The 57,671-nt window shown below is 53.0% G+C and carries 50 protein-coding genes (1 of these 50 running past the window's edge); 16 read left to right on the top strand and 34 right to left on the bottom strand.

The annotated features are described in order from the left end of the window. The 8 genes from CA264_RS17580 to CA264_RS17550 all read right to left on the bottom strand — a co-directional run. Positions 1-240 carry the beginning of a hemolysin family protein gene (locus tag CA264_RS17580; RefSeq protein WP_036777230.1) on the bottom strand. It extends 1,062 nt beyond the left edge of the window, so 240 of the gene's 1,302 nt are visible here — the first part of the coding sequence; it begins with the start codon at positions 238-240; the stop codon falls past the left edge of the window. Between the two features lie 23 nt (positions 241-263). Then, complete coding sequence (locus CA264_RS21945; protein WP_157593736.1) at positions 264-437, bottom strand: hypothetical protein; 174 nt, start codon at positions 435-437, stop codon at positions 264-266. Continuing rightward, positions 434-976, bottom strand: coding sequence for an LPS export ABC transporter periplasmic protein LptC (gene lptC, locus CA264_RS17575; protein ID WP_071784629.1), 543 nt, complete (start codon positions 974-976; stop codon positions 434-436). Before lptC ends, CA264_RS21945 begins: the two co-directional genes overlap by 4 nt. 132 nt (positions 977-1,108) lie before the next feature. Beyond that, positions 1,109-2,404 (bottom strand): OmpP1/FadL family transporter, encoded by a 1,296-nt coding sequence (locus tag CA264_RS17570; protein WP_025608704.1) that lies wholly within the window; start codon positions 2,402-2,404, stop codon positions 1,109-1,111. Then, complete coding sequence (locus CA264_RS17565) at positions 2,397-3,116, bottom strand: type III pantothenate kinase (protein WP_025608703.1); 720 nt, start codon at positions 3,114-3,116, stop codon at positions 2,397-2,399. Before CA264_RS17565 ends, CA264_RS17570 begins: the two co-directional genes overlap by 8 nt. A 4-nt stretch (positions 3,117-3,120) precedes the next feature. Then, positions 3,121-4,749, bottom strand: a complete 1,629-nt coding sequence (locus CA264_RS17560; RefSeq protein WP_071784624.1) for a pseudouridine synthase — start codon at positions 4,747-4,749, stop codon at positions 3,121-3,123. A gap of 99 nt (positions 4,750-4,848) precedes the next feature. Then, positions 4,849-5,412, bottom strand: a complete 564-nt coding sequence (gene scpB / locus CA264_RS17555; protein WP_025608700.1) for an SMC-Scp complex subunit ScpB — start codon at positions 5,410-5,412, stop codon at positions 4,849-4,851. A 12-nt stretch (positions 5,413-5,424) separates the two neighbouring features. Next, positions 5,425-5,814, bottom strand: a complete 390-nt coding sequence (locus CA264_RS17550) for a TraR/DksA family transcriptional regulator (RefSeq protein ID WP_025608699.1) — start codon at positions 5,812-5,814, stop codon at positions 5,425-5,427. Between the two features lie 360 nt (positions 5,815-6,174). On the opposite strand from CA264_RS17550, the gene CA264_RS17545 reads away from it, so the two are divergent. Then, positions 6,175-6,765 (top strand): DUF3575 domain-containing protein, encoded by a 591-nt coding sequence (locus tag CA264_RS17545; RefSeq protein WP_025608698.1) that lies wholly within the window; start codon positions 6,175-6,177, stop codon positions 6,763-6,765. Positions 6,766-6,921: 156 nt separating this feature from the next. On the opposite strand, the gene ribH is transcribed toward CA264_RS17545, so the two are convergent. The 3 genes from ribH to pdhA form a co-directional block, all read right to left on the bottom strand. Continuing rightward, positions 6,922-7,398, bottom strand: a complete 477-nt coding sequence (ribH, locus tag CA264_RS17540) for a 6,7-dimethyl-8-ribityllumazine synthase (protein WP_025608697.1) — start codon at positions 7,396-7,398, stop codon at positions 6,922-6,924. A gap of 158 nt (positions 7,399-7,556) precedes the next feature. Then, positions 7,557-8,276 carry a tetratricopeptide repeat protein gene (locus tag CA264_RS17535; RefSeq protein WP_025608696.1) on the bottom strand — a complete coding sequence of 240 codons (720 nt, stop codon included), beginning with the start codon at positions 8,274-8,276 and terminating at the stop codon, positions 7,557-7,559. Between the two features lie 118 nt (positions 8,277-8,394). Continuing rightward, the gene (gene pdhA / locus CA264_RS17530; protein WP_025608695.1) at positions 8,395-9,441 is read right to left on the bottom strand and encodes a pyruvate dehydrogenase (acetyl-transferring) E1 component subunit alpha; all 1,047 of its coding nucleotides are present in this window, start codon (positions 9,439-9,441) and stop codon (positions 8,395-8,397) included. Positions 9,442-9,575: 134 nt separating this feature from the next. Here pdhA and recF point away from each other — a divergent pair, with 134 nt between their 5' ends. The 8 genes from recF to bla all read left to right on the top strand — a co-directional run bounded on the left by recF (position 9,576) and on the right by bla (position 18,732). After that, positions 9,576-10,688, top strand: coding sequence for a DNA replication/repair protein RecF (gene recF, locus CA264_RS17525; RefSeq protein WP_025608694.1), 1,113 nt, complete (start codon positions 9,576-9,578; stop codon positions 10,686-10,688). Positions 10,689-10,733: 45 nt separating this feature from the next. After that, on the top strand, positions 10,734-11,354 hold the full coding sequence (locus CA264_RS17520; protein WP_025608693.1) for a hypothetical protein: 621 nt from the start codon (positions 10,734-10,736) through the stop codon (positions 11,352-11,354). A gap of 104 nt (positions 11,355-11,458) precedes the next feature. Further along, complete coding sequence (locus CA264_RS17515) at positions 11,459-11,782, top strand: DciA family protein (protein WP_025608692.1); 324 nt, start codon at positions 11,459-11,461, stop codon at positions 11,780-11,782. A gap of 273 nt (positions 11,783-12,055) precedes the next feature. Further along, positions 12,056-13,570, top strand: a complete 1,515-nt coding sequence (locus CA264_RS17510; protein ID WP_025608691.1) for an SUMF1/EgtB/PvdO family nonheme iron enzyme — start codon at positions 12,056-12,058, stop codon at positions 13,568-13,570. 39 nt (positions 13,571-13,609) lie between these two features. Continuing rightward, positions 13,610-14,983: a T9SS type A sorting domain-containing protein gene (locus CA264_RS17505; RefSeq protein WP_025608690.1), complete on the top strand. Its 1,374-nt coding sequence runs from the start codon at positions 13,610-13,612 to the stop codon at positions 14,981-14,983. Positions 14,984-15,044: 61 nt separating this feature from the next. Then, positions 15,045-15,602: an acyl-CoA thioesterase gene (locus tag CA264_RS17500; protein WP_025608689.1), complete on the top strand. Its 558-nt coding sequence runs from the start codon at positions 15,045-15,047 to the stop codon at positions 15,600-15,602. A gap of 992 nt (positions 15,603-16,594) precedes the next feature. Continuing rightward, positions 16,595-17,977, top strand: coding sequence for a M28 family peptidase (locus CA264_RS17495; protein ID WP_025608688.1), 1,383 nt, complete (start codon positions 16,595-16,597; stop codon positions 17,975-17,977). Between the two features lie 26 nt (positions 17,978-18,003). Then, complete coding sequence (gene bla / locus CA264_RS17490) at positions 18,004-18,732, top strand: subclass B1 metallo-beta-lactamase (protein WP_025608687.1); 729 nt, start codon at positions 18,004-18,006, stop codon at positions 18,730-18,732. Positions 18,733-18,787: 55 nt separating this feature from the next. Here the strand turns inward: bla and CA264_RS17485 are convergent, their stop codons facing one another. The 3 genes from CA264_RS17485 to CA264_RS17475 all read right to left on the bottom strand — a co-directional run bounded on the left by CA264_RS17485 (position 18,788) and on the right by CA264_RS17475 (position 20,675). Then, the gene (locus CA264_RS17485; RefSeq protein WP_025608686.1) at positions 18,788-19,054 is read right to left on the bottom strand and encodes a hypothetical protein; all 267 of its coding nucleotides are present in this window, start codon (positions 19,052-19,054) and stop codon (positions 18,788-18,790) included. Between the two features lie 127 nt (positions 19,055-19,181). Further along, on the bottom strand, positions 19,182-19,907 hold the full coding sequence (locus CA264_RS17480; protein ID WP_025608685.1) for a head GIN domain-containing protein: 726 nt from the start codon (positions 19,905-19,907) through the stop codon (positions 19,182-19,184). 336 nt (positions 19,908-20,243) lie between these two features. Then, positions 20,244-20,675: a hypothetical protein gene (locus CA264_RS17475; protein ID WP_025608684.1), complete on the bottom strand. Its 432-nt coding sequence runs from the start codon at positions 20,673-20,675 to the stop codon at positions 20,244-20,246. A 94-nt stretch (positions 20,676-20,769) separates the two neighbouring features. Here CA264_RS17475 and CA264_RS17470 point away from each other — a divergent pair, with 94 nt between their 5' ends. Beyond that, complete coding sequence (locus tag CA264_RS17470; protein ID WP_025608683.1) at positions 20,770-21,018, top strand: hypothetical protein; 249 nt, start codon at positions 20,770-20,772, stop codon at positions 21,016-21,018. Positions 21,019-21,144: 126 nt separating this feature from the next. Here CA264_RS17470 and CA264_RS17465 read toward each other — a convergent pair whose 3' ends face one another. From CA264_RS17465 to CA264_RS17460, 3 genes are all read right to left on the bottom strand, one after another. Then, positions 21,145-21,345, bottom strand: coding sequence for a zinc ribbon domain-containing protein (locus CA264_RS17465; RefSeq protein WP_071784623.1), 201 nt, complete (start codon positions 21,343-21,345; stop codon positions 21,145-21,147). Between the two features lie 40 nt (positions 21,346-21,385). Then, on the bottom strand, positions 21,386-21,559 hold the full coding sequence (locus CA264_RS21940; RefSeq protein ID WP_157593735.1) for a hypothetical protein: 174 nt from the start codon (positions 21,557-21,559) through the stop codon (positions 21,386-21,388). Positions 21,560-21,735: 176 nt separating this feature from the next. Continuing rightward, entirely contained in the window at positions 21,736-23,034 is a 1,299-nt protein-coding gene (locus tag CA264_RS17460; protein WP_025608682.1) for a rhomboid family intramembrane serine protease, read from the bottom strand. Between the two features lie 125 nt (positions 23,035-23,159). Here CA264_RS17460 and CA264_RS17455 point away from each other — a divergent pair, with 125 nt between their 5' ends. The 3 genes from CA264_RS17455 to CA264_RS17445 all read left to right on the top strand — a co-directional run bounded on the left by CA264_RS17455 (position 23,160) and on the right by CA264_RS17445 (position 27,090). Continuing rightward, positions 23,160-23,966 carry an N-formylglutamate amidohydrolase gene (locus CA264_RS17455; RefSeq protein ID WP_025608681.1) on the top strand — a complete coding sequence of 269 codons (807 nt, stop codon included), beginning with the start codon at positions 23,160-23,162 and terminating at the stop codon, positions 23,964-23,966. A gap of 186 nt (positions 23,967-24,152) precedes the next feature. After that, positions 24,153-26,000, top strand: a complete 1,848-nt coding sequence (locus CA264_RS17450; protein ID WP_025608680.1) for a flavohemoglobin expression-modulating QEGLA motif protein — start codon at positions 24,153-24,155, stop codon at positions 25,998-26,000. A 40-nt stretch (positions 26,001-26,040) separates the two neighbouring features. Next, complete coding sequence (locus CA264_RS17445; protein WP_025608679.1) at positions 26,041-27,090, top strand: glutathione synthetase; 1,050 nt, start codon at positions 26,041-26,043, stop codon at positions 27,088-27,090. A 629-nt stretch (positions 27,091-27,719) separates the two neighbouring features. Here the strand turns inward: CA264_RS17445 and CA264_RS17440 are convergent. Further along, positions 27,720-28,178 (bottom strand): hypothetical protein, encoded by a 459-nt coding sequence (locus tag CA264_RS17440; protein ID WP_025608678.1) that lies wholly within the window; start codon positions 28,176-28,178, stop codon positions 27,720-27,722. Positions 28,179-28,417: 239 nt separating this feature from the next. On the opposite strand from CA264_RS17440, the gene CA264_RS17435 reads away from it, so the two are divergent. Beyond that, complete coding sequence (locus tag CA264_RS17435; protein ID WP_025608677.1) at positions 28,418-30,268, top strand: ABC transporter ATP-binding protein; 1,851 nt, start codon at positions 28,418-28,420, stop codon at positions 30,266-30,268. 161 nt (positions 30,269-30,429) lie between these two features. Here CA264_RS17435 and CA264_RS17430 read toward each other — a convergent pair whose 3' ends face one another. The 9 genes from CA264_RS17430 to CA264_RS17390 all read right to left on the bottom strand — a co-directional run bounded on the left by CA264_RS17430 (position 30,430) and on the right by CA264_RS17390 (position 41,358). Further along, positions 30,430-32,208 (bottom strand): SLC13 family permease, encoded by a 1,779-nt coding sequence (locus CA264_RS17430; protein WP_025608676.1) that lies wholly within the window; start codon positions 32,206-32,208, stop codon positions 30,430-30,432. Between the two features lie 159 nt (positions 32,209-32,367). Then, a complete protein-coding gene (locus tag CA264_RS17425; RefSeq protein WP_119570454.1) occupies positions 32,368-32,655 on the bottom strand; it encodes a hypothetical protein in 288 nt (95 codons plus the stop codon). A 321-nt stretch (positions 32,656-32,976) separates the two neighbouring features. Beyond that, complete coding sequence (locus tag CA264_RS17420) at positions 32,977-33,429, bottom strand: fasciclin domain-containing protein (RefSeq protein WP_162912096.1); 453 nt, start codon at positions 33,427-33,429, stop codon at positions 32,977-32,979. 137 nt (positions 33,430-33,566) lie between these two features. Then, positions 33,567-34,190, bottom strand: a complete 624-nt coding sequence (locus CA264_RS17415; protein WP_025608674.1) for a rhomboid family intramembrane serine protease — start codon at positions 34,188-34,190, stop codon at positions 33,567-33,569. Between the two features lie 90 nt (positions 34,191-34,280). Next, positions 34,281-35,255, bottom strand: a complete 975-nt coding sequence (locus CA264_RS17410) for a polyprenyl synthetase family protein (protein WP_025608673.1) — start codon at positions 35,253-35,255, stop codon at positions 34,281-34,283. 7 nt (positions 35,256-35,262) lie between these two features. Further along, the gene (rnr, locus tag CA264_RS17405; RefSeq protein WP_025608672.1) at positions 35,263-37,545 is read right to left on the bottom strand and encodes a ribonuclease R; all 2,283 of its coding nucleotides are present in this window, start codon (positions 37,543-37,545) and stop codon (positions 35,263-35,265) included. Positions 37,546-37,894: 349 nt separating this feature from the next. Next, complete coding sequence (locus tag CA264_RS17400; RefSeq protein ID WP_025608671.1) at positions 37,895-38,662, bottom strand: DUF695 domain-containing protein; 768 nt, start codon at positions 38,660-38,662, stop codon at positions 37,895-37,897. Between the two features lie 67 nt (positions 38,663-38,729). Next, positions 38,730-40,544 carry an ABC transporter ATP-binding protein gene (locus tag CA264_RS17395; protein ID WP_025608670.1) on the bottom strand — a complete coding sequence of 605 codons (1,815 nt, stop codon included), beginning with the start codon at positions 40,542-40,544 and terminating at the stop codon, positions 38,730-38,732. 46 nt (positions 40,545-40,590) lie between these two features. Beyond that, the gene (locus CA264_RS17390) at positions 40,591-41,358 is read right to left on the bottom strand and encodes a hypothetical protein (RefSeq protein WP_025608669.1); all 768 of its coding nucleotides are present in this window, start codon (positions 41,356-41,358) and stop codon (positions 40,591-40,593) included. A gap of 246 nt (positions 41,359-41,604) precedes the next feature. Here CA264_RS17390 and CA264_RS17385 point away from each other — a divergent pair, with 246 nt between their 5' ends. After that, the gene (locus CA264_RS17385) at positions 41,605-42,210 is read left to right on the top strand and encodes an HAD family hydrolase (RefSeq protein WP_025608668.1); all 606 of its coding nucleotides are present in this window, start codon (positions 41,605-41,607) and stop codon (positions 42,208-42,210) included. 415 nt (positions 42,211-42,625) lie between these two features. Here the strand turns inward: CA264_RS17385 and CA264_RS17380 are convergent, their stop codons facing one another. From CA264_RS17380 to CA264_RS17365, 5 genes are all read right to left on the bottom strand, one after another. Further along, the gene (locus tag CA264_RS17380) at positions 42,626-43,249 is read right to left on the bottom strand and encodes a lipoprotein signal peptidase (protein ID WP_025608667.1); all 624 of its coding nucleotides are present in this window, start codon (positions 43,247-43,249) and stop codon (positions 42,626-42,628) included. 136 nt (positions 43,250-43,385) lie between these two features. Then, on the bottom strand, positions 43,386-46,739 hold the full coding sequence (gene ileS / locus CA264_RS17375) for an isoleucine--tRNA ligase (protein WP_025608666.1): 3,354 nt from the start codon (positions 46,737-46,739) through the stop codon (positions 43,386-43,388). After that, complete coding sequence (locus CA264_RS17370) at positions 46,717-49,224, bottom strand: efflux RND transporter permease subunit (protein ID WP_025608665.1); 2,508 nt, start codon at positions 49,222-49,224, stop codon at positions 46,717-46,719. The genes ileS and CA264_RS17370 overlap by 23 nt, the downstream gene beginning before the upstream one ends. A gap of 176 nt (positions 49,225-49,400) precedes the next feature. Beyond that, the gene (locus CA264_RS21935) at positions 49,401-49,565 is read right to left on the bottom strand and encodes a hypothetical protein (RefSeq protein ID WP_157593734.1); all 165 of its coding nucleotides are present in this window, start codon (positions 49,563-49,565) and stop codon (positions 49,401-49,403) included. A gap of 535 nt (positions 49,566-50,100) precedes the next feature. Continuing rightward, positions 50,101-51,603 carry a glycine--tRNA ligase gene (locus CA264_RS17365; RefSeq protein ID WP_025608664.1) on the bottom strand — a complete coding sequence of 501 codons (1,503 nt, stop codon included), beginning with the start codon at positions 51,601-51,603 and terminating at the stop codon, positions 50,101-50,103. Positions 51,604-51,834: 231 nt separating this feature from the next. Between CA264_RS17365 and CA264_RS17360 the strand changes: the two genes are divergently transcribed. After that, positions 51,835-52,971, top strand: coding sequence for a hypothetical protein (locus CA264_RS17360; RefSeq protein ID WP_025608663.1), 1,137 nt, complete (start codon positions 51,835-51,837; stop codon positions 52,969-52,971). 197 nt (positions 52,972-53,168) lie between these two features. On the opposite strand, the gene CA264_RS17355 is transcribed toward CA264_RS17360, so the two are convergent. Both CA264_RS17355 and CA264_RS17350 read right to left on the bottom strand, forming a co-directional pair. Continuing rightward, positions 53,169-53,627: a hypothetical protein gene (locus CA264_RS17355; RefSeq protein ID WP_025608662.1), complete on the bottom strand. Its 459-nt coding sequence runs from the start codon at positions 53,625-53,627 to the stop codon at positions 53,169-53,171. A gap of 202 nt (positions 53,628-53,829) precedes the next feature. Beyond that, a complete protein-coding gene (locus CA264_RS17350) occupies positions 53,830-55,899 on the bottom strand; it encodes a cation:proton antiporter (RefSeq protein ID WP_025608661.1) in 2,070 nt (689 codons plus the stop codon). Between the last annotated feature and the right edge of the window lie 1,772 nt (positions 55,900-57,671).

The following is a 57,671-nucleotide window of genomic DNA, read 5'->3' as shown; positions in this document are numbered from 1 at the left end:
CCCCGCGATGGCGAAGCCGTAGAGCACCAGGGCCAGCGTGTTGCCGATCAGGGCGGTGCCCAGCAAGCGGGCCGGGCGCTGCAGCAGGTGCCACAGGATACGGCCAGAAAGCACGCCGTTTTTATCGCTCAGCTCGATCTGAATCTTGTTTGCGGCCATAAACGCCATCTCAATGCCTGAGAAAAAGGCCGAGAACAGCAACGCAACGAGCAGCAGTATGATCTGACTGGGGTCTATCATGTTAAATCAGGCACAGCAGTTTTCTAGGCGCTGTCTTTCTTCTTGGTGTAGCGGTAGAGCATATAGAAGACAAAGCCGACCATAAAGAGCCAGTAGTTGCCCAGCACGTCATCCTCTACAATGCTGCGGTGCACACCAATGACCATGGCCACGAAAGCCAGCGACAGCAGAATCATGTAAACAAGCCTTCGGTTCATTGCTCGTTGAAGTTAAACTTACCCGTTACTTTTTTGATGGAGTACCTGGACATGTCCTGGTTGGCCGTGAGGCCCGTTCCGGTGAGCACCTCTTCCGGCGTGGTGATCCTGACGAACTTATCGGTGAAGATCTTGGCTTTGCTCCTGTCCCAGAAGAGCTCCTCCGTCTCCAGCTTTTCCTGCTTTTTCAGGTTGTTCACCACCACGTTGCCCCGGGCGGTGTACATGTTCTTGTTCGGCTCCTGCTTGCCGTAGTTCCCGCGCAGGGTAGACTCCAGCTTTCCGTTGTCGTCGTAGAACTCCACGTAGAAGCCTTTCGGAAACACGCCCTCGCCCCCCTCGAACTCCTGCTGCACAGGGGCCTGCAGCTTGATCATCAGCCTGGCTGAGTCGCTGTAGAGCGTTGTCACGTCATGGTTCTCTATCGTAGGGCCAGTGTAACGCTCTTCCTCGTCAGGGTTTTTGATATCCCGTTCGCACCCGAGGCTAAACACTGCCGTTAGCACCAGGGTTAGCCCGGCTATCCATCCGTTTCTCATGCGCATCTTAAACTGCGGTTTCTGTGAAGTTAGCAATTTTTGTGCTAATTGTTTCCGGCCTGCGGCATGGCAGGCATGTACCATAAAAAAAGCCGCTCCAAGAACGGCTTTTCACATTTAGCTATACTTGTTCTATTCTATTCGCCGCTTCAGGAACCAGCGGCTGTTCACGGTGAAGCCCAGACCAAACTGGAAGTAATTTTCCTTGATCAGGCCCTGGTCCGTGGTGCCGCGCTGCCCATAGCCGAGCGATATGTTTAACAAATATAAATCATAGATAGTGCCACGGCCGATTGGCAGCGTAAAGCCTGTCGTCACACCCATGTCTTTTATATCCTCCCCGTTGAGGTGATACTGCGTGTCGTTGTAGTAGAGGCCGCCACGGTAGGTAATGCGCTTGAAGTAACTGTCGATGGCGTTGGCGTTCGGGGTGTACTCTGCCCCCAGGGCCACTTTGTAGCTATCCTGCAGGTTATCATTGCTGCCGTCCAGGCCTTTGAACTTAGACCACTCATAGGTGGTAAAGTCTGCCGCGACAGTAAGGTTGTTCCCGTTGTCGAGGCTGATGCCGGCACGCCAGTTGGCCGGCAGGTGAATGGAACCGTTGATGGTGTCTTCATCGGCGATTATGTTCCATGGCGTCGCATTGGCATCGCGGCGCTCGTAGCTTACGTCTCGCTCGGCATCCAGGTCGGTGGCAAAGCTGTAGACACCGCCTGCGCTCATGAACAGCTTGTCTTTCAGCTTGCGCCTGTAGTTAGCGCCTGCCCGGAAGAGGAAGTCGTTGAAGGAGGTGCGGTCCACGCGGATAACATTGATATAGTCGGTTCCAGCCTGCTCCGGGTCCACCACTTTGCTGGAGGTTTCCAGCACGGTGTTACCGAACACGTACGAAGCGCTACCGCCAACGGTAAAGCCGTCGAACAGCTTGAAGCCGTGTGCAAAGTACGCCTCTGACAAGCCCCCGTCGCCCACATAGGAGCGTTTTATACTTGCCAGCGGGTTGCCTTCCACCTCAGAAGAGGCGTTAATCTCGTAATTGACTGTTGAGTACGGGCGCAGGCCCACCGCAGAACTCCAGCGCTTGGAGATCGGCACCACCAGCGACAGGTTGTACAGGTTACCGTTACCGTCCAGCTGCGAGGCATCGGCGCTCTCCACGTTCTTAATCTGCCCGGCACCGCTCATATCAAAGTTGGTGATGCTGTTGTAGTACAGCAAAGCCGGGTTTGCCGTATTAGGCTGGTAGCTGTTGCCGGCACTGATCCCTGCTCCTGCCATACCCGCCCCACGTATGCTGCCGTAGTTCTCGTTGATCTCCCCTATCCCATAGCGGGAGTAAGGCGTATTGCCGATAAGCTGCGCCTGTGTTGTGTGCGCCAGGCATAGCGCTGCGAAGCCTACCAGTACTCGGAGTGTCTTATACATTATGTGTCAATATTCTGTGAAGCCCGATCAAGACCAATTCAGGAATTACAAAGATGCGTCCTTTTAAGTTACTTTCAAAAAATCCTGCATCGCCTCCGCAAAGTATAACCACCAAATCCGGGGCTTTTTCGGCGTAAGATTGGATCAGCCCGTTGAGTTCGGCCACACTTCCGGCCAATACGCCGCTCTGGATGGATTCCTGCGTAGTTTGCCCGGTCAGCGGAAAATTTTCATCAATTTGCTGTACTAACGGCAGGCGCTGGGTAAAAGTATGCAACGCCCTGAATTTCATCTGCAGGCCTGGGGCGATGCCGCCGCCGTGGTACCGGCCCTGCGCATCCACGAAGTCGTGCGTCACGCAGGTGCCTGCGTCAAACACCAGGCAGTTGCGGCCCGGGAACAGGTAACTTGCCCCCACGGCGGCGGCAACCCTGTCGGCGCCGAGCGTCTGCGGCGTTTTGTAGAGGTTTAAAACAGGTAAGGCTGCCTGTGGGGTAAGCTCCAATAGCTTACCTGTCACAGACAGCCTCTCCTTTATACTTTGTGCGTTGGCGGCCACCGAGGCAACTATGGCATGGTCAAAAGTTTGGTTTAGCAGGGCCGGCGGCAGCGTTTCCTGCCCCTCAAAATACCCTTGCTTCACTATGGCTCCCCCTTCGAAGAGGCCGTACTTTGTGCCGGTGTTCCCGATGTCGATGGCGACGTTGCGCATGTGCTTACATGAAGTATTTCAGCTGGATCACTTCTTTTTCGGTCAGGTAGCGCCACTCTCCGCGCGGCACGTCCTTCTTCGTTAGTCCGGCGTACTGCACGCGGTCCAGAGATACCACGTCATACCCCAGGTGCTCGAAAATACGGCGCACAATGCGGTTACGGCCAATGTGGATCTCCAGCCCCAGGAACTTGTTAGACTCACCCAGGATGGCCACATCGTCTACCTCGGCTTTGCCGTCTTCCAGCTCCACGCCTTCCGCTACTTTAACATAGTCGGCTTTGGTGATTGGCTTGTCCAGCTCTACCTGGTAAATCTTCTTGATATTGTTGGATGGGTGCGTCAGCTTCTGCGCCACCTCGCCGTCGTTGGTGAACAGCAGCAGGCCTGTGGTGTTGCGGTCCAGGCGGCCCACCGGGAAGATGCGCTCTTTAGAGGCATTCGCCACCAGGCTCATCACCGTTTTGCGGCCCTCCGGGTCATCCGTCGTAGTCAGGAAGTCCTTTGGCTTGTTCAGCAGCACGTACACCATCTTCTCGCGGCTCAGGAGCTTTTTGCCGTAGTACACGTTATCGGTAGGCTGCACCTTGTAGCCCATCTCGGTTATTACCTCGCCGTTTACCTTGATCTCTCCCGACTCAATCAGCACATCCGCCTCGCGACGAGAGCACACGCCCGCATTCGCAATGTAGCGGTTCAGGCGAACGGTACCGTCACTTTCCTCTTCGCGGTTGCTCTTTTTGATGCGCGGGTTATCCTTGTAGCGGCTCAGGTTGTAGTTTGGCGTCTTCGGCTCTTCCTCGTTACCACGGAAGCGGTCGCCGGAGCGGCCTTTGGCGCCGAAACTCTTGCCTCCTCGTTCGCCCCTGTCTTCTCTGAACCCACGCTTCTCGCCAAACGAAGGCTTGCCCTCGCGGCTAAAGCGGCGGTCATTGTCGCCGCCTCTGCGGTCGTCACGACGGTCGGAGCCATAGCTGCGGCGGTCGCCATCCTCGCGTCTCGGGCGGTCGCTGCTGAAAGAACGGCGGTCGCCACCCTCTCTCCTATCGCCTCCGAAAGAGCGCCTTTCGCCGCCTTCGCGCTCACCGCCACGGCGGTCATCACGTCTGTCAGCGCCGAAGCTTCTTCTGTCGTTGTCGCGTCTTTCCGGCCTGTCTGTGTTGAAGGAACGACGCTCTCCACGCTCTCCACCCTCTCTTCTGTCGCCTCCGAAAGAACGGCGCTCGCCGCCTTCGCGTCTATCGTTGCCGTAGCTGCGACGCTCTCCACCTTCTCTCCTGTCGGAGTTGAAGGAGCGGCGCTCACCGCCTTCTCTTCTTTCAGCTCTGTCGCCGCCATACGAGCGTCTCTCGCCACCTTCGCGGCGATCAGAGTTGAATGAGCGACGGTCTCCGCCTTCGCGTCTGTCGCTGTTGAAAGGCTTGCGGTCGTTATCTCTTCTATTATCCCTATCTCCGAAAGAGCGGCGCTCACGGCCTTCTCCCCCTTCTGCAGGTCTTTCGTACTTGTCTCTTCTGTTAAAGATTTTTTTGCCTTCGCGGTCGTTGCTTGGCCTATCAGAGCGGTCTCTGTCAGCACCTCTTCTGCCTGTGCCCGCGTTATCGCGATCAGGCCTTTCATTAAATTTTGCCATTGCTATGTAGTTATCGATGCAGTATCGCTACTGTACCTTGGTTGTGCAGTAATAATGGATTTGGTAAAACTATAGTTCAATCCCGATCGGGTGTGTAAACTAGTCGGCAGACTCGCCAATGGTGTTCTCTTCGGTAACGAAGTCTTTTAGTTGCGGAAGGTCTTTGAGATGGTTAATGCCGAAGTAGTCCATAAACTTCTGCGATGTGCCGTAGAGCACAGGGCGCCCGATGGTATCGGCCTTGCCTTTTATTTCGATCAGCTCTTTCTCGAGCAGTTTGTGTACGGCATAGTCGCAGCCCACGCCACGGATCTGCTCCATCTGGCTGCGGGTTACCGGCTGTTTGTAGGCAATAATTGCCAGCGTCTCCAATGCAGACGCTGACAATTTTTTCTTTGACTTGTGCTTCAGGTAAGTACTTACCGTATCCTGGTACTCCGGCTTGGTCAGGAACTGGTAACCGCCCCCGATCGCGTAGATCTGGAAGGCAAAGCCCTGCGCTACCAACTGTTCGTTTATCGCCTCTACGGCCTCCAGCACGTCACTCACCAGGATCTCCTCCATTCCGAGCGACTCCTGAAGGCAGCGCTGGATTTCCTCTATACTGATTGGCGACTGGGCACAGAAAACGAGTGCCTGAATATGGTTTTGCAGAATATCCAAGGGGTAAAAGTACTAATCGTTACGCTGAAGTTTTGCTTCGATGGAGTGCTGTGTATGCGGCACGGCACGCAATCTCTCTTTTGGGATAAGTTTGCCTGTTACGATGCAAACGCCGTAGGTTCCGTTTTTAATGCGGATCTGAGCATTCTCTAGCTGCTGGATGAACTTCATCTGGCGTGAAGCCAGCTGGTTCAAGCTTTCCTTCTCGGCAGTGTCCGCACCATCTTCCAGCATTTTGGATTGAGAGGCTGTGTTATCGGTGCCGGAGTCGTTGCGGCGGCTCAGGGTTTCTTTGATAAAAGCTACCTCTTTACGCGCATTCGTCAACTTCTCCTGGATGATCTCTTCGAACTCAGCAAGCTCCTCTTTGGAATAACGCTGTTTTTCTTCGTTTGTATTCATTACACTGTATTAGAACTGTCTGTCTTATAGTTTTAACCTCTTGTCCGGGGATTCAACTCTTTTAGACCAAAAAGGGTCTCAGCGGCATAACATCAGACAAACCTATATAGTTTAATCCGGTTTTGCACTTTAAAAATCTCGACTCAATACCTCCATTTAAAAGGCATAAAGGCTAATTTTGCTGCAAAAATAAGAGTATTCTTAATACTTTACTATCTGTGGCTATTATTTAACAATTTTTTATCCGAGATAATTACCTCATATTCTGGTTTTAGCGTTTCAGGCTTTCTGGAACAATAGTTGCAGATGTGCCGCTACGGCCAAACCCGTTACTCCTTATTTATACTTTAAGTTCCGTGTATGAACAGACTCACTTTACTTCTCTCCACCGTACTTGCCTTAACGGCCTCCACCGCCTTTGCACAGGTGCGCCGGCAAGCCCCGGCCCCCCGGCGGGCCGTAATCAAGGCGAACGTGCTAAGCCCCTTCGTGCTCACGGCCTCGGGCTTTGTGGAGTATGCCTTTGCCCCGCAGGTAAGCGCGCAGTTCGGCGCCTTTACAACAGGGGCCTCTTATAAGGATGTTTCGTTTGAAGGCTATGGCTTTACACCGGAAGTGCGGTATTACCTGTCTGACACTAAGCAGGCCCCTAACGGCTTTTACGTGGCAGGCTACGGCCGTATCCTGAACTATAAGCTGACTGTAGACGACGAGGAAGAGGGGAAAACCTACAAAGCGACCTATTCGCCTGTAGGGGCCGGCGTGGCAGCCGGTAACCAGTGGATCTTTAACAGCGGCATTTCCCTGGACTTGTTCCTGGGCGTAGGCGTGAACGGCGGCAGCCTTAAGGTTAACTCCGGCACCGAAGATGACTTTGACCTCGGCTTCCTGAACCTGGTGGGGAGCGGTGTGAGGTTCAGGCCCGGCTTAACGGTCGGCTACAGCTTTTAAGACAGGCCGACCGATACGAAAAGCGCCCGCTTCAGCTTCTGAAGCGGGCGCTTTTTTATTTTACCGTAGCGGCACGGGTTTAGCTTGTGCCGCTGGCCTTTATGCAACAGGCATAAAAGACGGTAGCTACAAGGGCCCCGCCTTTTGCGCAAAGCCTTAGAAGCTGAGCATGCCAATGGCGGCAGCGGCAGCCTCTACGCCTTTGTTTCCGTGCTTGCCTCCCGCCCTGTCCAGCGCCTGCTCCAGGTTGTTGGTGGTTACCAAGCCGAAAGACACCGGCTTGTTGAACTTCAGTGAAACGTTGGTCAGGCCGTTGGCCACGGCGTGGTTGATGTAGTCATCGTGCTTGGTGTCGCCTTTGATCACAACGCCGATGCAGATCACCGCGTCAATCTCCTCCTGCAGGGCCAGGAACTGCGCCCCCAGCGTCAGCTCAAAGCTGCCCGGCACAGAGTTGATGAAGATGTTCTCCTTCTTGGCGCCGTGCTTGAGCAGCGTGTCCACGGCTCCCTGGCACAAGACGTTTGTAATATCGTCGTGCCACTCTGCCACCACAATGCCAAAGGTTTTCTCCGAGATGTCTGTAAACTTGCTCTGGCTGTACTCGCTCAGGTTCTTTAATGATGTAGCCATACTTTCTATCGTTGATCGTTACTCGTTATGCGTGTTTCGCGGCAGGCAATGCTTACGCTGCCTCTGCCGCCTGCCTGCGCTCCGGCGGGCAGAGTGCCAATAAAAAAGCGCTCCTGCCTGGAGGCAAAAGCGCTTTGTACATACAGGCCTGGGCCCGCTTATTCAGCTTGGTTGCCACCTGCCAGCATTTCGGCACGGGCTTTATACTTCTTAGCATCAGAAACCTCTGCAGAGGCCACATAGTCTGTGATGATCTTGTCATACATTTCAGCGGCAGAGGCAAAGTTGTTCTCCGCTTCGTAGGCAATACCGGCCTTCATCAGGTACTGCGGCGAGAAGAACGGGTTCGCGTTATGGTTCGCAGCTTTCACGTACATGTCGGCGGCCTCTTTGTTTTTACCTTGCTCCAGCAGCGCATCACCGGTCAGGCTGTAGGCGCGTGACTGCAGCAGGTAATCGTCAGACTCAAACTCCTGCAGGCGATCCACCGCCTCGGCATACTGCCCTTGCTTTAGCAGCGCTACGCCGGCATAGAAGTTAGCCAGGTTACCGGCATCCGTTCCGCTGTACTCGTCCGCCACCTCCAGCAGGCCAGGGTTCTGGCCATCGCCGTTCAGTGCTTTGCTCAGGGAGTCGGCCTCAAAGTAGTACACGGCCTGGAACATAGCGTTCTGCGCCTCTACATTTTGCGTGCTGCGGTAGTTATAATACAGGAAGGCTCCCACAACAACAGCAGCGATGGCGATAAACACACCGAGAAGCTTTGATTTGTTCTTCTTCACAAAGTCCTCTGAGTACGCCAGGCGGTCCGCCAGTGCATCAGGGTTCTCAACCAGCTCCTCAAACTCGTTGTGTTTCTTTACTGTTTCTTTTGCCATCAGTAGTAATAGGTTAGAAATTCAAAATTAGGAATCAAAGGTAATTAGAAACAACACTTACAGATTCCGAACATCTAATTTATAATTTTTAATTCCTAATTTTTGATTAAAATCTAAATTAGTCCATAATAAATGGATAGTCGCTCTCCACGTAAATATCCGTGTACAGCTCCTCCGGCTCTGGGTACGGAGACTCCTCGGCAAACTTAACCGACTCCGCCACCTGCTGCTTCACCTTCTCATCAATCTGGTCCAGTTCTTCCTCTGTAGCCCAGCCATTCTTCAGGATGGTCGCTTTTACAGACTCAATAGAGTCGCGCCCTTTGTAGTCTTCCAGTTCTTCCTTGGTTCTGTACTTGGCAGGGTCGGACATGGAGTGGCCTTTGTAGCGGTAAGTTCTGAACTCGAGCAGCGTTGGGCCTTCGCCAGCGCGGGCGCGCTCAGCGGCTCTTGCTACGGACTCGTGTACATTTTCAACCTCCATGGCATCAACCGGCTCAGAAGGAATGTCGTAACTTTCGCCCAGCTGGTACAGCTCTACCACGTTAGAGGTACGCTGCACGGAAGTACCCATGGCGTAACCGTTGTTCTCGATCACAAAGATAACAGGCAGCTTCCAGGTCATGGCCATGTTCAGGGCCTCGTGGAAAGCACCCTGGCGCGTTGCACCATCGCCCATGTAGCAGATGCATACTTTGCCGGTGTTATTATACTTCTCAGCAAAGGCGATACCTGCGCCAAGCGGCACCTGCGCGCCCACAATACCGTGGCCGCCCATAAAGCCTACTTCCTTATCGAAGATGTGCATAGAGCCACCCTTGCCCTTAGAGCAGCCGGTAGCCTTGGCAAAGAGCTCCGCCATGATAGCGTTAGGGCTTGTGCCCAGGGCCAGCGGGTGTGCGTGGTCGCGGTAAGCGGTGATCCACTTGTCGCCTTTCTCCAAAGCAGAAGCTGCTCCGGCGGCACATGCCTCCTGGCCGATGTACAAGTGGCAGAAACCTTTGATTTTCTGCTGCCCGTACAGCTGCCCGGACTTCTCCTCGAAGCGGCGCATGAGCTTCATCGACTCATACCACCACATATATGTTTCCTTTGAAAACTTTGGCTCAGCCTGTACCTTTGCTTTCGCCGACTTCGCTTTTGCCTTATCTTTCGTATCAGCCATGAGTAATAGTCTATGCGTTTTTAAGATGTCCGTTTATATGGAGCGGCATTTAACCGCCTCGTGCTGCGGCATATAGAAGCCACAAACGGTTTAGCATGCGAAATTAAGGAAAAAGATATCAAAGTAGAAATTAAATGCTCCTCGAAAATATCAGTTTGCTGTTTTTCAAAAACTATGAAGAAGCTGCGCTCAGCTTCTCGGAGCATATCAACTGCTTTATCGGCGACAACGGCAGCGGCAAAACAAACCTGCTCGACGCCATCCATTACCTCTCCATGACCAAAAGCGCCTTCCCCGGCACCGATGCCCAAAGTATAAAGCAGGGCGAGGATTTCTTTATGGTGAAGGGGCGCTTTGAGGTGGGCGACGCCAAACACACCGTGCAGGTAAGCCTGAAGCAGGGGCAGAAAAAGACCGTGACGCACAACAAGTCGCCCTACGATAAAATCAGCGACCACATCGGCCGCTTTCCGGTGGTGCTTATCTCCCCCTACGACACCGACCTGATACGCGAGGGTAGCGAGGAGCGCCGCAAGTACTTCGACAGCCTGATCTCGCAGCTCGACCACGTGTACCTGGAGCAGCTCATCCAGTACAACTACATCCTGAAACAGCGCAACTCCCTGCTCAAGCAGTTTGCCGAGCGCCACTATTTTGACCGCGATTACCTGCAGATCCTAAACGAGCAGCTGGTGCCCTTCGGCCAGCAGCTGGTGCAGGCGCGGCAGCGCTTTCTGCAGGAGTTCGTGCCCATTTTCCAGAAGCACTACCACCACATTTCCGATAGCCACGAGGAGGTAACGCTTACTTACAAAAGCCAGCTGGAAGGCCACGACTTTGCCTACAAACTGCAGCAGGCCGAACGGAAAGACACAGCCCTGCAGCGCACCACGGTAGGCCCGCACAAAGACGACTTCGTTTTTTTGATGGACGGTAACCCCGTGAAGAGCTTCGGCTCGCAGGGGCAGCAGAAGAGTTATGTGATCGCCCTAAAGCTGGCGCACTTTGAGGTAATGGACCAGCGGCAGCACCACAAGCCCCTGCTCCTGCTCGACGATATTTTCGACCGCCTGGACGAGAAGCGCATCACCAAACTCATGCAAATGGTGGCTGCCCACACCTTCGGCCAAATCTTCCTGACAGACACCCACCTGGAGCGCACCGACAAAATACTCGAAGGCCTCTCGGAAAGTATCCGTAGATTTGAGGTGAAGAAGGGGAAGGTTAAGGTGATTGGAAAGTCGTAGGTTGTTAGGCAACTTTGACTTTTTTCTAAAGCAATGTATCCCATCATGAACAACGAGGTAGAAGAGAGCTTAAAAAGGCTAGAGTCATTAGACAAAGTAGTGATTGAATCTGCAAAAGAGATGATTCATGATGAAAATATGTATCCTCTTGACTTATTAGCGAATGCTGTTCTTAACAGAACCTTATCAACTATAAGTGGTTTTGTTCTTCTCACAAGAGCTAACAACTTTAACTGTGCGGCACACTTGATAAGACTCCATCTAGATAATTTACTTAGATTCTCTGCAGCATGGATTGTAGATAACCCGCATGACTTCGCAATGAAGGTTTTAAGTGGGGAACAAATTAACCATCTGAAGGATTCGGCAGGTGCGAAAATGCATGATAGCTACCTTGTAAAGAAGTTATCTATTGATTACCCATGGGTTGAAAAGGTTTATAAAGAAACTTCTGGTTTTGTACATCTAAGCGATAAACATATTTTCAATTCAACGAGATTGAAGGATAAAGAGCAAAGGACTATAGCATTCTCAATCAGCAAGGAGGATCTCTTTGTTGATGATCAATTGAGACTTGAAGCTACAGAACTAATGATCGAAATTACTAACTGCATATGCCACTTCATTAGAAGCTGGACATGGACTAAAAAGCACCCACACAAATAGGTAATTTATTCTTTGACGCTGTTCTACACTATGCTATTTTTAAGGTTCATGAATTTATACTCCCATTCATCTTTCATAATTTCTAATTCATAATTACCCAACCCGTGCGCTACTACAAGAAGAAAGAGGAGATTGACAGACGCAAGGCCGATATCCAGCCGATTGGAGAGAGCCTGAAGGCGCTGATGCAGGCCTATCGCCTGGATGGCAAGCTGAGCGAGGTACAGCTGGTGCAAAACTGGGAGAAGATCATGGGCAAACCCATTGCCCTGAAAACGCAGCAGCTATACTTTAAGGACGGAAAGCTTTTTGTGAAACTAACGTCTGCCCCGCTTAAGCACGAGCTTAACATGTCTAAGAGCAAGGTGATCGATATCCTGAACACAGAGGCGGGACGTGACGTGGTGAAGGATGTTGTCTTCCTGTAGCAGCGCTGCCTGGCCCCATTCCGGAAATTTTTTCTTGCCGTAGCCCAATTTATACTATCCTTGTACATCCGCTGCAGGCAAAAGCCGTAAGCAACTGTTTTTCATAATGCTCCCAAAACTACGGGCAACAGAACATATAAATTTTAATATATTTATTTAATCATCCCCAAACATCCATCCAAACAGAATAACGAAAGACAACACTTCGAATTATGTTCATATAGTTGATTACTATACTTTTGCGGCGCATTTAAGGAATTACAATCACTCATCATGCGCCAGCTTTTAGTTACCCTCCTCGTTTGCCTCACCTCGTTTTCAGGATACACAAACAACATCAACGTCAGCAATGTGAACCTGAGCAATCAGAACACAGCCGACAAAACCACAACGGTTAGCTTTAACATCAGCTGGGACAACTCGTGGCGCCTGTCGGTGGGCCAGCAGAACTGGGACGCCGCCTGGGTATTTGTTAAGTACCAGCCAAGCGGAAGCCAGCAGTGGTACCACGCCAAGCTGAAAACCACCGGCCACACTGCCCCTACAGGCTCCAAGGTCGACACGCCTGCTGACGGAGCGGGTGCCTTTATTTACCGTTCTGCCGCTGGCTCAGGCACGTTCTCGCTGGCTGACGTGGGCCTGAAGTGGGATTACGCGGCCAACGGCCTCACCGACGGGGCCCTGGTTACAGTAAAGGTGTTTGCCGTGGAAATGGTGTACGTGCCGCAGGGGGCTTTTTTCGCCGGGGACTTCGGCACCTCCAACGGGGCGTTCAAGAAAGGATCGGCCAGCAACGACACGCGCCCCTGGGACATCACCAGTGAGGGAGCCATTTCTGTAACCACAGCCGCCTCCAACAGCTACTACTATACCCAGGGCACCTCCAGCTCCACGGCTTCCATGTGGGGCTTAGGAACAGGAAGCTCCTTCACAATTCCAGCGGCTTTCCCAAAAGGCTTCAGCGCTTTCTACAGCATGAAGTATGAGGTATCTGAGGGGCAGTGGGTTGATTTCTTCAACACGCTGACCACACCGCAGAAAAACACGCTGGATATTACAGCCACCGGAACAACAAACAAGGCCTCTGACGGAGTTGTAAACCGCAACACCATCAGCTGGACAGGAGGAGATGCCACCACACAGGCTCCAAACCGCGCCTGTAGCTTTTTAAGCTGGATAGATGCCGCCGCTTACGCAGACTGGGCCGGGCTACGGCCGATGACAGAGCTAGAGTATGAAAAAGCGGCGCGCGGTAACATGGGCGCCATTGGCGGAGAGTATGCCTGGGGCAACGGGGACTACATCCTGCCAGTAACAGCGGTTGCTAATGACGGCACCGCAGAGGAAGCAAGCAATACGCTAAACGCAAACGCTAACTACGGCAACGGGGGCGTGCTGGGGCCTGTGCGTGTAGGCATGTTTGCCACCGCAACCTCTAACCGGCAGCAGGCAGGTGCCTCCTACTGGGGAATCATGGATTTGAGCGGCAACCTGTGGGAGCGGGTGGTGAGCGTGGGGTACGCGGCCGCACATCCTTTTGCAGGCACACACGGAGACGGGGAGCTAAGCGGTGACGGCTACGCAAACAACGCCGACTGGCCCGGTGCTACCGGAGCCACCAACGAGGTGAAAGGAGCCGCCGGTGCCGGGTTCCGCGGCGGTTCCTGGTCCTCTACCGCTGCCGCAACAGACCTGCGCGTGTCCGACAGGCGCTGGGCCACCTACAACTACGCCACCCGTGGCAACGACCACGGCTTCCGGGCTGTACGCACCGCTCCGGGCCTCTAGGCAATTGCGTTTCATCTAACTTTAAACCTCCTGCAACAGGTGCGTTTCCATCTGTACTTCCTTTACACGCTGCTACTTACCTGCCTATCCGGTGCCGCTATAGCACAGGACGAACAGGAGTATACGCCCTACAAAGGCGGAAGCAGCCACGGAAGCGCCTCAGCACAGCTCTCCGCCCCAACGCTACTGTCCGGCGAGCCGGTGCCGCAGGTTTTGTACAACGGCGGGCAGTCCGACGGTTATACTTTATCAGCAACAAGCACACCTCTAACGTTTACCGGAGAGGCAACCGACGTTACTCTCTTCCAGGGAGGCAAGGCCGACGGAGCCGCCACGGCCAACTCCGTAAACCTGCAGCTTAACGGAGATACCCTGGTGCTGTCGCTGTTCTTCGGCGGAGGAAGCGATGGCTGGGCACAGGCAACGTTGCCAGGGTCGCGTGCTTTAGACGGAGCAAGCGTGGTGCTTACCCTTTTCCAGGGAGGTGAAGCCGACGGGGCAAGCGTCAGCGCCTCCCCAGACCAAACACTGGGCGGCGGCATTTTGGATCTAACGCTTTACCAGGGTGGCGGCTCAGACGGATGGGCCAGCGCGCAGCTGCCCGAAGAGCAGTCTTTAGAAGGAGAAAGATATGCCCCATCGCTCTTCGCCGGGGGCTCCTCCGATGGCTGGGCACACGGCCAGTCCGAAGACCAGGCGCTGGATGGGGAGCAGCAGGAACTGACGATGTACATGGGTGCCCGGGCTGACGGATGGGCAACGCTTACCTCCGCAAGCCAGTCGCTGAACGGAAGGCCGGAAGCGCTTGTACTGTTTATGGGAGGCAGTAGCGATGGTGCTGACATGGAAGAGACGATCAGGCTTATCCCCACGCCTGTGGAGCTTGCTTACTTTAAGGGGTTCCGAAAGTCGGATAGCCAGGTGGAGCTGCAGTGGACGACCGCTTCTGAGCACAACAACGCAGGCTTTGAAGTATGGCGCTCCGACGGGAATGGCCCCTGGCGGAAGATTGGATACAGGCAGGGCAAAGGAACAGTGTACACCCCCATCACCTACACGTACCCAGACACAAACTACCAGAGCACAATTACCTACTATAAGCTTAAGCAGCTGGACCACGACAGCACAGCCACTTACTCCAAAATAATTGCCGTGCCTGCAGCAGCACAGGCAAAGCGCCTGCCGCTGGTCTGGCCTATTCCTGCCCGCACCTTCCTGACCGTGCAGGCCACCGCTCCTGAGGCCGCCGCTAACCTTAAGCTCTTCACACCGAACGCGCAGCTCGTTCTGCAGAAAAGCTTTAAGGGTCAGTCTGAGGTCGACGTGCGCCACCTGGCGGCGGGTTTATACTTTCTGCACGTTTTAGAGCCAGGCGCACCCCCGGCCGTTATGAAGATACTTGTGGCAGAATAACTGTTTCTGTATCATGAGGCCGTAATTCTCCCGTATAGTTCTCTTAAACTATCTTTACACCATGAACACCACTCCAAACTACCGCCCTGTTTCCTACTCCCGCACGACGCTCACCGAGCTCATGATCCCGAGCTACGCCAACTTTGGCGGCAAGATACACGGCGGCATCTTACTGTCGCTGATGGACAAAGTGGCCTACGCCTGCGCCTCAAAGCATGCGGCCAACTACTGCGTTACGGTGTCGGTGGAGGGGGTGCACTTCCTTCAGCCGGTGGATGTGGGCGACCTGGTATCGCTGAAGGCCTCTGTAAACTACGTGGGCAACACTTCGTTGATGGTCGGCATTAGGGTGATCGCTGAAAACGTGAAAACGGGCACTGTAAAGCACACCAACACGTCTTATTTTACCATGGTGGCTAAAGGCGATGATGATAAACCTGCACAGGTTCCAGGGCTCATACTTGAGTCGCGGGAGGATGCCCGCCGCTTTTTAGAGGCCATTAAGCGCCGGGAACTGTCGCAGCGCTATGAAAAGGAACTCGCCAACTCCAAAACAGTCCTCAGTGTAGACTCCGAACTGCACCTGCTCGAAAGCCAGCGCTGCCAACTGGCCTTTTAGCCGAAGCCCTCACGGGTATGCTCAGCCCCTGCGGATGGTTTGTTTCTCAAGGCCCGCTGCTCTTTTGTTCCGCCCGTCCTGCTGCCTCATGCATAGCCGAAGCTGTGCAGATAAACGTCTCTCCCTGCCTCCTGCAAGAGGTTGAAGGGAGGGTACAAAGTCATCCCCGGGCGCCCTTAAAAAAAGCTGCAGAAGTAAGAAAATAATAGGTTCTACAGCAAAAGCAGTAGCTACCGGAATTGATCCCAGTCCTTGGGTGGGGGTAGGGGCCCTCGAAAAGAGCGCCTATGCGAGTTTTCCCGGTGACGAGCGCGAGCGAGGCAGCCCGAGGCACAAGTAAGAGGGCCCCTACCCCGGCAGGAAAAGCTCCCTGCGCGATGCGGGAAGACGGGCCCTCGCGGGCATGAGCGCTCTATAGTATAAAATGAAACACTAAGTGTGTGGGAGCTGCAGGATGAACGGAAGTTAGAAAGGGGATAGCTTGTTCGAGGTTATAGAAAGTAGAGGCCATGCAAGTATGGCCAAGGCTATTCAGGTATGGCTCTGCGAGCCAGTCGAGTTGCAAACTCGACACTATAGTAGGACACAAGTCTAAGACTTGCGCCAGCAGGAGGACGAGGACGAGGAAAGCAAAGGCAATGAAAGTATAAGCGGGGGCAGTAAGGCACAAGCGGACGCATGCGCCAGAAAGTTGTTTTGTACGTCAGCTGTAAGTATGGCTTTGCATGCCAGTCGAGTCACAGGCGCAACATCATCGTAAGACCCAGGTTCGAAGACTTGCGCCATAGGGCGACTAGGTACAAGGTACAAGCGGATGCTTTCGCCAGAGTGAGGCCAGGACGGGCGCCAGAAATGCGAGCGGAGCAGAAGCAAATGTCACTCAAACAGACACTCCTCCGGTGCAAACACCTACAACCCCCAAACGCTAAAGCTCCTATTTCTCCCATTTCCTTTGTAACTTGTAACACGGATCGTACACCTTAAACATACATATGACCACTAAATCTACCCTTAAACCTCTGCTGGCGCTACTGCTGCTGGCAGGAGCCCCCATAGCTAACCCCACAGAAAGTATAGCCCAGGAAGTAGTTCGCCAGGACGATGACATCAAGCAGATGGTGAACCAGATCTCCGCCCAAAACCTGGAGCAGCTGGTACGTAAAATGGTAAGTTTCGGCACACGCCATACCCTTAGCACCACTACCAGCAAGAAAGAAGGCATCGGCGCAGCCCGCGAGTGGGTAAAGTCTGAGTTTGAAAAGTACGCCAAAACCGCTGACGGCCGCATGACCGTGGAAATGGACCGCTTTGTGGTGCCGGCCGATGGACGCCGCGTGCCGCAGGACACGGAGATGGCAAATGTTATGGCCGTTCTCAAGGGCACTGACCCGAACGATAGCCGCGTGTTTATTGTAGGCGGCCACCTCGACTCCAGGGCAACCGACGTGATGGACGCCAAGAGCAAAGCGCCGGGCGCCAACGACGATGCTTCCGGTGTGGCCATGGTGATGGAGATGGCCCGCGTCATGGCTCCCCATAAATTCCCGGCTACGCTTCTTTTTGTGGCCTTCCAGGGAGAGGAGCAGGGCCTGTACGGCTCCAGCCATTTAGCCGAGCGCGCCAAGAAAGAAGGCTGGAACCTGGTGGCGATGCAGAACAATGATATTGTGGGCAACTCCTACTCTGCCGAGACAGGCCTGCATGATAACACTAAAGTGCGCATCTTCAGCGAAGGCACGCCGGCCAACGAAACCGAAGAGCAGGCCCGCCTGCGCAAGATACTGGGCGCCGAGAGCGACAGCCCGAGCCGCAACCTGGCCCGCTACATGGAGCTGGTTGGCGAGAAGTACGTTGACCAGATGGATGTGGTACTGGTGCACCGCACCGACCGCTTTCTGCGCGGCGGCGACCATACGCCCTTCAACAGGCAAGGCTACACCGCTGTGCGCATGAGCGAGATGAACGAAGACTTTGACCACCAGCACCAGGATGTGCGCAAAGAAGACGGCAAGCAGTACGGCGACCTGGTTGAGTTTATGGACTTCGAGTACCTGCGCAAGAATGCCGGTGTTAACCTGGCCACTATGGCCAGCCTGGCATGGGCCCCGGCCGCCCCAGAGAAGGTAGGCGTTCTAACCTATAACCTGACGAACAAAACCGACCTGCAGTGGGAGGCGCCGAGCAAAGGGAAGAAGCCTGCCGGCTATTATGTACTGATGCGCGAAACAAGCAGCCCGAATTGGGAGAAGCGCTTCTATGTGACGGACACCAAAGCTACCCTGCCATACTCTAAAGACAATTATTTCTTTGCCGTGCAGTCGGCTGACAAGGACGGCCATGCGAGTCTGCCTGTGTTACCGGCACCTGTTCGTTAATTTACTTCAGCACCTATTCAGCACCTATGAAGCGATTGCTGCGCCCGTTCCTATGCCTCTTGCTCTTCTGCCCTGCCTGTACTTTGCTGGCGCAGGCGCAACAGCTACAGGTTACTAAAATAGCGCCCAACGTGTACGTTCATACAACCTACAGCGAAGTGGGCGGCGTAACGTACCCCTCGCACGGCCTGGTGGTTTCTACAAAAGGAGGCGCTGTACTAATAGACACCGGCTGGGGCAACGCACCCACCGAGCACCTGCTGGCGTGGATAGCGGACAACCTGAAACAGCCTGTAACGGTATGCGTGGCCACTCACTGGCATGAGGATAAAATGGGCGGAGCTGAGGCGCTGCAGGCACAGGCCATTCCGCTTGCCGCTTCGGAGCTGACGGCAATACTAGCTGTTGCGAATAAAAAGGGAGCCCCGGACATTGTGTTTGAGACGGATACCACCTTTACGGTAGGGAAACAGCCCTTTGAAGTATACTATCCCGGCGGCGGCCACACAGCTGACAACGTGGTGGTTTACCTCCCCAGGCAAAAAATCCTGTTTGGGGGGTGCCTCGTGAAAGACCTTCAGGCGAACAACTTGGGCAACGTGGCTGATGCAGACCTTAAAAACTGGCCCTTCGCCATTCAGAACCTGCAGCAGCGGTACCCGGAGGCAAAGGTAGTGGTACCCAGCCACGGCCCCTGGGGCGACCGCAGCCTGCTAAACCACACGCTAAAGCTGTTGCAGCATCAGAAGAAGTAACTTTGTTACAAGGAAAAAGGGCCTGTGCAAGTATAGCACAGGCCCCTTTTTTGCGTTAATCCCGGCTTACCAGTTTGTTAAAAACGCCATCCGGATCATGGAGCAGGGCCAGCTTGCTGTTCTCAAACTCTTTGAAGAACTCATCCCAGCTGATTTCTTCGAAGCTGCTGTTATCGTCGCTCTTCTTCGGGAAGTGAATGCGCAGCACGCCTTCCCCACCGCCGTCGTCTTCAGTGCCTTTGATCACACTGGGTACGCCACCATGCTCCTCGGCCCACTTCTTGATTTCTTTATGGTCTGTTGTCTTTTTAGAGTCGCTCATAGCTTTACTGTTTTATAGGTTCGTTTTCTGCAGTTTAGCTATACGGGCAGGCATGCTGAAAGGATAGGCAACAAAAAAGCAGCCCCGAACCGAGGCTGCTTTTTTGCAGCAGTAGCTTATGCTGTCTTTACAGCCTGGATACTCTGGCCGCCGCCGACACATCTGAGGTGATGTTCGGGCTGCCTTTATAGTAAATTGCCGAGGCACCGGAGGCGTTTATATCCAGTGCTTCCTTGGCGAACACCTTCACATTGCTGGCGCCGCTGGCCTGCACCTTCACCTCGCGCGCCTCCAGCTCAGAGGCGTCTACCCTCGATGCGCCGGACATTTCCATATGCATTACGTCGGCCTTGCCCAGCAGCTCCACTTTGCTGGCACCGCTCATGTCAGCGTTTATCTTTTCGGTGTCTACCGTCAGCTTTACGTGTGAGCCGCCGCTCATGTCCATCTTCAGGGACGGCGTTTTAAAGTTGGAGTTGCCGGTTACCTTCACCCCCCCGCTGATGTCGATGCGCTCCAGGTCTTTTAGGGTAACGTACGCCTTCATGCCCTTATTCGTGCTGATGCTCTTGTCGTTGTAGATGTGCAGGATACCGTTACGCACCTCGGTTTTAATGTTGTCGATGAGGTTTTCCTCGGCCTCCAGGCGCACGCCTTCGTTGCTGCCCTGCGTCAGTTCCACCACAAAGCCGCCGCTCACATCAATCCCCTTGATGCCGGACACTTTTCTGTTCTGGGTGGTCATTTGCTTGTTACCGCGAAGCGACTGCGCTGTTACGGCTGATGTGCTGAACAGCAAAAAAGCGAGCGCAAAAACGCCGAACGTAGCTGTGTAAATCTTTTTAATGCTCATAGTTATGTGCGTAGTTTGATTGATGATGCGTCACTGGCAGCAGCCTCTCTAGCTGCTGCCTATACACCTAAAGATGTAGCAGCGCAGGAAAGGTTGCCTCGGGGCTCAAAAAATTCACTCCTTCCCCGCGCTACTCCCGCCTGGCCTGCGCCACCTCTGTCCGGAAAAAGCAGGTTTATACCTCCGCATAAAACGGCTCTGCTTTCTACAGGGCTCCCCGGCTAGCCAGGGCAGGCACAGCGAAGGCGCTATCTATCTACGGCAGTACCGGCATAAGGCACAGAAAGCTTGATCTAAGATAGTAAATACACGCTAAAGTATAACAGAAACAATAAATTATTTTACTACCCCTCTTAAAGGCTTGTTTAGGGTTAGCTGAAAAACAAGCGCCCCGACGGCATAGGCAGGTATGTCCCACCAGTCGGCAGTATACCTGGTGTGCAGCAGCGGCAGCAGCCCCTCGAACACGACACTAAACAGAAGCACGGCCAGCAAAGTATAGTGCAACGGAAGTGTAAAGCAGGGATTTCTGAAGTAGGCACGTTCAGCAGCCAACGCAACAGTAAGCGTAAGCGGCAGCGCCAGCAAATCATCTGCGTGCGTGTGCAGTGGCCAGATGTATACTTTGTTTAGCTCCAGCACCTGGTTGGCACATGCCAGTATCAGGCATAGTATAAAAACCGGGTGCAGGAGCGTCTGCACCAGGCTGTACCTGCCAAGGCTTCTGTCAGGAGCCACTCCTATTTCTTTGTTTCTACCACTCGCCATACGTTACAACCATTCAGCATACTTTGTTGGACAGGAGCCGTGCTGTACCTGCCCAGGAAAGCAGCCACAAGTATAAACCATTCGCCAACATGTAATGGTGAAAAACTTTATCAAACCCTCCCCTGCAAGTATACCGGCGCCCCTGCTGGTGCTCAGGCAAGTACAGGCCTGCCCAAAGTATACGCCTACTGCTTTCAAAGGAGCGGTAACCGGCAAAGGCAACTACACCCGCGTGTACTTTCCGGAAGCAAAGCCCCTGATCCAGCGAACGTTCAACGACACGAGCCAGCGCCTCGCCCCAAAGCTTTTCTTCAGAGCCAGCCGCAGCAGGCCATCAACCTGAAACAGGTTTAGGCGCATAGAACCCTGATTCAGCGGCAACCTGAAACTGTACTTGCAGAACGGTGAAGAGGTGGAAGCGTCGCGCAGGCAGGCGCAACGGTTGAGGAAGCGGGGAACTTTTAACAGCCTAGACAGCGACCAGCCCTATTGCCAGCATGATACTCCCGAGGATCATCAGAAAGACTTCGGTGGGGGTTAAATTGCTGTACCACGGGGTGCCGTTGGTCTGCAGTGGCTCTCCGCATTCCGGGCACATGGGAGCGCCTGCAGGTACTGTTGCTCCGCAGTTGGGGCAGGTTTTAGTTGCGGGGTGTTGGGGAGTAGCCATGGCTGCAAAGGTAAAAGGCTACGGCCTAAATGCAAGCCGCTCAGCCTGCCACCGTCGGCTTTAGCAGCACACCCGCCGCAATACCCGCTGCAAAGAGCAGCACCGGGCTCAGAAGGTGCATCGGCTGGACGGCTCCCTCACGTAGGAAGTGCATGAGTAAGGCCAGCAGCAGTACACTCACAATCAAGAGAGAAGGCTTGTATAACTTTGTCATAAGCTATCATGGTAGGGTACAATGTAGTAATACTATATTGCCTCTCATCAAGTTACATAGTTCTTCCTCTATAATCCAAATGATGTTTGCACATATTTTTATAGGCTGTGTTAAGGCTGTTTTTGTGGCCAACTTTCTTCTTTGGCAGTAAAAAACATTGCACTGGCCGCTGCCTTCTACCGCTCCTCCCGAGGATCGCGGCCCTGCAGCTGCGCGGCAAAATGACTGATGGCAGACATCATTTGCTGCTGCTTGGGGTGCATGAGCGGCCGGCCAGCCGCCATGTCATCGTGCAGCAACTGGTACGACAGCTTGCGGAGGCGCACATAGTCCAGCATGGTGGCAACGCGCTTCTCCTCGCCAGCCGGGGCGTCGTCTACGCTCTCCAGCAGCACCTCACTCGCCTCCCATGCCCGGACGCCCTGCTCCAGCAGCGGCAGCACCTCCTCCGGCTTATACGTGTCGCCCGCAGCATCCAGGGCCAGGGCGGCCTCCAGGGCAGATCGCTCCAGTTCCCCTACCTCCTCCATCACATACACATACCGCACCGTGCCCGTAAACGGAATCTGCAGGAACCATACCAACAACACCAACGCTCCAGCCGCCACGGTAATGGCGTTGCCCACTGCTCCGTACGCTTGGGTGATGTAGCGCCCCGAGCGCAGCAAAAGCACGCTGCCGAAGACCACCCCCGCCAACAGCCCGCCGATGTGGGCCGCGTTGTCGATGCCGCCGCGCATGCCGTAGGCCAGGTTAATGCCGATCACAAACACCATGTTGCCGAGGATGGCGCGCTTGCTTTTCCAGTCCAGCTCTCGCTCCAGCAGGAGCACCATCAGCAGCATCCCGAACATCCCAAAGATCGCGCCCGACGCTCCCACAGACACACTCACCTCGGGGCTGGTCCACCAGAGGCTGACAACACTGCCCGCCAGGCCGCAGAGAACGTACGCCAGCACAAACTGCACACGCCCCACCAGGGCCTCCAGCTGCGTCCCGATGTTTACGAGCGCCACCATGTTGAACAGCAGGTGCACCAGCCCTCCGTGCAAAAACATACTTGTGAGCAGGCGCCACCACTCACCGGTGAGTGTGTAGGGGCCAAAGTTTGCCCCCAGCTCCACCAGCCGCGCTGCGTCCGGGTCCAGCACGTGCACCCCAAGCAGCGCCCCGGCCACAAAAACCAGCAGGTTCAGGTTTAGCAGGATCGGGGTGACGAAGTAGTGCGGCTTCGGCACGAAGACCTGCAGGAAGCCCCTGCCCTTCTGTGCCAGCGTTTCCGGCTGCGGCGGCTCCTGCGCCTGCAGTAGCTCCTGCTTCAGCTGTTCCGGCTGCGCCACGGGCACTCCCCGGCGCTCCAGCTCTGCAAGTACGGCGAGCACGGCCTGCGGCTCATACTGCGTGTGCATGTGCAGTACGCCCTGCAGTTGCTCTGTACTAAGCGCCTCGGCCTGCGCGGTATAGTCTGTTGCCATGTGTTATGGGTTTGAGAGACAAAAATAGGCAGTCCGCCGCCAAGCTCAAAGCAGAACTTCGCAGCAGCCGCCCGATACAACCTTCAGCTGTCGGAAAGGGTACAATTGTACACAACAGAAACGCTATGACACAGACAAAAGTAGATACAGTATACTATACCCTCAGCCGCGGCAACAGCCCCCTGGTAGCCACAGCCATCCACGATGGCCACCAGGTGCGCCACAACCTCAAGAGCCTTTTTAACCTTACCTCAGACGAGCGGCTGCGCGAGGAGGACCCCTTCACCTCAGAGTGGGTGGGCATTACCGACAACCAGGTGGTGGGCCACTACTCCCGCTTTGAACTCGACCTGAACCGCCCGCCCGAAAAAGCCATTTACCGCACACCCGACGACGCCTGGGGCCTGCAGGTATGGAAAGAGGACCTGCCGGAGGACATGGCGCAGGAGTCAATGATGCGCTACGAGAAGTTTTACCAGGATGTAAAGCTGATGCTGACAAAGCTTATTGAGGAGCACGGCTGCATTGTAATATACGACCTGCACACCTATAACCACCGCCGCGAGGGGCCGCAGGGGCCTGCCGCCAACCCGGAGGAGAACCCGGAGGTAAACATCGGCACGGGCAACATGAACCGCGAAAAGTGGGCACCGGTGGTGGAGGCGCTCATCCACAGCCTGGGCAACTACAATTACCAGGGCCGAAAACTGGACGTGCGCGAGAACATCAAGTTTGAGGGCGGCCACTTTATGCGCTGGATCCACGACACCTTCGGCGACAAAGTGTGCGTGATGAGCATCGAGTTTAAGAAGTTCTTTATGGATGAGTGGACCGGGGAGCCGGATCAGGAGCAGGTACAGGAGATAAAGCAGGCGCTGCAGCAAAGCACCAAACCCGTGCAGGAGGCACTGGCACAGGTGTGCCAGGTATAGCTTTGTTGTGACAAAGGACTACTGCTAGGTAAAGGACAAAGGAGGCTCCGCGTGGCACGTAACAGGCAGTAAAGGCGCGCTCGACAGGCAAGAGCTTTTCTCTAATGCCCCTCCTGTCCTTTGTCAAAAGTCCTTTGCCAAATAGCCCGTAACCCAACCGCCTTTGTCTTTACATATAAATTAGGAATGATTGAAAGTATAACCGACAGCTTTATCCAGAAAATCACCCGCAGTCTGAAGCGCGGCAAGCAGGTACACCGGCGGCTGCCGCAGGGCGGCCTGATCTACATCGACAGGCCCCTGCCCTTCCTGGTGCTTTTCCGCCACCCTGCCGGCCAGCCCGACCACCCCACCGCCGACTTTCTGAAAGCCAACGCCGCCTACATTATCTCGCACGAGGAGCGTACGGAGGAGCTGCGGCCTCTTGTGCAAAGTATAGCCAAAAGCATGGCGGACAAGTTCGGTGCTTTTATGATCATAGAGCTGATGGCCGCCCCTACAAGCGCCGCAGACGTTCCGCTGTTCAAAGTGCTTGGCCCGCAGAAGCAGCTGCCTACCACCGTGCAGGCCATCGTAAAGGAGCTGCAGGGCGTAAAGCTCAGCGACATCCGCACCTCTGTGGAAACGGGCTCTAACGAGCAGCTACTGCAGGAGCCACGCTGCCTCATGCCCGAGGAGGACCTTAAAAAGCACGCCGTACTGATGCTGGGGCTGCAGCTAAAGCCGGTTTACAAAAACACCGCCACCGGCAAAATCTACCCCCTGCTGCTGCGCACGCTCCGCGAGAAAGTGGCCAACGCCATCAAAAAAACAGTTTTCGACTTTGTAAGCGTGCAGACCACGCACCACCCCGTGCATTTCCAGGCGCTGGGGCGGCAGGCGGTGAACCGCGTGGTGTGGCGCATCGACAAGCAGCTGACCAGCATCAGCGATCAGTTCCGGTTCCTGCTGCTGGTAACGCCGGTGAACAACAACGAGGCCTGGGCAGAGTTTAAGAAGGCTAGGTTCAAAAAGCAGCCTACCTTCCACTACCGCCTCATGCCCATTGACGCGGACCAGCTCAAGCGGAAGCTCTACAACATCTCCATTGAGAAAGTAGACGACCCGACGCTGGGCTACCTGTTCCGCGACAAGCGCCACGAGCTGGACAAGATGCTGACCATGCTGGCCGACCGCAACAGCCCCGACTTTCTGTACAGCAGCATGCAGCTCTACGGCACCGTGGACGACCAGCTGCTGAAAGTCGCAGAGGGCATTTTAGCGGCCCTGCCAGCGCCGGCCCGCGATGTGAACACCGACCTCATTCCCCTTCCGGAGTTTGTGGCGCAGGCGGAGCGGGAGATCGCGTTCCTGAAGGAGCAGTACCCCGCGCTGGACTCGGGTGTGGACGTGCGCGACGACGTTGTGGGGCTGATCGTCTCCAAAGGGCGGCTAAACGTAGGCACCGACGCCAAAATACCGCGCCACCGCGCCCAGGCCTTGATCCAGCACGAGGTCGGCACACACATTCTCACTTACTTCAACGGAAAGGCGCAGCCGCTGCACCAGCTCTATGTGGGCAGCCCCGGCTACGAGGAGCTGCAGGAGGGCCTGGCGGTGTTGAGCGAGTGGCTCGTGGGCGGGCTGGACCAGGAGCGAATGCGGATTCTGGCGGCACGCGTGGTCTCAGTCTACCACCTCACCAAGGGCTGCAGTTTTGTAGATAACTTCCGGCGGCTAAAGGATGCGTACCACTTCGACGATGAAACAGCCTGGGACGTAACCATGCGCGTGCACCGCGGCGGGGGCCTCACCAAGGATGCCGTGTACCTGCGGGGGCTGGTGCACCTGCTCAGCTACCTGAAGGAGGGCCACGAGCTGGAGCCGCTGCTCATCGGTAAAATCCGGCAGGACTATATCCCGATTGTGCAGGAGCTGATGTACCGCAATGTGCTCCGCCCGGTGCCCATCAAACCGCGCTACCTTCTCGACGAGAACATCAAACCGAAGCTGGAACAACTAAAAAGCGGCATTTCAGTATTTAACTTACTGTAATCTTCCGACCGTATCATCAACCAACGTATAACAACACCACATGACAATAGGATTCGTAGTAAACGATATACATACCGAGAAAGCCTCCTACACCACCATTTTCCTGGCGCAGCGCATGCACAACAAAGGCCATACCGTGTACCTGATGGGCGTGGGCGACCTGGCCTACTACCCCGATGGCTATATGGGCGCCGAAGCCGTGCAGGCAGACCCCAAGCACAAATATAAATCCTGCGCCACATACCTGGAGGCGCTCCAGGGCGACAAGGCTAACAAAGTACGCGTAACCGCCCCGGACCTGGATGTGCTCATGCTCCGCAACGACCCGTCTTCGGAGGGAGAGGGACGCGCCTGGGCACAGAACGCGGGCATTATCTTTGGCCAGCTGGCCTTGCGCCACGATGTGATTGTACTCAACGACCCCACCAAGCTATCCGATGCGGTCAACAAAATGTACTTCCAGCACTTTCCGGAAGCCGTTCGCCCGCGCACGCTCATTACCCGCGACAAGGAGGAGATTAAGGCGTTTTTTAACGAACAGGAAAACAGCATCATCCTAAAGCCGCTGCAAGGCTCCGGCGGGTCGGGTGTGTTTATGGTGAAGAAGGACGACGCCACCAACCTGAACCAGATTGTGGAGGCCATCAGCCGCGACGGCTATGTAATTGCGCAGGAGTACCTGCCGGAGGCCTCAGAGGGCGATGTGCGCCTGTTTGTGATGAACGGCGAGGCACTGCAGCACAAAGGCAAGTACTGCGCCATCAGAAGGGTGAACAGCAAAGACGACATCCGCAGCAACATGCATGCGGGCGGCTCGGCACAGGCTGCCAAGGTAGACCAGCGCATGCTGGACCTGGTGGAGCTCGTGAAGCCAAAGCTTATCCAGGACGGCATGTTCCTGGTGGGCCTCGACATTGTGGGCGACAAGCTGATGGAGATTAACGTGTTCAGCCCGGGCGCACTCCCCGATGCCAGCGAAATGGAAGGCGTGGACTTCTCCGAGCCGGTTATCGAGGCGCTGGAGCGCAAGGTGCACTACAAGAAAACCTACGGCGTGCAGGTAAGCAACAGAACCGTTGCCATGATCTAAGCGTTTCGGAACGTAACCGCATACTTTAAAAGCAGGGGGCTCCCCTGCTTTTTCTGTGTCAGGTGGTTTTCCGGCAGGCGGGCAGTTGCAATAAGCGGGGTGTTACTGGTGTTTTAACGCAAAAGGCGGGTGTGGCCGATAAAAGAGAAGCGAGTTAAGTAAAAAACCTACGCCCTGGCAAACTCATAAAATGGTTATAACCAAAGCATTACAAGTTAAAACAAAAGCATACAGGAGAGGGTGAAAAATCTTTTGTGATTTTTCTTTTGTAATAGAGATCAAAGGAGTAATTTTGCACCCGAATTAAGGGGGACACATTATCGGAAGGCTAATATAGTTAACACAAAATTAACACGCAAGCCTAACCGGGATAAATTTGATATTTTTCTTTTGCGTCGCCCCATTAGTTTAAAGCAGCAAACGGTAAAACACGTGCCGCTGCCCTAAAAGAGAAGTATATTTTACTAAAGATAAGGTTAGATAAAGTTTAGATTAGTTTAGTTTGTTTTAAGGTGAGAGAAAGCCCCGTCATTAAATGGCGGGGCTTTTCTCATTTACGCTTTTTTGGCCTGACTAGGCGCCAACACCACGATAGGCTAGCTATGGCAGGAGCCTTTGCTGTGGCGGAGCTATACTTTGTTCATCACCAGCAGCCACGATACGGCCACCGCCACAGGTATAACCATGAGGAGGAGCTTCAGGATAAAGCCGGGTGCCGCCGTGCCAGACCGCCAGGAGCCTCTGCTAAACGTGTAGCGGGCACTCACGATCAAGGAGAAAAGCGCCAGCGCAGAGACAGCAACATGAATGATCTGCACGACCTGTGGCGCATCTGAACCCGCCTCCCATATCCGCAGCCCTATCCTTGCCAGCCAGGGCACCAGTGCCAGCGAGCAGAGCAGCGCCAGCAGCGCCCCGGGCTTTATCCGGAAGAGCGTTAACCAGGAGGCCAGCCCAAACAGCACCATCCCCGCTCGCAGCGCTACGTCAGAATATACGTTTTGAGGCACTAACACATAGCCTCTGAAGAAAAGTATAACCGTTGCCGTGGCAACGCCCGTCAGGAAGTACAGCAGATACCGTGTCATATACTGCTATCATACTATAAAAAGGCTGTTTCAGATACTAAATGAGCAGGCGCCGCGCTTTTAAGGGGCCGCATCAGCCTCGGCACGCCGCCACGGCTCCTCCTCCTGCATAGGGTCTAACCTTGGTTTTGCTGTAACACAGCCTGGAAACCGGCCGAATCTTATACTTTTATAAAAAACATAATCTCCTCCTGCTGGTATAGCTATAGCCAGGTGAAAGTACCGCACGTTAAAAAAATATGAGTAAAGCGAAGAAAGGAACAAGAGACAACCAGACACAGCAGGAGAAGAAAAGCCTGCGCGAACAGGCGGGTGCCCTGAAGAACCTGCCCAAGTTTTTCCGGATGGTGTGGGACACCAGCCCCGGCCTTACCGTTACAAACCTGCTGCTGCGTCTGGTAAAGGCCGCCCTGCCGCTGGCTATGCTCTATGTGGGCAAGCTGATTATAGATGAGGTGATTCGGCTGATAGACGTAACAGGCGACCGCAGCCTTACCTACCTCTGGACGCTGGTGGCACTGGAATTAGGCTTGGCCGTACTTTCTGACCTCATCAACCGGGGCATTTCGCTGGTGGACAGCCTGCTGGGCGACCTCTTCTCGAACCGCACTTCCGTGGCTTTGATTGAGCATGCGGCCAAACTGGACCTGGCTCAGTTTGAAGACGCTACGTTTTATGACAAGCTGGAGCGGGCACGCCGGCAAACGGTAACGCGGGTGGTGCTCATGTCGCAGGTGCTCTCGCAGCTGCAGGATATTGTCACCATTGCCTTTCTGGCCGTTGGTTTAATTGCCTTTAACCCCTGGCTCATAGGTATCCTGCTGATCGCGGTTATCCCTTCTTTTTTGGGCGAGACGCACTTTAACGAGCGCAGCTACTCCCTCTCCCGCTCCTGGACACCCGAGCGCCGCGAGCTGGACTACCTCCGCTACATAGGCGCCTCCGATGAAACGGCCAAGGAGATCAAAACCTTCAACCTTTCCGGTTTCTTGGCAGGGCGCTTCAAAGAGCTGTCGGATAGGTACTATTTGCTGAACAAAGGCATTACCATGAAGCGGGCCTTCTGGGGCAGCGCCCTTTCTGCGCTCGGCACCCTGGCCTATTACGGAGCCTACGTGTTTATACTCTTCGAAACAGTGGCCGGTGTGATTACAGTCGGTAGCTTAACCTTTCTGGCCGGCTCCTTCAGTAACATGCGTAGCCTCTTGCAGGGCATCATGACGCGGTTCTCCCAAATCGCAGAGAGTGCATTGTACCTCCAGGATCTGTTCGACTTCCTGGAGCTGCAGCCACAGATTACACCGCCTGACAACCCCTTACCTCTGCCACGGCCCATACAGCAGGGCTTTACGTTTGAGAACGTCGGGTTTAAATACCACAACTCCGAAAAATGGGCGGTTCGGCACCTGTCTTTTCACCTGAGGGCCGGGGAGAAAATGGCTTTGGTGGGCGAGAACGGCGCAGGCAAAACCACGTTGGTAAAGCTGCTGGCAAGGCTCTACGAACCAACAGAGGGACGCATACTTTTAGACGGTGTAGACCTGCGCGAGTATGACCTGAACGACCTGCGCCACCAGGTGGGTATTATTTTCCAGGACTACGTGCGCTTCCAGATGACGGCCTCCGACAACATCGCTATCGGCCAGATCAGCAACATCGGGAATAAAGAGCGGATACAGGGCTCTGCCCAGAAAAGCCTTGCCGATCTGGTTATCCAGCGCCTGCCGGGCAAGTATGAGCAGGTGCTGGGCAAGCGCTTCAACAACGGCGTGGACCTCTCTGGCGGGGAGTGGCAGAAAGTTGCCCTGGCCCGCGCCTACATGCGCGACGCCCAACTGCTGATACTGGATGAGCCGACTTCTGCCCTGGATGCCCGTGCCGAGCATGAGGTGTTTCTGCGTTTTTCGGAGCTGATAGAAGGCCGCACTGCCGTGCTTATCTCCCACCGCTTCTCCACGGTGCGTATGGCCGACAGGATTCTGTTCCTGGAGCAAGGGCAGCTAAAGGAGCTGGGCTCGCACGAGGAGCTGCTGGCGCAGAACGGCAAGTATGCAGAGCTGTTCCAGTTGCAGGCAAGGGGGTACCTGTAGTACTGGAAACTGCTGGAGGCACCAGCAGCATCCGTCCTACATCTTAAAACTGAAACCACAGAGAAAGTGCCTGTGCTGGCCAAAGCGAGAAAAAATGTTCAGAAATAAGCTCACACCTTCACTCCCTCAAAATCAAGCATCTCCACGTGGAACACCTTCTGCTACAGCGGAAAGAAGACGGGGATGATCAGTGAGGCCAGTATCCAGAAGAGGATGTTGAGCGGAGTACCCACTTTCAGGTAATCGGAAAAGCGGTAGTTGCCGGGGCCGTAAATCATCGTGTTGGTTTGGTACCCCATGGGCGTCATAAAACTGAGGGAGGCTGCGTAGGCCACAGCCATCAGGAATGGGCGGACGCTCACGCCTAACTCCTGTGCCGTAACAATGGCAATGGGCGCCAGTAAGGCCGCCGTGGCGTTGTTAGACATAAAGTTTGTGGTCATAAACGTGATAAAGAAGAACACAGACAGCAAGGCCCTCGGACCATATTCGCCCACTCCGTAAATCAGGTAATCAGCAAGTAACCTGGCGGCGCCTGTTTTCTCCAGTGCCGCCCCCATAGAGAGCACCCCCGCCAGCATAAAAATCACTTTCCAGTCGATGGCCTTGTACACCTCGTCCACACGGATGCACCTAAAGATGATCAGCAGCACCACGCCCGCCAGTGCGCTCAGCACAATCGGCACCAGGCCTGTCGCGGCGGCCAGCACCACGCCTACGCTGATGAGCAGCACCGGAATTATCTTGCTGTAGTTAAACGGGCTTCGCTCGGTCTGGGAGATAATCAGCAGGTCCTCGTTCTGGCGCAGCTTCTCTGCCTGGCTGCTGTTGGCGGCAATCAGCAGCACATCCCCGGCGGAGAGCTTGACGTGGGTAGGCTTTTCGTGCACAATCTCATCGCGGTGGCGGATGGCGAGCACGGAGGCGCCATAGTTGTAGGATCTGAAGTTGAGTTCTTTCAGTGATTTCCCCTCCATGTAGGACCCCGGTGTAACAATGGCCTCGTAGAGCTTGCTGTCGCTCATGCTCATGTCCTCGTCGCGGAACTTACGCTCTGACTTCAGCTTCAGGCCCCGCTCCTGCTTCAGCTTTTTCAGTTTCTCCACTCCTATGCGCACTTTCAGCACATCGTTTTCATTAAGTATAAACGAGGGGAACACCTGCATCTTTTCCTGCCCGCGGGTCACCTGCATCACCTCAATGTCCAGGTCACGCACCAGGCTCGACTGCTGCAGCGGCACCCCTACCGACGGCGACTCCGGCAGCAGCACAACCTCTGTCAGGTAGTCGCCCAGGTCAAAGTCCTCGGAAAGGCTTTCGGTCAGCTTGCGGCTGGGCAGCAGGTGCCGGCCTATAAAAAACATGTAGGCGACACCCACCAGCAGGAACCACACACCGGCAGGCGCAAACTCAAACATACCCAGCGGCCGCTCCCCCTGCGCCTGGGCAATACCACTGACCAGTATGTTGGTGGAGGTGCCGATAAGGGTGCAGACCCCTCCCATCAGAGCGCCGAAACTGAGCGGAATAAGCAGTTTGGAGGGGCTCACCTTTATGTCTTTGCTGACCTGGATGACCACCGGCATCAGCAGGGCCACCACTGCGGTGTCGTTTATGAAGGCGGAAAGGGTGCCGGCGATAAGCATCAGCGCGAGCAGGCAAAGCAGGTAATTGGTGCGCCCGATGCGGGTAAGCCCCAGCCCTACTCCGTTCAGCATCCCCGACTTAAAAATAGCCGAACTAATGATAAACATGGAGGCCACCGTAATGGTAGCGGGGTTGCTGAAGCCCGCAAGGCCCTCAGCGGGCGTAAGGATGCCGGAGAGCATGAAGAGCACCATGATCAGGATGGCCACCGTATCGATAGAGAAGCGCTCGGTTACAAAAAGTATAACCGCTAGCACAATTATCCCTAGCACAATGGCGATTTCAACGGTCATAGGCGCGAAGTTGCAGTTGGATAAACCGGCACCAGTACCACGCACGCGTCATGAACAGGCGGCGGCAGGCAGGGTTGTAGGTACTATAACTTAGTTTGCCTGCATACGGTTACAGCACCAGCGGCCCGGTACTGCCATGTAAATGTGCGGGTTACGATGCTACTGGCTATCCAGCCACAGCTCTGCTTCGCTGTAAGAGGTAAAGGTTCTGAGGGGGAGATGGCTCTGGCTGAGGGTGTCGTCTACCTGCAAGGTGGCGATACGGTCGGTGGGTGCTATGTTAGCCCCCTTTTTCATTCCGGCCTCCTTTACCAGCGTCTGGGCCGCTACGTGCAGGCTCATGACCGACTGTGGGTGCGTAATCATGTTGCGGAGGTCGTTCACGAGTGTGAAGTTAGGCTGCGTGAGCAGCAGGGCTTTTTTCACATCGGGGAGGAACTCCGGCACAAAGCTCTTACTTTTCCAGAAGCCGTTGATGATGAGGTAAATCCTGTTTTTTTAAGGAATCGTACAGCAGCTCATAGCACTTGGTTTGTGCTATCAGTGTTTTAGAGCTGGTTGGGGTAGTATGTTGTTCTGCGCTGTACATCTTCACTCTATACATACGCAGAAAAGCACCTGCTGCTTTAGACTATAGGAGTTAATTCTAGCACTTAAAGAAGAAGAGGCAGCGATATCGGCTTAATCCGTAAGCTTTAGTTGCACTGAGCAGCCGGAGCCGGAGCATAAGGCCGCACCGCTTCAGGCCCAAATGTAGTACCGCCCTATCTATATACTGATCACATCGCCCAACTCGTGCACGACACCGTTTTTCACCTGGTGGTCAGGGCCCAGAATGCGCACCCCGTTCAACAAAGTATACTTGTCTTTGCGGCAAACAGTGATACCGGCACCGCTAATTGACTGAAGCGTGGCACCGTCTTTCAGGTCCCGCTCCCCATAAGCCCCCTTTAGAATGTGGGCCGATAGAATGGCCCGCAAACGCTCTGCGGGCTCCTGCTTTATACGCTGCAGGGCGCTTTCGGGCGGGGCGAGCAGCGTCAGCGGGCCGTTGCCCGAAAGCAGCGGCGTAAGCCCCGATTTGGTGATGAGATCGGCCAGCAGCGGGCGCTCTTTTAGCAGGTACTCCATCATGGAAGTACGCTCCTGCCGCACAGGCGATGCCAGCTCATGGGCCTGCCCTGCCTGCCAACATAAGGCAAACAGTGCAATTAAGATCATTTTTAAGTAAGTACGGTTCTGTGATAGCGCCATAGTAGTAAGGGGTATACAGCACTGTATACGTACTTTGCCCCTTTACAGACGAAAAAACAGCGCTCTAACCTGCCACTAAAAGTGCAATTCCCTTCCGGACTGTGTTAGAACAGGCGCCAGCCGGCAATCTGATCCACAAAGCTTGGCAGCGCGCTCGGCACCAGGATCAAGCTCAACACAAAGCCATACAGCGCCCCGTACAGGTGCGCGTCGTGGTTGATGTTGCCCGCCATGCGCCTCCCGGAAAAGTATGAGTACATCATGTAGAGGATGCCAAAGATAAAGCCTGGCAGGCACAGGAACGCAAAGAGGCAGATATCCAGCGTCGGGAAGAACAGGATGCTGGAAAAAACAATGCTGGCCACCCCGCCAGATGCCCCCAAGGCACGGTAAGGCGGGTCGTTGCGGTGCTTGATGTAGGTAGGGATGTCCGATACGATAATGCCGCCCAAATACACCAGCAAGTACAGCAGTATGCCCGTGGTGGGCCCGTAAGCCGACTTAAAGACATACTCCACCACATCGCCGAAGAAGTACAGCGTAAACATGTTAAACAGCAAGTGCGAAAAATCCGCGTGCAGAAAGCCCGAGGTTAAGAAGCGGTACCAGGAGTTGTCGCGCTGCACGGCGTAGGGCTGGAAGATCCAGCTGTGCATCAGGCCCTCGTTCTGCCAGGCGTACAGCGAAACGCCAACGGTGATGATAATCAGGATAATGGTAACGCTCATGTTCTACTTTTGAATGACTGGGTAACTGAAATTTGAATGGGTACAGGAGTGGCTGTGTGGAGGCATACTGTGCAACAGGCCTTCAAGGCATCAGCTGTCCCGCTCCATTAGCTGGAGTGTCAAGGCTCGAATGGCAGCCTTACGCGCCTCGGGCAGCTGAACAGCATCGAAGTGCTGCATAGCCTTCTGGAAGTATACTTCAATCTGCTGCTCGGTTTGCTGGCGTACCCCCAGCTGATCATATATGCCGGTGATAGCTTTCACCTTGTCTGCCGCGATGCAGTCGGCCGGCTGGTTGCGCCAGTTGTTGATGACGTGCAGCTGCTCTTCGTTTGCCTGCTCCAGCGCCGTCAGCATCAGGAAGGTCTTTTTATCGGAGAGGATATCCCCGCCCACCTGCTTGCCGAACTTGGTCTGGTCGCCGTACACGTCCAGCAGGTCGTCGCGCAACTGGAAGGCGATGCCCACGTTATCGCCAAACGCCTTCAGGTGCTCTGCATCGGCTTCAGGTGCCCCTTGAAGTATGGCTCCGAGTTCCAGGCTAAAGCCCAGCAGCACGGCCGTTTTCAGCGTAATCATGTGGATGTACTCTTCCCTGCTCACCTGCTCGCGGCGCTCAAAGTTCATGTCCAGCTGCTGGCCTTCGCATACTTCGGCGGCGGTGCGGCTAAACAGGCGCAGCACCAGTGCCAGCTTACCCGGCTCTACGCCCAGCAGCAGCTCATAGGCACGCACCAGCATCACGTCGCCGCTCAGTATGGCGGTGTTGGCATTCCATTTCTCGTGCACGGTTTGCTGGCCACGGCGCAGCGGAGCCTTGTCCATGATGTCGTCGTGCATGAGCGTGAAGTTGTGGAAAACCTCTACCGCCGCAGCGGGCAGCAGGGCCTTCTCCACATCCTCATCAAACATTTCTGCGCCCAGCAACACCAGCAGCGGGCGGATTCTCTTGCCGCCCAGCGCCATGATGTAGCGGATCGGCTCGTAAAGCTCCGCCGGGTTTTCACCGTAGCGGAGCGTGGACAACGTATGGTTTATCTTTTCAGAAAGGGTGCTGATATCCACAGGATACTTAATGTTGTTTTAGTGTCTCGATTAGGTCCAGATCAATGGTGCGATCGGCCATGTTGGCGCTTTTCACCTCCACCAGCACCTCATCGCCAAACGAGATAATACGCTTGGTCTGGCGGCCGATGATACGGTAGTTGTCGGCGTCCAGCTCGTAATAGTCGTCGTTGATGTCGGCCAGGCGAACCATGCCTTCGCACTTGTTCTCTTCGATCTCCACAAAGATACCCCATTCTGTGACACCGGAAACAATGCCTTTGTACTGATTTCCGATCGTATCCTTCATAAACTCCACCTGCTTGTACTTGATAGAGGCACGCTCGGCGTCGGCGGCGCGCTTCTCCATCTCAGAGGAGTGGCGGCAGCGCTCCTCGTACTCCTCCTGGTCGGCAGACTTGCCGCCGTCGAGGTAGTGCTGCAGGAGGCGGTGGGCCATCATATCCGGGTAGCGGCGAATTGGCGAGGTAAAGTGCGAGTAGTGCGCGAAGGCCAGCCCGAAGTGGCCTTCCGGCTCGGTGCTGTACTTGGCTTTGGCCATGGTGCGGATGGCCAGGTTCTGCAGCACGCTCTGCTCCGGCTTGCCCTCGATCTCCTTGGTCAGGTGGTTCAGTTCTTCTGAGATATCCCCCTCGGGATCTACTTTATAGCCAAACTTGCGGGCGAACAGCGCAAACGTGCTCAGCCTGTCCGGGTCCGGGCTGCCGTGGGTACGGTAAACCATGGTCGGGCGCTTTTTGCCCTTGCTCAGGTTGTACACAAACTCTGCTACCTTTTTGTTGGCCAGCAGCATGTACTCCTCAATTAGCTTGTGGGCGTCTTTGCGCTCTTTCACATACACCGACAGCGGCTTGCCGTTCTCGTCCAGCTTAAACTTAACCTCCACTGTTTCGAAGGAAATGGCACCGTTCTTAAAGCGCTTGGCCTGCAGTTTTTTGGCGATGTTGTTCAGCAGGTTGATTTCCTCGGCAAAGTCGCCCTCGCCGGTCTCGATGCGCTCCTGCGCCTCCTCGTAGGCGAAGCGGCGGTCGGAGTAAATGATGGTGCGGCCGTACCAGGTGTCGTACAGCTTGCCGTTTTCGTCCAGCTCAAACACCACGGAGAAGGTGAGCTTCTCTTCGTTTGGCCTGAGGGAGCAGAGGCCGTTCGAAAGGCGCTCCGGCAGCATCGGAATGGTTCTGTCCACGAGGTACACGGACGTGGCCCTGTGGAAGGCCTCTTTCTCCAGAATGCTTCTAGGCGTTACATAATGCGTTACATCGGCGATGTGTACCCCTATCTCCCAGTTGCCGTTCTCCAGCTTCTGGATAGAGAGGGCATCGTCAAAGTCCTTGGCATCGGCCGGGTCAATGGTGAAAGTGGTGACGTCGCGGAAGTCGCGGCGCTTGGCGATCTCACCTGCCGGTATCTTGTCGGAGATGGACTCCGCCTCTTCTTCTACGCTTTCAGGGAACTCGAACGGCAAGCCGAACTCCGCCATAATGGAATGGATCTCGGCTTCATGCTCTCCGGCAGGGCCAAACACCCGGATTACCTCGCCGGTCGGGTTCTTGCCCGGCTTATCCGGCCACTCAATGATGCGCACCAGCACCTTATCGCCGGATTGGGCATCGTTTAAGTGGCGCTCCCCAACGAAAACATCAAAGTAGGTGCGCTTAAAGTCAGGCACAACAAAGCCGAAGTTCTTCGACAGCTCCATCAGGCCTACCATTTCTGAGCGAGACCGCTGCAGCACTTCTACCACTACCCCTTCCTGGCGGCCGCCTCTCACGGAGGGCAGCACTTCCACCTTCACCAGGTCGCCGTCCATGGCGTACTGCAGGTGCTCGGTGTGCACGCGCACGTCTTCCTCGCGCTCCTCAGATACAATATAGGCGTATTTGCTGTTAGCCAAGTCCACGCGGCCCGTGATGATGTCCACCTTCAGGTTCATCATGTACTTGTCATCATCTACAGGCAGCAGTTTGTTCTCGCGCACCAGCGCTTTTACCAGGTTCTGCACCTGCTCTCTTCCGGCTTTATCTGTTACGCCCAGGCGGCGGGTAACCTGGCGCATCGTGAACACGGCGTCAGGGCTGTTTGAAAATACTTCCAGAACAACGGCTTTGGCAGATTTCGGAGCGCCCTTGCGGTTAGAAGGCTCTTTTCTGGCTGAGGCTTCTCTGGCCGATTCTTTGCGATTGGAGGATGATTCGCCTCCTCTTCTGCGGGAGCGACCTCTGTCGCTGTGGCTTTTTTCGCTGCGGCTCTCGTTCTCTCTGCCGCCTTTTTTGTCTTTCTTACTTCTCATGTATAAAATTTGGTGTCAATGGGGCTGCTGCACGATCGGCGCTTTACCCATGTACAAACTTTAGCTTTAATAGTTTAGATACTATACGCCGCTGAGGGCTCTTTGGCTAAAGTGCGGTGTAATTCGTGTTCAATTTATAGAGAATTTTCTATATAAGAGGTTTTATAGCAGGATTTGGAGCGAGGGTGTCTTTCGCACGTGTGCGTACTCCTTCTGATTTGCGGCCCTACACGGCTGCTTCCGCTTACCCGCGTTTGCTGCGCCAGTGTTTTTAATCTCCGGCCACGGGGCGGGCCAAGGGCTTCTGCTCTGCGGTGTGTTTTGCTTCGGATGAACCTGCTGCGCGGTTTTACGCTGTCTCGGCAGAGGTTTCCCAGCCGTCGTAGTCGCCGTTGTGCTGCTTGGCCAGCCGCCAGAGGTGAAGCACCGTTTTGTCTATACTTGTCCAGTCTACCTTGTCGGTGTGCTTTATGTGCAGGCGGAAAGGGTACGCCTCCAGCTCTTCGTCGTAGTCGCTGGCAACCACCGAAAAACCCTCCTGCTCAACACCGGTAACGTAGGCTTGCCTGTCTGCCTCCGTTTTAAAGAAAATCCAGTGGTGGATCGCCCTTTCCCTGCTCAGGTTGTCGCCGTGCTCCTCCAGGCTGTCGATCACTTTCCTGTTCCGGATGCTCTGGTACTGCTCCGGCTCCGGAAACAGCATTTTAAAGTACCCGTTCCAGCCCTTGTCCTCTTTGGTCCCGAAGCTGTAGGTATAGCCGGAGTGGCCGCGCATGACCGTCGAAATCGTTTTATCATAGTCGGTGATGTCGCCGAGGTAGAAGTACACCTTCCGGTGCCCGTTGGAGGTGGAGCGGCCCACATAGGTGGCGTTGTGGTTGGCATGCAGCTCCCCCTCCAGGTCGTCTTCTATCTGTTGCAACACAATCGTTTCCTGCATAGAAGAAAGGCCATCAGGACGCGGATCAATTATCTTGATGGACACCCACACCACATGCGGCTGGTCAGCAAGTGGAGCTACTTTCGCTAGCCCCAGGTCTACCGCTATAGAGCCAAGCATGTTATCTACGTTGCCGAAATAAAACTCCCAATCCGATACATAATTTGTTTGATCCATAGTTGATAAAGTTTTTAATCGCACCTTTTAAAACTGAATAACAGGACCTTATGTAAAGGGGCAGGTTTTACGCTGGCCCCGCCTTCATCTGCTCCCGCTTCTTCTGTGCTGCCGCTATATCCTCCAGCTCTCCCTTGGGAATGGCATTTATAAGGGTACGAGTATACTCCTGTTGTGGGTTAAAGAACAGTTGCTCCGGCGTGCCCTGCTCTACGATTCGCCCCTGGTGCATGACCAGGATACGGTCCGACATGTGCCGGGCCACCGAAAGATCGTGGGTGATGAAGATGCAGGTGATTTGAAACTCCTGCTTGAGCTGGTTGAGCAGGTTGAGCACCTGCGCCTGCACCGACACGTCTAATGCTGACACGGCCTCGTCGCAGATGAGGCACTTTGGCTGCAGTGCCAGTGCCCGGGCAATGCAAACACGCTGCTGCTGCCCCCCCGAAAGCACATGTGGATAACAGTGGAACTGCCCCGGCGTAATCCCCACCTTTTCAAGTAGTTCCGTTGCCTTTACCCGCCGTTCTTTATCGCTGGCGTAGCGTTTATGCACACGCATAGGCTCCATAACAGCTTCGCCAACCGTGTGCATCGGGTTGAGCGAGGCCTGGGGGTCCTGGAAGATCATCTGCAGGTTACGGCGGCTCTGGCGCAGCTCTGCGGGGCTTAGCAGGGCCACGTCGTTCCCGCCAAAGATAACTTTGCCCGCCGATGGCTTTATCAAGTGCAGCAAGCTGCGGCCCAACGTGGTTTTACCACAGCCCGACTCCCCTACCAGGCCAATGGTTTCACCGGGCCATACGCTAAAGCTGACGCCATCCACCGCCTTCACATAGGCGGTGGAGCGCCCAAAAAAGCTTTTCTTAACCGGGAAGTACACTTTCAGATCCTCCACCTGCAGCAAAGGCCTGTCTGCCTTATTCGGGCTTTTACCGGCAACAGTGGCAGAGTTGCCGGTCACGGTGCCTGGCAGCGAGTCCTTCGGCATGGTTAGCGGCTTTTCAAGAACGCAGCCCTGTGCATCCTCTTCCATAAAGTCCGACACGGTTGGAAGGACGGACTGCGGTGTAGCGGAAAGCGTGGGCCGGCAGGCCAACAGGCCTTTTGTGTACGGGTGCTGCGGTTGGCTAAAGACCTCCAGCACGCTGCCCTGCTCCACGATCTTGCCCTTGTACATCACCAGAATCCGGTCTGCGATCTCGGCCACCACACCCAGGTCATGCGTGATGAAGAGCACGGCGGTATTATCCTTCACCCTTAGCTCGTCGATCAGCTGCAGCATGCGCGCCTGCACCGTCACATCCAGGGCAGTGGTGGGCTCATCGGCAATCAGAAGGCTTGGTTCACAGGCCATGGCCATGGCAATCATCACGCGCTGCACCTGCCCGCCCGAAATCTCATGTGGATAAGCCTCATAAATCTTGTCCGGCCGTGGCAGCTTTGCCTGCTCAAAAAGCGCTATTGTGTGTTCCTTGGCCTGTTTTTTAGATAAACTTGTATGCAGCAGCAACACTTCCGTCACCTGTTGTCCACAGGTGTAAACCGGGTTCAGCGATGACATCGGCTCCTGAAAAACCATGCTGATCTCGTTGCCGCGCAGCTGCAGCAGCTGCTTCTCGGGTAGCTGCAACAGGTCTACCTGCCCCAACTCCTCCGACTGGAAAACGACTTGCCCGCCGGTTATGCTTCCTGCCGCTTCAAGCAGCCGCAGCATAGAGAGGGCCGTAACAGACTTACCCGAACCGGACTCCCCGACTATAGCCACTGTTTCGCCCGGGTATATTTCAAAGGCGATGCCATCTACGGCTGTAATCTTGCCATGGTCCGTGGAGAAGGCGGTTCTTAAATCGGAGACATGAAGTATGGGCGTGGTTTTCAAAGGAAGTGCAAATGGGCTTTAGGTAAAAATAGCTTTTTGTATGCAGCTACTCAACAGCAACAGAGATCTGTTTGCCTTTAAAGCTGTAAGCATATACAATTCCGGCTCCTTCTTTTACATAAATGCCTTCTATGTAGTCTAGCGCCGGGTAATGGTCGCGGAAGAACTGGTCCTCAGGCCTGTATTGGCTGGGGGAGCTAAGGTATAGGTGATACACGTTTTCATGCTGTACGCTGTTCAGGGCCACGGCCGGCAAAAACTCCTGCTTGTAAGTATAATGGTCTAAGGTAGCGGTTGTTGCACTACTGAACAGAAACGTGCGAACTGTTTCATAGCTGCTGATGCTGGACGTACCGTTTGCTACTGGCTCAGGAAACGTGTTGGTGTAGCCAACGGTAAACTCTAACACATCCCCCACACTGCCTTTGCTGATTGTGTTATTGAAGCGGTCTGTGCTCGCGTCTTTCCTGTACGTTAGCGTAAGCCTTACCGGGTTTTGCCCGTTTACCTGGCTTAAGAACACTTTCTGCTCAGCTGTATAGTACTCTTTGCAGGAGTTAAGGTCAAACTTGCCGCTGTAGTTTATCTTCTTTACAGGGATTACCACTGTTGTACTACCTTCGGGGTTTACATAGCTCATCTTCTGATGAATAGTATCCATTGCTATGTAGTAGCTTTTACCTTGCACTGGTGGAGCAGGCAAAAAAGAGGTCAGCTCGTTGGTAAACTCCAGCTTACCCAGGTCCACATCATCGCAGCTGCACGAGTAGAGGCTCACAGACATGGCGACGGCTATCAGTTTGGTTAATTTCATTATCAGACAAGTTGAAAGTTTTTACAGCAAAAAAGCATTAAATATATCTAAATAAACGTGTATACCTGCTAATTACAGGCACTTAGTTTTATAAGAACCTATGCTTGTAACAGCTCGCTGTATAGCTTTGCCATTTAAACTAACCATGCACTCCCATGCTTCACGCTTAAGGTCTGGAACTAACCTTTTGATGTCGCAACAGTTAGTTAATTATTCAGCATTCAAAGTAGCGTAAACATCACACACATGACTAAAACTATCATTTTCGATCTTGGCGCCGTCCTGATCGACTGGAACCCGCACTACCTGTATCGTAAAATTTTCAAGGAAGAGGCTGAGATGCTATACTTCCTGGAGAACATCTGCACGCCTGAATGGAACGAGGAGCAGGACGGCGGACGCTCTTTACAGGAGGCGACAGACATACTTGTGGCGCAGTACCCGGAGCAGGAAGAGAACATTAAGGCGTTTTATGGCCGCTGGGAAGAAATGCTGGGAGGTGCCGTTGAGGGTACTGTTGAGATTTTTAAAGAGCTGAAGGAAAGCGGCAAGTATAATATTTATGCCCTTACCAACTGGTCGGCAGAGACCTGGCCGATTGCTGTGGAGCGCTTTGACTTCCTGAACTGGTTTGACGGCGTGGTGGTTTCCGGTACCGAGAAAGACCGCAAGCCATTCGACTCTTTTTACCACACGCTGCTAAAGCGCTACGATGTGCATCCGTCTGAGGCCATTTTTATTGATGACAACCTGCGCAACGTGAAAGCAGCCGAGAAGCTGGGAATAGCGTCGGTTCACTTTACTTCGCCGGAAAAATTGCGAAAGGCGCTGGAGGAGAAGAGCATTTTGTAAGCTCCGCAAAAGCAGAAGACCCGGGAGTGTGCACCTGTATTAATTTTGAATGAGTGGATGAGTGATTGAGTGAATTCTATATGATTGGCTGACGATTTTTATACTTGCACTATCCCCTATTGCCATCTTGGAAAGATCTTACTGGAGCACGATAGCCTTGGCGGCTTGCCCACAAGATCCTTACAGGATGACAAGCAGAAGCAATAGGTAAAAGATGAGCCGCATTAGAAGTAGGAAAACCAAGTATAAACTCTCACTTATTTCTAATTCAGTTATTCAAATTCACTTATTCACTTATTGCCCTGTAGCCCCAGACGCTCGCGGACCTTAGAGTACCGCGAGGCCTTAAAACAAGAGCGGCTGCCTTTGATAGGGCAGCCGCTCTTGTTTTATACTTCTTTACACTTGTATGTACTTAGATACCTTTTTCTCTTTCCATTCGTGATTGATGTGCTGGCTCTGGATGCTCTCCGAAAAAGCGCTTCTGGTTGAACAGAATCAGCAAAACACCTATAAAAATGGCCGAGTCGGCTACGTTAAAGATTGGCCACAGCGACATTGGCTTGCCGCCAAGTATAGGCACCCAGTTTGGAACGATGCCTTCCCAGATGTCTACATAAAACATATCCACTACCTGCCCGTGAAACCAAGGTGTAGAGGAGCCATAAGGTGCGTTATCAAACCAAACACCATAGAAGGTGCTATCTACCAGGTTACCGATAGCCCCGCCAAGTATAAGCGCTATGCACCAGATAAGGCCTTTCGGAGCTTTGTGGCTGGCCAGGTAATAGAGGTAATACCCGATACCGAACATAGCCACCAGGCGGAACAGCGTCAGGATCAGTTTGCCATAGTCTGAGCCTAACTCCACACCAAAGGCCATACCTGGGTTAAGGGTATAGTGCAGCTTCAGCCAATCGCCTATTAAATGGATCTCGCCGGGCATGCCCATCTCCATGTTGTAGTGCACGATCAGCTTCACAGCCTGATCCACCAGGATTACGGCTAGTGCAGCCAGGTAATATTTCAGGTATTTCATATCTGTTGGTTAAGCAGCTCTTTACAGACTTTAGATACTAGACCTTAGATTTTAGACGCTAGTATGAACTCAAAAGCTGCTGCAATATACTTCTTAAAGTATAAAAGCACCCGCAACGTGTACGGGTGCTTCTTATTTATACGGATGCTTTCTCCGTCTGTATCTGAATGTATACTTTATACTCGTCAATATCCAGCAGCGTAGCGCTCTCCAGGTTTTCGACTGTATCCAGCGATAAAGCCTGCGTTTCGGCACAGATATAGTCGCTGTAGTTCTCGATGGCCGCTGTTACTTCCGGCATACTGCGCTGTAACAGGATATGAATCTTGTCCTGCACCTCCAGGTTTGTGTCCTTGCGCAGATTCTGGATACGGTTTACAAGATCGCGGGCAATACCTTCCTGCTTCAGTTCCTCTGTCAGCGTGATATCCAGCGCTACTGTCAACTTGCCTTCGCTGGCAACCAACCAGCCCGGGATATCCTCAGAAGAAATCTCCACATCGTCCGGCGTCAGAACGGCAGTTTCCTCGTCGTTCAGCATCACCTCAAAACCACCTTCACGCTCCAGCGTGGCGATGTCGTTCTGGTCCATGCGCTGTACGGCGGCGGCTACCAACTTCATCTTCGGTCCGAATACCTGGCCCAGCTTTTTAAAGTTAGGCTTGATCTTCTTCACTAATACGCCCGACGTATCATCGATGAACTCGATCGTCTTCACATTCACCTCGCTCAGGATTAGGTCGGCTACAGCATCAATCTGAGCACGCATTCTATTGTTGAGTACCGGAATCAGGATGCGCTGTAGTGGCTGACGCACCTTGATCATCTCTTTCTTGCGCAGCGAGTGCACCAGAGAAGATACTGTTTGTGCCAGTTGCATACGCTCTTCCAGATCCATATCGATAGCACCTTCCGCAACTTCTGGGTAAAGGGCCAGGTGTACCGACTCTACCTCGTTCCTGCCGCTTACGCTGTTCAGATCCAGGAACAACTGCTCTGCGTAGAACGGAGCCACCGGAGAAGCTAGTTTAGCCACTGTTTCCAGGCAAGTATAAAGCGTCTGGTAAGCGGCCATTTTATCGGTGTTGTACTCGCCTTTCCAGAAACGCTTACGGTTCAGGCGCACGTACCAATTACTCAAGTCGTCTACCACGAAATCCTGGATGGCTCGTGCAGCACGCGTTGGGTCGTAGTCAGCATAGTAGCTATCTACATCCTGCACCAGCGTGTTCAGCTTGGAGATGATCCAGCGATCCGACTCCGTACGCTGCGCCAACGGCACATCAGCCTCTGCATAGGTAAAGTTATCGAGGTTGGCATAGAGCGCGAAGAACGAGTAGGTGTTCTGCAGTGTACCGAAGAATCGACGCTGCGTTTCTACCACGCCATCTGGGTTAAACTTCAGGTTATCCCAAGGCGGCGCATTCGCGATCATGTACCAACGCACAGCATCCGGACCATACTGGCCGATCATCTCGAACGGATCAATGGCATTGCCTAGGCGCTTACTCATCTTGTTGCCGTTCTTGTCCAGCACCAGGCCGTTCGCGATTACGTTCTTGTACGCAACGCTATCCTCCAGCATTACAGCCAGCGCATGCAGGGTAAAGAACCAGCCACGTGTCTGGTCTACACCCTCGGCAATAAAGTCCGCAGGGAAGTTCTTTTCGAAGATTTCCTTGTTCTCGATTGGGTAGTGCCACTGTGCATAAGGCATCGCACCAGAATCGAACCAAACGTCGATAAGGTCTGGTTCTCTGTACATTGCCTTACCGGACTTGCTCAACAATATAATGTTGTCCACATACGGGCGGTGCAGGTCTTTCACCTCCACATTAGCATCCATCACGCCAGCTTGCACAGCTTTAGCGATCTCTTCGTTCAGTTCTGCAATAGAGCCGATGCAGATTTCCTCCTCTCCGTCTTCTGTTCTCCAGATTGGTAGCGGCGTACCCCAGTAGCGCGAGCGCGACAGGTTCCAGTCCACCAGGTTCTCAAGCCAGTTACCGAAACGGCCTGTACCCGTAGACTCTGGTTTCCAGTTGATGGTTTTGTTCAGCTCAATCAGCCTGTCCTTAACAGCCGTGGTTTTGATGAACCAGCTATCCAGTGGGTAGTATAGCACTGGCTTGTCTGTTCTCCAGCAATGCGGATAGGTGTGCTCGTACTTCTCCACCTTAAACGCCTTGCCTTCTTCTTTCAGCTTGATGGCAATCTTAACATCTGTTGGCTTATAGTCTACCCCATTCTCGTCTTCACCGTTGTAGTTCTTCACGTACATGCCGGCAAAGTCTGTGATCTCTTTCACGAAGCGGCCTTGCCTGTCCACGATCGGGCCCAGCTTGCCGTTCTCATCCAGCACCAGCAGCGACGGAATATCATTCTGGGCCGCTACACGGGCATCGTCTGCACCAAAGGTTGGCGAGATATGCACAATACCGGTACCATCTTCTGTCGTTACGAAATCACCGATCACTACGCGGAAAGCTGGCTTCTCTGGCTGCACGTATGGCAACAACTGGTGGTATTCCACACCGTTCAGATCAGCTCCCGTAAACTCTTCCACTACCTTGAAAGGAATCAGTTTGTCGCCCGGCTTAAAATCCTCCAGTGCCAGGTCAGCAGCTTTCGGGTTGAAGTAGCGGCCTACAAGATCTTTACCCAATACCACCGAGATTGGCTCATAGGTATATGGGTTGAAAGATTTTACCTTCACATACTTGATGCCTTTGCCTACGGCTAGACCTGTATTGGCAGGCAGCGTCCAAGGCGTAGTCGTCCAGGCAAGGAAGTATACTTTCTCGTCCTCGTTCTCGAACAGGAACATATTGCGGGTGATCTTCTTCACCTCGAACTGCGCCACGATGGTCGTATCCTTCACCATTTTGTAGCAGCCTGGCTGGTTTAGCTCGTGTGAGCTAAGGCCGGTGCCGGCTGCCGGAGAGAAAGGCTGGATGGTATAACCTTTGTATAGGTAGCCTTTGTCGTACAGCCTACGCAGCAACGCCCAGCAAGATTCGATATACTCGTTCTCGAAGGTGATATACGGGTTGTTCAGGTCTACCCAGTAGCCCATCTGCTCGGTCAGCGTGTCCCACTGGTTTTTGAAACGCATTACCGTTTCGCGGCAGCGCTGGTTATACTCCTCTACCGAAATGGTTTTGCCGATATCCTCTTTCGTAATGCCCAGCTCTTTCTCTACCTGCAGCTCAATTGGAAGGCCGTGTGTATCCCAACCACCTTTACGGTTTACCTGGAATCCTTTTAGGGTCTTATAGCGGCAGAAAATATCTTTCACGGCACGGGCCATCACGTGGTGAATGCCCGGCTTACCGTTTGCTGAAGGCGGTCCTTCGTAAAACACGAACGGGGCGTTGCCCTCGCGGGTAGCCACCGATTTCTCGAAGATGTTGTTCTTCTTCCAGAACTCCAGTACATCTTCGCCTACTTTGGCGTAGTTTAGGTTTTTATACTCGTTGTACTTTACCATTTTCTGGTTCTTGTTCCTCTTGATCTAATTTCAAACGAAGCTGTGCCAAGTCTAGCTCAGCGTCGCTGTCTTCGTCGTAATATTCTTCGTAGCCCTCAATCAGGGCATCCGGTTCATGTATGTACTTGCCGCTGTCAAAACTCATCAACAACGTAGGCAAGATAATCAGGTTTGTAAACAAAGCAATCAGCAGGCTTACCGACATCAATATGCCCAGCGCCTTGGTGCCGCCAAACTCCGAAAAGGCGAAGATAACGAAACCAAAGAACAGTATCAGCGAAGTATAAATCATACTTGTGCCTGCCTCTATCAAACTGCTCGTGATGGCCTTGCTCACGTTAAAGCCGTTGGCGTGCAACTCCGATCTATACTTGGCCAGGAAGTGGATCGAATCATCTATCGCAATGCCCAGTGCTATACTAAAAATTAACGCTGTACTTGGCTTCAGCGGTATGTTGAAAAGCCCCATCAACCCACCAGCTATAATCAGCGGTATCATGTTCGGTATCAGCGATATTACGACTACCCTGACAGACTTAAACAACAGCGCGATCACAAAAGTTACCAACACGAAAGCCAATAGCAAACTAGAGCGCAGGTTGTTGATGAGGTACTGATTTCCTTTGATGAACAACAGTGTGGTGCCCGTCAGGTTTACGGTTGTTTCGGCACCGCTATCGTCGCGGGTAAAGCGCATCGTATTTCCTTCGTCTGCTACGGTCACGCCTTCGCCACCATAAATTTCGCGAAGCTGTGGCTTAATTCTTTTGTTGATGAGCGTGTCGAGCTGGCGGGAACCTACATCTGCCACTTTTAGGGAGATGCGGGCGCTCTGGCCGGTGCTGTCTACAAAGGCGCGCAGCAGTTTCTGGTTCGCGCCATCGTTCTGCTTGGCTAGGTAACTGAAGATGAAGTTACGCTCCGTATTGTCTGGCAGACGGTAAGAGCTAGGGTCGCCTTCGTAAAAAGCCTGTGTTGCTGTCTTCACCAAACCAGCCACAGAGATAGGTGCCGAAAGTATAGGCTGTGTGTGCAGGAAGCCTTCCAGCTCGGCCAGCTTGCGCAGGTTCGGCAAACGCATCACGCCTTGCTTGTTTCCTGTGTCCACGATAATCTCCAGCGGCATCACCCCGTTAAAGTGCTGCTCAAAAAAGGCAAGGTCGGCATTCACACTGCTTTCCTCCGGCAGGTCGTCCACCATGTAAGAGACCGTTTTCACTTTATAGATGCCCCAAAAGGAGAGGCCAAGTATAAGTGTGAGAAAGAAGTAGACCAGCGGACGCTTGCGGTGCACGATAAAATCGAAGAACTCCAGCAGCTTGTTCAGCGGCTTCGCATCGAGGTGGCGCAGCTGGCGCTCGGTTGGCGGCGGCAAATAAGAAAACAGCGCCGGCACCAGAATCATACTTATAATAAAGGTGACAAAGATGTTGATACCTGCCACCACACCAAACTCATACAGTATAGCGATATGCGTAAAGGTAAACACGATAAAGCCAATGGCCGTGGTAGCATTGTTCACCAGATTTACCAGACCGATTTTGCTTATTACCCTTGTTAGCGCCAGCACCTTATTACCGTGGCGGCGGTAGTCGAAGTGGTAGCGGGCCAGTAGGTAGGTGGTGTTCGGGATGCCGATGACCACGATGATAGAAGGTATTAGACCGGTGAGCAGCGATATTTTATAGCCGAACAGCGAAATGGTGCCCATCACCCATACCACCACCACACTGATGACCAGCATCGGGATAAGCACCGCATAAAACGAGCGGAAGAAGATGAAGAGTGTAACAGCTGTTACGAGCAGGGCCAGCACCAGGAACAGCTTCATTTCAGATGCTACTTTGGTCGTCATGACAGCACGCACGTAGGGCAGACCAGCGTAGTGCAGCTGTATTTTTGTGTCTTTTGTGAACTGCTCTGTCAGCGCAGCTATATTATCCATCACCTCTACACGACGGGCAGAGTTGAGGTAGGCCGGATCTACGGTGATGGCCAGCAGCGTGGCTCCTGTTTTTTGGTTGATGATTTGCCCGTTGTAGAAATTCTGGTTTTCCACTACCTGCAGCAGGCTATCGAGCCGGGGCTGGGTTTGCGGAAAAGGGGCAAAAATGTTCTGCGTGGTAAACTTGCGCTCGGCCGTGTCTTTTACGACCTGCACCAGGCTTGGCAGGGCAATTACTCCCTTTACGCCTTCTACCTTGCTCACCTGCTGTGTTAGCTCCTGCAGTTGCTTAAACTTCTCCAGCTGATAGATGCTCTTATCCTGCATCCCCACTACCAGCACATTTCCGTCTTCGCCAAAAGTTTGCTTAAAGCGGCTGAAGTACTGCATGTCGGGGTCGTCCGGACTCACCACATTGGCAAAATCGTACGACATTTCTACGTTGCGGGCATGGTACCCCATAAACGCAGTAAGCACGGCTAAGACCAACATCAGCCTTAGCCTATTCTTGATAATAAAAATGGCAATCTTATTCCACATGGTCCGGCTACAACAATTCGGCAAAGGTACGGAATTTTTGCGCACCCTACAGAGCATCAACCGTTAAACATAGACCGGGCAGAGAGAAAACCAGGCAAACCGGTGTAAGCTGATTAAAAACAAAATAGCCCCGCTTTTGGCAGGGCTGTTTCTGTGCAAATTGTATAGCTGTTGACTTAGCTTTTCTTCTTGGAACTGCTGCTGGAGTTGTTTTTAGGAACGCAATTCGGTACCTGCTTTCCATCCTTCTCCTTCATCCCTACCTGTTCATAATTTTTCCAGCAGGGGTCCTTGTCTTTGTCTTTCTTACTGTCTGACATGTCGTTTAGAATTTGGTTCATACTTATGTACGCACCTCCTCTCCTGCCAGACTTCTGGTTTGGTTAAGCCTCAATAACTCTTTGTTTAAGCTTAAAACAACAAGGTATGAGGCTATCTCGCCTGTGGAAAAATCACCTAATATTCCTGCTTATCTATATAAATTGCACCTAATTAAAGCTATTTATGAACAACAAGTGCTTGTTTAATACTTAACATAACTACTGCACTTAAAGAACTGTGTTACCTGAAATGACAAGTGTTAGACAAGAGCCTCTTCGGATTTGTAGAGAGGATGGTGATTTGAAACCTATTTAAGGTTATTATGTCCAACTGAAATCGAGCTTCAGCAAATACTTTTCACTTAAGAGAACTAATAACCCAGTAGTGTTGAAATAGCTACATTATCACGCTCTGCAACTAACTGGAAGTTAATTACTTAACACTTACAAAATAGAATATCTTCTGTAAGTATGGGATGCGTTTTCCACAGACAAAAAGAGGCAGCAAGGGTTAATTCCCTGCTGCCTCCTATATTGGCTTTAAGTATAAATATACTTAAGCTAGTTTTTCAAATACACTTTTGAAGCTAACGGCTTTGTTGATGTAGCCATGCAGCTCACTGATTGGCATACGCACCTGCTCACGTGTATCACGGTCACGAACGGTTACAGTGTTATCCTCCAGTGTCTGATGGTCTACGGCGATACAGAACGGGGTACCGATCAGGTCCTGGCGCGTGTAACGCTTGCCGATGCTGTCGCGCTCTTCGTAGATGATGTTGAAATCATACTTCAGCTCTTCGAAGATCTCCGTAGCTTTTTCTGGTAGACCATCCTTCTTCGTGATGGGAAGTATAGCGGCTTTAACCGGAGCCAGCGCTGGGTGCAGCTTCAGGAACGTACGGTGCTTGGTGCTTTCTCCTTCTGTAATTTCCTCTTCCTGGTAAGCGCTGCAAAGCACCATCAGGAATAGGCGGTCAGCACCTACAGACGTCTCAATCACGTAAGGCACATAGTTACCGTACGGCTTGCCATCCTCGTTCAGGTCGTTGTCGAAGTACTGCATTTTCTTGCGGCTCAGTTCCTGGTGCTGCGTCAGGTCAAAGTCAGTACGGGAGTGGATACCTTCTACCTCTTTAAAGCCAAATGGGAACTCAAACTCTATATCCAGGGCAGCGTTTGCATAGTGCGCCAGCTTGTCGTGGTTGTGGAAACGCAGCTTATCCGTAGGAACGCCGATTGCTTCGTGCCACTTACGGCGGGTGTCTCTCCACTGCTCATACCATTCCATCTCCGTGCCAGGGCGCACGAAGAACTGCATCTCCATCTGCTCAAACTCACGCATACGGAAGATGAACTGACGCGCCACAATCTCGTTACGGAAGGCCTTACCGATCTGTGCAATACCGAAAGGCACTTTCATACGGCCTGTTTTCTGCACGTTCAGGAAGTTCACAAAAATACCCTGGGCTGTTTCCGGACGCAGGTAAATCGTCTGGGAATCTTCTGCCACAGAACCAATTTGCGTAGAGAACATCAGGTTAAACTGGCGAACTTCTGTCCAGTTGGCAGTACCGGATATCGGGCACTTGATATCTTCACGGATGATCAGCTCACGTACGCCTTCCAGGTCTTCAGCTTCTAACAGCCTTCCCATTTCAGCAGTCAGTGCGTTTGCTCTTTCTACATCTCCCTCTTTCTCGTACTGCGCGGCTTTTTCCTCTATCAGTACATCGGCACGGTAACGCTTCTTGGAGTCTTTGTTATCGATCATCGGATCGTTGAAGCTATCCACGTGGCCTGATGCCTTCCAAACCAGTGGGTGCATAAAGATGGCTGCATCTAAACCAACTACATTCTGGTTCAGCTGCGTCATACTTTTCCACCACAGGTTCTTGATGTTATTCTTCAGTTCTACGCCCATCTGCCCGTAATCATACACGGCTTGCAGACCGTCGTAGATCTCGCTGGACGGGAATATGAAGCCATACTCCTTCGCGTGCGAGATGATATCTTTCAGTTGTGCGTTTTCTACAGGTGTTTTTTCTTGTGTCGCCATAGCGCAAAGTTACGTTTTAGCTGATGTGTTTGCCAAAGTAAAGATAGTGATTTTCGTTTCCTGTCGCCTCTGCCGCCCTACAAAGTTTGAAATCAGGCTTTTTAGGGGCCTGCGGTAACTTTGCCGCCCTGTGTTACGTCTGTTAACAATTTCTTAACACTGCCTTACCCAGCCCCTGCTTTTTTTAAAGTAACTTGCGCCGTTTTTTAATTTATTACCAATCCTTTTATAATGGGCAAAGTTAAAAAAGCCAAAAAAAATGTAGCCCCTATCCAGCCGTACAAGTTCCGGAAACGGTACAAGCAGGTTGACATCTACATTCGCAAGGAAAAGAACTTCCTCTATTTTATTGCCTTCTCGCTCATTCTTGCCGGCTTAGTGTATCCCTACGCTTCCATTGCCATGTGGGTGGGCTTTGCCTTTGCAGGCTACTCTGCCATCGCTAACGACAGTATTCAGACGATAGGTACTTTTATCGTATCCAACGAGGATAAGAAATGGTACTGGCAGTGGCTCTTTATGGGCTCTATTTTCCTGGGCACCGTTTTCTACAGCTGGTATGCCTTCGATGGCGATGTTACCTACCAACGCTTGTCCTCCAAAGGCTTCGACCAAACGATAGACAACTTTGTGTACCTGCAGTTGGCCGCGCCAATCGTGCTGCTGCTGTTAACCCGCTTCCGTATTCCGGTATCCACTACCTTCATGCTCCTGAGCGTGTTTACGGTTAGCTCCGGCGCAATCGTAAGTATGGTTAGTAAGAGTTTGATGGGTTACGTGGCCGCGTTTATAGCTGCCTTTATCATCTATCTGGCCTTGTCTAAGCTTATCAAGCGCTTTGTTAAAGGTAAGGCACACGGCTCCTGGATTGTGGCGCAATGGGTAATCAGCGGCTTCTTGTGGCATACCTGGCTTGCGCAGGACTTGGCCAACGTGGCGGTTTACCTGCCTCGCCAGCTCGGTGTGTGGGAGTTCGCTGCTTTTGCCGGCTTTATCTTCATAGGGCTTGGCTTCATGTTCTACCGACGCGGAGAGAAGATCCAGAACATCATCAACGAGAAATCTGAAGTACGCGATGTACGCAGCGCAACGATCATTGACCTAGTGTACTCCATCATCCTTTACTACTTCAAAGAGGTTAATAATGTGCCGATGAGTACCACCTGGGTGTTTGTTGGTTTGCTGGCCGGCCGTGAACTGGGAATGCGCCTGCGTGCCCACGACTCTTCTGTGAAGTTTGCCAAAACCTTTAACCTGATCGGAAAAGACGTTCTGTCGGTTACCATCGGCCTGGTGATTTCAATTATTCTTGCCGTGTCCATCAACCCGGTTATCCAGGAAGAGCTAATGAACTTCTTCTTTAAGTAAGATCCCCTTCCTTTAATTTTCCAAAGCCCGGCACCTGTGCCGGGCTTTTTTGCTTTTATCAGACCTGTATCCCGCTTACACAGCAGATGCAGCAACCTTTGGTTCTGTTGCTCACAAGGCGTTCTTTGGCGAGCGTACACAAAAAAGCCCCGGCCTATGTATAGGCCGGGGCTTCTCTTTTATAAATGCTTTCTTGCTTATTTCTCTGGCCAAACAACTTCCAGGTCATCGTTGATGAACACACCGAAGTTGATCGCAATCAGCTGGTCTTCGTCGAAGTACAGGTCGATCATTTCCTTTTCAAAAGAAATGCGGGTCTCGCCTGTCTCAGCCTCTTCCTCTTCCGGGTTGGTGATGTTGTTGTCGGCGAAGAGCTGCAGAACCTGCTCTCTGCTCATTTCAAACACACGCTCTCCCCAAATCTGAACCTCACGGTTGGCTGTTTCGATGCAGCTCAGGCGGTAGTCGTCCTCTTTATCGAAGTATAGCGAGTAGCCTTCTTCCCAGTAGTTCCAGGCCTGATGCTCAAACTCGTCCTCCTCATCAGATTCCTCTACTTCTTCAGGTTCTCCTAACAATTCTTCTACTTCGTCCATTGTCAGGCCAAACTTGATCTTGCCAAGCCCCTTGCCTAACCTGATGTCTTTGTTGATCATGATCTATCTTGTGGTTTTTATGTGCAAAGATACGCGAATTCCCTTTTCTTAGGTTTAACTTTTTATTCAGTTTCTTCGCTTTCCTCCTGCTCTTTTAGCTTCTTTTTCTGCCTTTGTGCCAGTGCTTTCTCGTCTTAACCGCGCTCGCCTTTACTTGCCTGAACTTTCTCACCGGAACCTTTCCCTGCAACAGCGTGGGGCTTTATACATCCTCCCCCTCGTTGCCCGAATAAGAAGCCGGTTTGATCGGTACGTTCTGGTACACCGGGTACTGCTCCGGATAGATTACGATAAAGCTGTTGTTTTTATAGTTTCTCGATAGCACGCGCGGCACATAGTCCATGTTGCTGTTATAGGAAACGGTTCGTTTTCGGGCCGATATCACAATCACCATATCATCGTTCTGCAGGTCAGATTTGGTGGTGGCGAACTCGTTCAGGTTGTTGTAGGGGGCGTACTCTGCCTCTACCGTTGGCTTTGAGTCAGCGATCACGCTTTTAAGCTTGTTTAGCGTACGCCTGCGGCCACGGAACACAATGGGCGCCCCCAGCTGTGTCGACAGTAGCTTCACGCTCCTGATCCAGCGCATAAAGCCTCTCTCCAGCTCGGCGTTTGTTGGCACCACCACTATCAACCGGCCCGTGGTGTTCAGTGGTTGGATGATCTTGCACACCAGGATCATTTGCTCTGTATTGTCCAGCAGGTTATCCAGCACAGTCCCGAAGATGCGGTCTCGTGTGGTGATCTTCGCGTTCCAGCCCAGCACCACTTCCGTAATCATCAGCTCCTTTATGGCGCGCAGTATACCGCTGGATACATTCACATCGATCTTACTCACCAGGTTCACATCGTTGTCCGATGCGGAGGCATGCTTTATCGCCTCCTGCAGCATCTTATTCTTCTTGTAGATTTCCTCTTCGGCGTGTTCGTTGTCTATCACCACTGCCAGCGGATAGATAGGCTCTCTGTGGCTGGGGTTCTTCAGCATCACCGACAGGTCGATCAGGCTTTCTATCGTCTGTGGGTTACCGATAGGCACCAGTATCCTGTCCGGCTTCTCGCTGATGTCCGGCTTTCTCCTGCTTTCCAGAATGGCCAGCTTCCGCCCCACTTTCTCCGTCGAGAAGGAGCTCACCATACTTGACACCAGGATCAGCACAACCGCTCCGTTCAGCGCACTCTCTCCCAACAACCCAATATCAAAGCCCGCCAGCACTACCGCCAGCGTTGCCGCCGCGTGGGCGCTGCTCAACCCGAAGATCAGGTTCCGCTGCAGTACGCTAAACTTAAACAGCTTTTGCGTAACATAGGCCGCCGCATACTTTGCCAACGGAGCCAGTATAATAATAGTGACGGCTATGAGAATAGCATTGGTGTCGGTAAACAGCACTTTGAGATCCACCAGCATGCCGGTGCTGATCAGGAAGAAGGGGATGAAGATGTTGTTGCCTACGAACTCGACCCTGTTCATCAACGCCGAGGCGTGCGGGATCAGCGGGTTTAGGGCCAGCCCTGCCAGGAAGGCTCCGATGATCGCCTCCATTCCTGCCACCTCCGAGAGGAACGCTGCCGCAAACACCACCGTCAGTACAAATATATACTGGGCCCCTTTCTCGCTCTCCAGTTGCTTGAACATGTACTTGGCGATCTTCGGGAACAGCCACAGTACCACGGCCACGAATATAGCCATCTGGGCCACCATCCACACCCAGAATCCTACACTTGTACTGCCGTGCGTGGAGTTAATGATGACCGCCAGCACGAACAGCACAGCGGTGTCTGTTATAAGCGTACCTCCTATGGTTAGTGTTACCGCTTCGTTTTTGCTCAGGCCCAGCCTGCTAATGATGGGGTACGCCAGGAGGGTGTGCGGGGCGAACATGCTGGCCAGTAGTATAGCTGGTTTTATGTCATAGCCGTGGAGGTACAGGAACGTCAGCGTTCCGATTACCATCGGGATCATAAACGTGAGCGTTCCGAACACCAAACTTCGGACCTTGTACTTCTTGAAATCGATCATGTCAATCTCAAGGCCTGCCTGGAACATGATGTAGAGCAGGCCCACTGTTCCGAACAGCTCTATACTTGCATCACGCGATAGTATATGGAACCCGTTTGGGCCCAGGATTACCCCGGCCACGATCAGCCCGACTATGCCCGGGATTCGGAACCGCCCCAGAATGATTGGCACCACCAGTATGATCAGAAGCACCAGCGTAAAAATTACCACCGGCTCCTCCAGCGGAAGCGATAAATGTACCTTATTCAGCATGCTTCTTTTTTCTTGTGTTCTGCTTTCTTCAGCTTAAAGATATAGATTTTCTTTTTGTATACCCTTCTTGTGTAAGTGCGGGATTCCATTTCACAAGCCCCTTTACGCACCTTTCCACACATTTCGATACCTAATAATTTTTTTAGCTTAATTTTTTAAAGAGATTCTTCTTTTGTTTCTAGGGCTGTTCATAAGTTGAAAACTTTACGCAGGTTTGTGTAGTGCTTATAACTTGTTTACTCCCGGATAGTTTTTCACCACATCCTGTTGCTGACTGTGCATATCATTTCTTTTTGTCTCAGCTTCTTAGCCATCTTTTCCACTTTTTGCCCTTTTATGTGTATTTCTTTATACACAGAACACAAGAACGTGGAAAACAGCTTTGTGTAGGGGAAATTATACACCGGTATCCACTTTTTACCCTCTGTGTAAGTCCTTTTTCGGTGTGTAATTTATGGGTGTGTAAGTTATCCTGATTGTTACCCACCCTTTTCCACACAGTTAACCACAGCTTTGTGGATTATCAAAAAACTTTACCCGGCGGTTGTTTTACCGACTCAGATCTGCTTCTTTTTTGCCCTTCTCTCCTATTACACATGTATACCGGTAAAAGGTTACTGTTACCTCCGCCCTCCATTTTACATGTGCAGTTGGCCAGCTAAGAGAGGGTGGCGCTGGTCCTGTGTTTGAATTTTCTTTCAGCCGCGCCTACAGTTTTTGTTAGCACTGCTCCTCTCAAAGGAAACGCTTTGTCTCTCATTCGACTTCTTTTTCCTGTGTTTCCCGTTCAGCGTGTGTGGCGGCGGCAGGTTCTGAAGCTTGTGCTGGCTCAGTACTTTTCCTTTCGTGTTAAACTTTTATGTTAAATGGATTTGATGCTGATTTTGTCTGTGCCTTCATCTAAGTGTTAGAATTATGGTGTGGCTGAAGCGCCGTTTATAGCGGTAACTGAAGTATGAAATCTGACTGGTGAAGTGCTGTGGTCGACTAACGACAGGAGTAAGGCTGAATTTGCGGCCACTGCTGTTTCGATTTTCTGTCCTTCCCACGGATCTTGAGATCATCATCCTTTTTGATTTTCTGTGCAGCTGCTTTCTCGTTGCCATACACGTTCGAAAGCAGTAGCCATACTTATTGACTTTTGTCTGCAGCCCTTTTCGCTGCACAGGTAGAGCCGGCCTGGCGAGCGAAGCTACTTCGGGAGTTTTCCAGTTTGGGTTCAGAAATTTCTGCTGCTGCGTTTGCTGAAGTTTGTGGCGGAGCCAATATTTTATGAAGGGTAGAGGCTAACTTCTCTTACTGGCGGCACAGGTCTTGTTGCTTGCTTAGTCTGCTATGTTTTCCAGCTTTTGATGATTCTAGGCTGTGTCCGAAGAGCGGAGGTTTATTAAGTATGCTGTGGTTGTAACATGGGGAAGTAAGGTAGCAGATGTGTTACGGCAGGTAGGTGCTAAGGCAACGGCATTGGGAGCTGGTTGATGTTGAGTTGCTGCAGCCAATGATCAGGGAAGACGGAAAAGGCAGGCCCAGCCGGAAAGATAGGTAGGTGCTCAACAGCATCTTCTAAATCCTTTGTTCTGGTAGTTCCTGGTGAGTCTTGCCGAGAAGTTCGGCCCTTGGCAGACAGTGTACGCCCGGCTCAGGAGTGACGGCGGCAGGGAGTCTTTGAGCGGGTATTTGCTAAACTAAGGTTGCGCCTGCAGCGTGTAGTTACCCGGACTTGACGCTTAGTTTCTTGCCGCCACCATCAATAAGTCGCTCTCAGCCGTGGC

It is taken from the genome of Pontibacter actiniarum (genome assembly GCF_003585765.1).
Classification (GTDB): domain Bacteria; phylum Bacteroidota; class Bacteroidia; order Cytophagales; family Hymenobacteraceae; genus Pontibacter; species Pontibacter actiniarum.
The sequence above is the reverse complement of the archived record's forward strand: the minus strand, read 5'-3'. Positions and strand labels throughout refer to the sequence as shown.

What these genes read in the sequence shown, in the direction of transcription:
- CA264_RS17440 (WP_025608678.1), bottom strand. Translation starts at nt 28,178, where the DNA reads ATGACACGGTATCTGCTGTACTTCCTGACGGGCGTTGCCACGGCAACG.
- ribH (WP_025608697.1), bottom strand. Translation starts at nt 7,398, where the DNA reads ATGGCTACATCATTAAAGAACCTGAGCGAGTACAGCCAGAGCAAGTTT.
- CA264_RS17475 (WP_025608684.1), bottom strand. Translation starts at nt 20,675, where the DNA reads ATGGCGAGTGGTAGAAACAAAGAAATAGGAGTGGCTCCTGACAGAAGC.
- CA264_RS17465 (WP_071784623.1), bottom strand. Translation starts at nt 21,345, where the DNA reads ATGGCTACTCCCCAACACCCCGCAACTAAAACCTGCCCCAACTGCGGA.
- CA264_RS17435 (WP_025608677.1), top strand. Translation starts at nt 28,418, where the DNA reads ATGAGTAAAGCGAAGAAAGGAACAAGAGACAACCAGACACAGCAGGAG.
- CA264_RS17455 (WP_025608681.1), top strand. Translation starts at nt 23,160, where the DNA reads ATGACACAGACAAAAGTAGATACAGTATACTATACCCTCAGCCGCGGC.
- CA264_RS17450 (WP_025608680.1), top strand. Translation starts at nt 24,153, where the DNA reads ATGATTGAAAGTATAACCGACAGCTTTATCCAGAAAATCACCCGCAGT.
- CA264_RS17355 (WP_025608662.1), bottom strand. Translation starts at nt 53,627, where the DNA reads ATGATCAACAAAGACATCAGGTTAGGCAAGGGGCTTGGCAAGATCAAG.
- CA264_RS17560 (WP_071784624.1), bottom strand. Translation starts at nt 4,749, where the DNA reads ATGGCAAAATTTAATGAAAGGCCTGATCGCGATAACGCGGGCACAGGC.
- CA264_RS21935 (WP_157593734.1), bottom strand. Translation starts at nt 49,565, where the DNA reads ATGAACCAAATTCTAAACGACATGTCAGACAGTAAGAAAGACAAAGAC.
- CA264_RS17365 (WP_025608664.1), bottom strand. Translation starts at nt 51,603, where the DNA reads ATGGCGACACAAGAAAAAACACCTGTAGAAAACGCACAACTGAAAGAT.
- ileS (WP_025608666.1), bottom strand. Translation starts at nt 46,739, where the DNA reads ATGGTAAAGTACAACGAGTATAAAAACCTAAACTACGCCAAAGTAGGC.
- CA264_RS17535 (WP_025608696.1), bottom strand. Translation starts at nt 8,276, where the DNA reads ATGGCAAAAGAAACAGTAAAGAAACACAACGAGTTTGAGGAGCTGGTT.
- CA264_RS17480 (WP_025608685.1), bottom strand. Translation starts at nt 19,907, where the DNA reads ATGAGCATTAAAAAGATTTACACAGCTACGTTCGGCGTTTTTGCGCTC.
- CA264_RS17400 (WP_025608671.1), bottom strand. Translation starts at nt 38,662, where the DNA reads ATGGATCAAACAAATTATGTATCGGATTGGGAGTTTTATTTCGGCAAC.
- CA264_RS17460 (WP_025608682.1), bottom strand. Translation starts at nt 23,034, where the DNA reads ATGGCAACAGACTATACCGCGCAGGCCGAGGCGCTTAGTACAGAGCAA.
- lptC (WP_071784629.1), bottom strand. Translation starts at nt 976, where the DNA reads ATGAGAAACGGATGGATAGCCGGGCTAACCCTGGTGCTAACGGCAGTG.
- CA264_RS17350 (WP_025608661.1), bottom strand. Translation starts at nt 55,899, where the DNA reads ATGCTGAATAAGGTACATTTATCGCTTCCGCTGGAGGAGCCGGTGGTA.
- CA264_RS17445 (WP_025608679.1), top strand. Translation starts at nt 26,041, where the DNA reads ATGACAATAGGATTCGTAGTAAACGATATACATACCGAGAAAGCCTCC.
- CA264_RS17415 (WP_025608674.1), bottom strand. Translation starts at nt 34,190, where the DNA reads ATGAGCGTTACCATTATCCTGATTATCATCACCGTTGGCGTTTCGCTG.
- CA264_RS17380 (WP_025608667.1), bottom strand. Translation starts at nt 43,249, where the DNA reads ATGAAATACCTGAAATATTACCTGGCTGCACTAGCCGTAATCCTGGTG.
- recF (WP_025608694.1), top strand. Translation starts at nt 9,576, where the DNA reads ATGCTCCTCGAAAATATCAGTTTGCTGTTTTTCAAAAACTATGAAGAA.
- CA264_RS17495 (WP_025608688.1), top strand. Translation starts at nt 16,595, where the DNA reads ATGACCACTAAATCTACCCTTAAACCTCTGCTGGCGCTACTGCTGCTG.
- CA264_RS17565 (WP_025608703.1), bottom strand. Translation starts at nt 3,116, where the DNA reads ATGCGCAACGTCGCCATCGACATCGGGAACACCGGCACAAAGTACGGC.
- CA264_RS17570 (WP_025608704.1), bottom strand. Translation starts at nt 2,404, where the DNA reads ATGTATAAGACACTCCGAGTACTGGTAGGCTTCGCAGCGCTATGCCTG.
- CA264_RS17360 (WP_025608663.1), top strand. Translation starts at nt 51,835, where the DNA reads ATGGGCAAAGTTAAAAAAGCCAAAAAAAATGTAGCCCCTATCCAGCCG.
- CA264_RS17430 (WP_025608676.1), bottom strand. Translation starts at nt 32,208, where the DNA reads ATGACCGTTGAAATCGCCATTGTGCTAGGGATAATTGTGCTAGCGGTT.
- CA264_RS17470 (WP_025608683.1), top strand. Translation starts at nt 20,770, where the DNA reads ATGGTGAAAAACTTTATCAAACCCTCCCCTGCAAGTATACCGGCGCCC.
- CA264_RS17370 (WP_025608665.1), bottom strand. Translation starts at nt 49,224, where the DNA reads ATGTGGAATAAGATTGCCATTTTTATTATCAAGAATAGGCTAAGGCTG.
- bla (WP_025608687.1), top strand. Translation starts at nt 18,004, where the DNA reads ATGAAGCGATTGCTGCGCCCGTTCCTATGCCTCTTGCTCTTCTGCCCT.
- pdhA (WP_025608695.1), bottom strand. Translation starts at nt 9,441, where the DNA reads ATGGCTGATACGAAAGATAAGGCAAAAGCGAAGTCGGCGAAAGCAAAG.
- CA264_RS17485 (WP_025608686.1), bottom strand. Translation starts at nt 19,054, where the DNA reads ATGAGCGACTCTAAAAAGACAACAGACCATAAAGAAATCAAGAAGTGG.
- CA264_RS17500 (WP_025608689.1), top strand. Translation starts at nt 15,045, where the DNA reads ATGAACACCACTCCAAACTACCGCCCTGTTTCCTACTCCCGCACGACG.
- CA264_RS17520 (WP_025608693.1), top strand. Translation starts at nt 10,734, where the DNA reads ATGAACAACGAGGTAGAAGAGAGCTTAAAAAGGCTAGAGTCATTAGAC.
- CA264_RS17385 (WP_025608668.1), top strand. Translation starts at nt 41,605, where the DNA reads ATGACTAAAACTATCATTTTCGATCTTGGCGCCGTCCTGATCGACTGG.
- CA264_RS21945 (WP_157593736.1), bottom strand. Translation starts at nt 437, where the DNA reads ATGAACCGAAGGCTTGTTTACATGATTCTGCTGTCGCTGGCTTTCGTG.
- CA264_RS17510 (WP_025608691.1), top strand. Translation starts at nt 12,056, where the DNA reads ATGCGCCAGCTTTTAGTTACCCTCCTCGTTTGCCTCACCTCGTTTTCA.
- CA264_RS17390 (WP_025608669.1), bottom strand. Translation starts at nt 41,358, where the DNA reads ATGAAATTAACCAAACTGATAGCCGTCGCCATGTCTGTGAGCCTCTAC.
- CA264_RS17420 (WP_162912096.1), bottom strand. Translation starts at nt 33,429, where the DNA reads ATGATCTTAATTGCACTGTTTGCCTTATGTTGGCAGGCAGGGCAGGCC.
- CA264_RS17550 (WP_025608699.1), bottom strand. Translation starts at nt 5,814, where the DNA reads ATGAATACAAACGAAGAAAAACAGCGTTATTCCAAAGAGGAGCTTGCT.
- rnr (WP_025608672.1), bottom strand. Translation starts at nt 37,545, where the DNA reads ATGAGAAGTAAGAAAGACAAAAAAGGCGGCAGAGAGAACGAGAGCCGC.
- CA264_RS17545 (WP_025608698.1), top strand. Translation starts at nt 6,175, where the DNA reads ATGAACAGACTCACTTTACTTCTCTCCACCGTACTTGCCTTAACGGCC.
- CA264_RS21940 (WP_157593735.1), bottom strand. Translation starts at nt 21,559, where the DNA reads ATGACAAAGTTATACAAGCCTTCTCTCTTGATTGTGAGTGTACTGCTG.